The organism is Flagellimonas algicida (assembly GCF_049629585.1).
Taxonomy (GTDB): domain Bacteria; phylum Bacteroidota; class Bacteroidia; order Flavobacteriales; family Flavobacteriaceae; genus Flagellimonas.
In genome coordinates this window covers 1,326,445-1,384,115 of the sequence record NZ_JBMYIX010000001.1, presented here as the reverse complement: position 1 = coordinate 1,384,115, position 57,671 = coordinate 1,326,445, and the positions used below count along the sequence as shown (strand labels likewise).

48 protein-coding genes and 1 pseudogene (1 of these 49 running past the window's edge) are annotated in these 57,671 nt (G+C 43.1%); 36 read left to right on the top strand and 13 right to left on the bottom strand.

From position 1 onward, the window contains the following. Positions 1 to 91 precede the first annotated feature (91 nt). From ACPD8L_RS06180 to ACPD8L_RS06095, 18 genes and pseudogenes are all read left to right on the top strand, one after another. Complete coding sequence (locus tag ACPD8L_RS06180; RefSeq protein WP_421809745.1) at positions 92 to 652, top strand: hypothetical protein; 561 nt, start codon at positions 92 to 94, stop codon at positions 650 to 652. 4 nt (positions 653 to 656) lie between these two features. Further along, positions 657 to 1,145 carry a T9SS type A sorting domain-containing protein gene (locus ACPD8L_RS06175; protein WP_147300847.1) on the top strand — a complete coding sequence of 163 codons (489 nt, stop codon included), beginning with the start codon at positions 657 to 659 and terminating at the stop codon, positions 1,143 to 1,145. A gap of 6 nt (positions 1,146 to 1,151) precedes the next feature. Beyond that, on the top strand, positions 1,152 to 7,667 hold the full coding sequence (locus tag ACPD8L_RS06170; RefSeq protein WP_421809743.1) for an RHS repeat-associated core domain-containing protein: 6,516 nt from the start codon (positions 1,152 to 1,154) through the stop codon (positions 7,665 to 7,667). After that, complete coding sequence (locus tag ACPD8L_RS06165; RefSeq protein ID WP_421809742.1) at positions 7,664 to 8,101, top strand: hypothetical protein; 438 nt, start codon at positions 7,664 to 7,666, stop codon at positions 8,099 to 8,101. The genes ACPD8L_RS06170 and ACPD8L_RS06165 overlap by 4 nt, the downstream gene beginning before the upstream one ends. 59 nt (positions 8,102 to 8,160) lie before the next feature. Continuing rightward, positions 8,161 to 8,448, top strand: coding sequence for a hypothetical protein (locus ACPD8L_RS06160; protein WP_421809741.1), 288 nt, complete (start codon positions 8,161 to 8,163; stop codon positions 8,446 to 8,448). Positions 8,449 to 8,450: 2 nt separating this feature from the next. Further along, positions 8,451 to 8,876, top strand: coding sequence for a DUF4279 domain-containing protein (locus tag ACPD8L_RS06155; protein ID WP_421809740.1), 426 nt, complete (start codon positions 8,451 to 8,453; stop codon positions 8,874 to 8,876). A gap of 614 nt (positions 8,877 to 9,490) precedes the next feature. Further along, on the top strand, positions 9,491 to 11,767 hold the full coding sequence (locus tag ACPD8L_RS06150; protein WP_423942535.1) for a tetratricopeptide repeat-containing sensor histidine kinase: 2,277 nt from the start codon (positions 9,491 to 9,493) through the stop codon (positions 11,765 to 11,767). Continuing rightward, positions 11,764 to 12,501, top strand: a complete 738-nt coding sequence (locus tag ACPD8L_RS06145) for a LytR/AlgR family response regulator transcription factor (RefSeq protein ID WP_423942534.1) — start codon at positions 11,764 to 11,766, stop codon at positions 12,499 to 12,501. Before ACPD8L_RS06150 ends, ACPD8L_RS06145 begins: the two co-directional genes overlap by 4 nt. Before the next feature lie 358 nt (positions 12,502 to 12,859). Further along, the gene (locus tag ACPD8L_RS06140; protein ID WP_423942532.1) at positions 12,860 to 14,563 is read left to right on the top strand and encodes a hypothetical protein; all 1,704 of its coding nucleotides are present in this window, start codon (positions 12,860 to 12,862) and stop codon (positions 14,561 to 14,563) included. A gap of 246 nt (positions 14,564 to 14,809) precedes the next feature. After that, a complete protein-coding gene (locus tag ACPD8L_RS06135) occupies positions 14,810 to 15,769 on the top strand; it encodes a hypothetical protein (RefSeq protein WP_423942531.1) in 960 nt (319 codons plus the stop codon). Position 15,770: 1 nt separating this feature from the next. Next, positions 15,771 to 16,547: a hypothetical protein gene (locus ACPD8L_RS06130; RefSeq protein ID WP_423942529.1), complete on the top strand. Its 777-nt coding sequence runs from the start codon at positions 15,771 to 15,773 to the stop codon at positions 16,545 to 16,547. 38 nt (positions 16,548 to 16,585) lie between these two features. Then, positions 16,586 to 17,200 (top strand): hypothetical protein, encoded by a 615-nt coding sequence (locus tag ACPD8L_RS06125; protein WP_423942527.1) that lies wholly within the window; start codon positions 16,586 to 16,588, stop codon positions 17,198 to 17,200. Beyond that, positions 17,197 to 17,565, top strand: a complete 369-nt coding sequence (locus ACPD8L_RS06120; protein ID WP_423942525.1) for a hypothetical protein — start codon at positions 17,197 to 17,199, stop codon at positions 17,563 to 17,565. The genes ACPD8L_RS06125 and ACPD8L_RS06120 overlap by 4 nt, the downstream gene beginning before the upstream one ends. A gap of 5 nt (positions 17,566 to 17,570) precedes the next feature. After that, the gene (locus ACPD8L_RS06115) at positions 17,571 to 18,869 is read left to right on the top strand and encodes a PA3715 family protein (RefSeq protein ID WP_423942524.1); all 1,299 of its coding nucleotides are present in this window, start codon (positions 17,571 to 17,573) and stop codon (positions 18,867 to 18,869) included. An 8-nt stretch (positions 18,870 to 18,877) separates the two neighbouring features. Then, positions 18,878 to 19,438 carry a LemA family protein gene (locus ACPD8L_RS06110; protein ID WP_423942523.1) on the top strand — a complete coding sequence of 187 codons (561 nt, stop codon included), beginning with the start codon at positions 18,878 to 18,880 and terminating at the stop codon, positions 19,436 to 19,438. A gap of 3 nt (positions 19,439 to 19,441) precedes the next feature. Continuing rightward, positions 19,442 to 20,251, top strand: coding sequence for a DUF1266 domain-containing protein (locus tag ACPD8L_RS06105; RefSeq protein ID WP_423942521.1), 810 nt, complete (start codon positions 19,442 to 19,444; stop codon positions 20,249 to 20,251). Positions 20,252 to 20,253: 2 nt separating this feature from the next. Further along, on the top strand, positions 20,254 to 21,315 hold the full coding sequence (locus ACPD8L_RS06100) for a DUF3137 domain-containing protein (protein ID WP_423942520.1): 1,062 nt from the start codon (positions 20,254 to 20,256) through the stop codon (positions 21,313 to 21,315). Between the two features lie 49 nt (positions 21,316 to 21,364). Continuing rightward, positions 21,365 to 21,469 (top strand): annotated as a pseudogene (locus ACPD8L_RS06095) (Fe-Mn family superoxide dismutase); the annotation flags it as partial. 144 nt (positions 21,470 to 21,613) lie between these two features. On the opposite strand, the gene ACPD8L_RS06090 reads toward ACPD8L_RS06095, so the two are convergent. Next, the gene (locus tag ACPD8L_RS06090) at positions 21,614 to 22,339 is read right to left on the bottom strand and encodes a phytanoyl-CoA dioxygenase family protein (protein ID WP_423942518.1); all 726 of its coding nucleotides are present in this window, start codon (positions 22,337 to 22,339) and stop codon (positions 21,614 to 21,616) included. A gap of 81 nt (positions 22,340 to 22,420) precedes the next feature. On the opposite strand from ACPD8L_RS06090, the gene ACPD8L_RS06085 reads away from it, so the two are divergent. Then, positions 22,421 to 23,290, top strand: a complete 870-nt coding sequence (locus ACPD8L_RS06085) for an AraC family transcriptional regulator (protein ID WP_423942516.1) — start codon at positions 22,421 to 22,423, stop codon at positions 23,288 to 23,290. Between the two features lie 53 nt (positions 23,291 to 23,343). Here the strand turns inward: ACPD8L_RS06085 and ACPD8L_RS06080 are convergent, their stop codons facing one another. The 12 genes from ACPD8L_RS06080 to ACPD8L_RS06025 form a co-directional block, all read right to left on the bottom strand. After that, entirely contained in the window at positions 23,344 to 23,931 is a 588-nt protein-coding gene (locus ACPD8L_RS06080) for a RidA family protein (RefSeq protein WP_423942515.1), read from the bottom strand. Positions 23,932 to 23,942: 11 nt separating this feature from the next. Further along, the gene (locus ACPD8L_RS06075) at positions 23,943 to 25,154 is read right to left on the bottom strand and encodes an aminotransferase class V-fold PLP-dependent enzyme (protein WP_293301409.1); all 1,212 of its coding nucleotides are present in this window, start codon (positions 25,152 to 25,154) and stop codon (positions 23,943 to 23,945) included. Between the two features lie 71 nt (positions 25,155 to 25,225). Next, positions 25,226 to 26,482: an amidohydrolase/deacetylase family metallohydrolase gene (locus ACPD8L_RS06070; protein ID WP_423942513.1), complete on the bottom strand. Its 1,257-nt coding sequence runs from the start codon at positions 26,480 to 26,482 to the stop codon at positions 25,226 to 25,228. A gap of 22 nt (positions 26,483 to 26,504) precedes the next feature. Next, positions 26,505 to 28,265, bottom strand: a complete 1,761-nt coding sequence (locus tag ACPD8L_RS06065; RefSeq protein ID WP_423942511.1) for a PQQ-dependent sugar dehydrogenase — start codon at positions 28,263 to 28,265, stop codon at positions 26,505 to 26,507. 10 nt (positions 28,266 to 28,275) lie between these two features. Continuing rightward, complete coding sequence (locus ACPD8L_RS06060; protein ID WP_423942510.1) at positions 28,276 to 31,365, bottom strand: DUF5107 domain-containing protein; 3,090 nt, start codon at positions 31,363 to 31,365, stop codon at positions 28,276 to 28,278. A 2-nt stretch (positions 31,366 to 31,367) separates the two neighbouring features. Then, positions 31,368 to 34,655: a VCBS repeat-containing protein gene (locus ACPD8L_RS06055; RefSeq protein WP_423942509.1), complete on the bottom strand. Its 3,288-nt coding sequence runs from the start codon at positions 34,653 to 34,655 to the stop codon at positions 31,368 to 31,370. A gap of 91 nt (positions 34,656 to 34,746) precedes the next feature. Then, complete coding sequence (locus ACPD8L_RS06050) at positions 34,747 to 36,324, bottom strand: SusD/RagB family nutrient-binding outer membrane lipoprotein (RefSeq protein ID WP_421809722.1); 1,578 nt, start codon at positions 36,322 to 36,324, stop codon at positions 34,747 to 34,749. A gap of 10 nt (positions 36,325 to 36,334) precedes the next feature. Continuing rightward, positions 36,335 to 39,565 (bottom strand): SusC/RagA family TonB-linked outer membrane protein, encoded by a 3,231-nt coding sequence (locus tag ACPD8L_RS06045; protein WP_220344572.1) that lies wholly within the window; start codon positions 39,563 to 39,565, stop codon positions 36,335 to 36,337. Between the two features lie 252 nt (positions 39,566 to 39,817). Beyond that, a complete protein-coding gene (locus ACPD8L_RS06040; protein WP_423942507.1) occupies positions 39,818 to 40,852 on the bottom strand; it encodes a FecR family protein in 1,035 nt (344 codons plus the stop codon). A gap of 283 nt (positions 40,853 to 41,135) precedes the next feature. Continuing rightward, on the bottom strand, positions 41,136 to 41,777 hold the full coding sequence (locus ACPD8L_RS06035; RefSeq protein WP_293301396.1) for an RNA polymerase sigma factor: 642 nt from the start codon (positions 41,775 to 41,777) through the stop codon (positions 41,136 to 41,138). Positions 41,778 to 42,097: 320 nt separating this feature from the next. Then, positions 42,098 to 42,316 carry a hypothetical protein gene (locus ACPD8L_RS06030; RefSeq protein ID WP_116218705.1) on the bottom strand — a complete coding sequence of 73 codons (219 nt, stop codon included), beginning with the start codon at positions 42,314 to 42,316 and terminating at the stop codon, positions 42,098 to 42,100. A 15-nt stretch (positions 42,317 to 42,331) separates the two neighbouring features. Continuing rightward, the gene (locus tag ACPD8L_RS06025; RefSeq protein ID WP_423942506.1) at positions 42,332 to 42,832 is read right to left on the bottom strand and encodes a DinB family protein; all 501 of its coding nucleotides are present in this window, start codon (positions 42,830 to 42,832) and stop codon (positions 42,332 to 42,334) included. Positions 42,833 to 43,108: 276 nt separating this feature from the next. Here ACPD8L_RS06025 and ACPD8L_RS06020 point away from each other — a divergent pair, with 276 nt between their 5' ends. The 17 genes from ACPD8L_RS06020 to trxB form a co-directional block, all read left to right on the top strand. Beyond that, a complete protein-coding gene (locus ACPD8L_RS06020) occupies positions 43,109 to 44,071 on the top strand; it encodes a helix-turn-helix transcriptional regulator (protein WP_181898252.1) in 963 nt (320 codons plus the stop codon). A gap of 79 nt (positions 44,072 to 44,150) precedes the next feature. Beyond that, positions 44,151 to 44,999: a methylated-DNA--[protein]-cysteine S-methyltransferase gene (locus ACPD8L_RS06015; protein WP_423942504.1), complete on the top strand. Its 849-nt coding sequence runs from the start codon at positions 44,151 to 44,153 to the stop codon at positions 44,997 to 44,999. 21 nt (positions 45,000 to 45,020) lie between these two features. Continuing rightward, the gene (locus tag ACPD8L_RS06010; protein WP_423942502.1) at positions 45,021 to 45,734 is read left to right on the top strand and encodes a 2OG-Fe(II) oxygenase; all 714 of its coding nucleotides are present in this window, start codon (positions 45,021 to 45,023) and stop codon (positions 45,732 to 45,734) included. Position 45,735: 1 nt separating this feature from the next. After that, on the top strand, positions 45,736 to 45,999 hold the full coding sequence (locus ACPD8L_RS06005; RefSeq protein ID WP_423942500.1) for an Ada metal-binding domain-containing protein: 264 nt from the start codon (positions 45,736 to 45,738) through the stop codon (positions 45,997 to 45,999). Continuing rightward, complete coding sequence (locus tag ACPD8L_RS06000; protein WP_423942498.1) at positions 45,968 to 46,597, top strand: alpha-ketoglutarate-dependent dioxygenase AlkB family protein; 630 nt, start codon at positions 45,968 to 45,970, stop codon at positions 46,595 to 46,597. The genes ACPD8L_RS06005 and ACPD8L_RS06000 overlap by 32 nt, the downstream gene beginning before the upstream one ends. A 151-nt stretch (positions 46,598 to 46,748) precedes the next feature. Further along, positions 46,749 to 47,204 (top strand): (2Fe-2S)-binding protein, encoded by a 456-nt coding sequence (locus tag ACPD8L_RS05995; protein WP_421809717.1) that lies wholly within the window; start codon positions 46,749 to 46,751, stop codon positions 47,202 to 47,204. Between the two features lie 29 nt (positions 47,205 to 47,233). Continuing rightward, positions 47,234 to 49,441 (top strand): xanthine dehydrogenase family protein molybdopterin-binding subunit, encoded by a 2,208-nt coding sequence (locus tag ACPD8L_RS05990; RefSeq protein ID WP_423942496.1) that lies wholly within the window; start codon positions 47,234 to 47,236, stop codon positions 49,439 to 49,441. A 424-nt stretch (positions 49,442 to 49,865) separates the two neighbouring features. Further along, positions 49,866 to 51,320 carry an arginine decarboxylase gene (locus ACPD8L_RS05985; RefSeq protein WP_423942495.1) on the top strand — a complete coding sequence of 485 codons (1,455 nt, stop codon included), beginning with the start codon at positions 49,866 to 49,868 and terminating at the stop codon, positions 51,318 to 51,320. 19 nt (positions 51,321 to 51,339) lie between these two features. Next, positions 51,340 to 52,278: an agmatinase gene (gene speB, locus ACPD8L_RS05980; protein WP_116218084.1), complete on the top strand. Its 939-nt coding sequence runs from the start codon at positions 51,340 to 51,342 to the stop codon at positions 52,276 to 52,278. Continuing rightward, positions 52,271 to 53,245, top strand: coding sequence for a deoxyhypusine synthase family protein (locus ACPD8L_RS05975; RefSeq protein ID WP_293301371.1), 975 nt, complete (start codon positions 52,271 to 52,273; stop codon positions 53,243 to 53,245). Before speB ends, ACPD8L_RS05975 begins: the two co-directional genes overlap by 8 nt. A gap of 2 nt (positions 53,246 to 53,247) precedes the next feature. Beyond that, positions 53,248 to 53,556 carry a hypothetical protein gene (locus ACPD8L_RS05970; RefSeq protein ID WP_293304796.1) on the top strand — a complete coding sequence of 103 codons (309 nt, stop codon included), beginning with the start codon at positions 53,248 to 53,250 and terminating at the stop codon, positions 53,554 to 53,556. Positions 53,557 to 53,609: 53 nt separating this feature from the next. Continuing rightward, the gene (locus ACPD8L_RS05965) at positions 53,610 to 53,915 is read left to right on the top strand and encodes a hypothetical protein (RefSeq protein ID WP_147300845.1); all 306 of its coding nucleotides are present in this window, start codon (positions 53,610 to 53,612) and stop codon (positions 53,913 to 53,915) included. A 45-nt stretch (positions 53,916 to 53,960) separates the two neighbouring features. Further along, a complete protein-coding gene (locus ACPD8L_RS05960; protein WP_116218081.1) occupies positions 53,961 to 54,413 on the top strand; it encodes an NUDIX hydrolase in 453 nt (150 codons plus the stop codon). After that, positions 54,379 to 54,792, top strand: a complete 414-nt coding sequence (locus ACPD8L_RS05955) for a VOC family protein (RefSeq protein ID WP_116218080.1) — start codon at positions 54,379 to 54,381, stop codon at positions 54,790 to 54,792. The genes ACPD8L_RS05960 and ACPD8L_RS05955 overlap by 35 nt, the downstream gene beginning before the upstream one ends. Before the next feature lie 2 nt (positions 54,793 to 54,794). Beyond that, on the top strand, positions 54,795 to 55,580 hold the full coding sequence (locus tag ACPD8L_RS05950) for an RMD1 family protein (protein WP_423942492.1): 786 nt from the start codon (positions 54,795 to 54,797) through the stop codon (positions 55,578 to 55,580). A 9-nt stretch (positions 55,581 to 55,589) separates the two neighbouring features. Further along, on the top strand, positions 55,590 to 56,963 hold the full coding sequence (gene rimK / locus ACPD8L_RS05945; protein ID WP_423942976.1) for a 30S ribosomal protein S6--L-glutamate ligase: 1,374 nt from the start codon (positions 55,590 to 55,592) through the stop codon (positions 56,961 to 56,963). 561 nt (positions 56,964 to 57,524) lie between these two features. Further along, positions 57,525 to 57,671, top strand: the 5' end (the start) of a protein-coding gene (gene trxB, locus ACPD8L_RS05940) for a thioredoxin-disulfide reductase (RefSeq protein WP_293301367.1). Its footprint extends 822 nt past the window's final position; only the first 147 of its 969 coding nucleotides appear in the window; it begins with the start codon at positions 57,525 to 57,527; its stop codon lies beyond the right edge, outside the window.

Genomic DNA, 57,671 nt, shown 5'->3' with positions numbered 1-57,671 from the left:
AATCCGTTTTTGGGTAGATGATAATAAAATAAGACATATTGGAGCTGGGATCCACAGTAGTATCACGATTAATGGCGCTAAGAATATAGGTTTGGGGATAGATAACTCGCCAACAAGACTTGGTATATATAGTGAGCAAACAAAATTTATCTCTTTTTATCGATTTGGACTTCAAAAATCGGCACATATTGGTTACGGAACAGACAATAATGGAGGATTATATTTAGGAACGGAGGACAATCAGTATACTATTTGGGTACAACAAAATGGGAGTGTTGGAATTGGAACTTATAACCCTAACCCAGATTTCAGGCTTTCTGTCAATGGTAAAATAAGGGCCAAGGAAATCAAAGTGGAGACCGGTTGGGCCGATTATGTATTTAAGGAAGGTTATGACCTGCCCACTTTGGAGGAGGTGGAACAACATATCAAGGAAAAAGGGCATCTGATCAATATTCCCTCGGCAAAAGAGGTGGAAGAGAATGGCATCCATTTGGGAGAAATGAACATGAGGCTTTTGGAGAAGATTGAGGAGTTGACGCTCTACACGCTACAGCAGCAAAAAGAAATCAACAAATACCAAAAAGATATGGTGCTTCTGAACAAGAAACTGGAAGCCATGGAACAATCAATAAATAACCTTAAAGAATAAGATTTTGAAACAAAAATTACTATTGCTTTGCCTATTCTGGTCCATGATGGGAGGTGTCCTAATGGCCCAGAACCAATACAAGATACAGTTCAGTTACGATAGTGCGGGCAACCAGACCCTAAGGGATCGGGTATGCATCAACTGTGGGACTTCAAAAGAAACCGTGGATTCTACCAAGGTAGAGGAAATTGCGCTACAGGACGATGTTTTGGAAGGTATATCGGGACAAGAAGATGAAAATGGGAACTCCAATATCACGGCCTACCCCAATCCGGTCACGGAATTGCTCACTGTGGAATGGGTAGATGACCAAAAACAGGTGGCCCAGATCATATTGTTCTCCGGGATAGGGCAACAATTGGCCCGGAAGACCATAAAAAGTAGACAAGGAAGCTTGAACCTGGATTTTGCACGGTATCCCCAAGGCCGTTATATCGTTTCCGTTTTCTACACGGACCAGACCCGCCAAACCTTTCACGTAATCAAAAAATAACCCGCCATGAAGAGAATATTGTTTTTTGCCCTTTGCCTTATATTGAGCAAGGCCGCGTTCTCACAAGATACCTTTACCTATAAAACTTTGAAAGCTTCCAATGTAACCGAGAACACCGTTCAGTTGGAAGGTACCCCGCAACAGACCCAAAGTTTCACCTCGAAATCGATAAACTTGTCAAGTGCCGCAATGGCCGGCGGTACGGTAAACGGTAGTACGGTGGGCAACCTATCGGTATCCCCAACGGGAGGTGTCACCTATTCTGTTCCCATTGATGTTCCTCCCGGACTCAATGGGGTACAACCTGATATTTCGTTACACTACGATAGCCAGTCCGGCAACGGGTTGGCGGGTTGGGGCTGGAACGTTTCCGGTGTCTCAGTGATCACAAGGATTCCCTCCACCAAGTTCCATGATGACATAATCGATCCTGTGGACTTTGATCTGGATGACAGGTTTTCTTTTGATGGTCAGCGTTTGATTTTAAAAACCGGGACCTATGGTGGGGACGGAGCGGAATACCAAACGGAGAGCTATTCCAATGTAAAGATTACATCTCACGGGACGCATCCCACATCAGGAGTGTCCGGACCGAGTTATTTCAAGGTCTACTACCCTGATGGATCTATTGCTTATTATGGCAACTCCAGCAACTCTGTAACCCGAATGGACTATGCCATCACTTACTGGGAAAACCCACAGGGAATTCGTATAAATTATTTATACCACACCACGCCCGGATTTAGGATTGATAAAATTACATATGGCACCAGAGGAACTGTAACCTCAATTAATGAAATCGATTTTGTTTATGTAACTAGGGAGAGGGATGAGAAATCTTATTCCAATGGAGCTGGCTTTACAAGAAATAAAATTCTAAAGGAAATAAAAGTATACGGAAAAGGGGGAACTCCCTATCGCAATTACGTTATCCAACATGATAATACCTCTTTGGATTATGAACGAGTAACTAGTATTCAAGAGAAGACAGGAGACAATAGTCTTTCCCGAAGTGCCATCAGCTTTACCTATGGAAATACAACTTCCTCAATAACCAATGTTGATCGTGCGGGTCTTACGGTCCAAAATATTGAGCAGCGAAATGCTAAGGTGGTTTCCCTTGATATTTCTGGTGATGGTAAGATGGATTTTCTTGTCTATCCTACCACGGGGACCGATGCCAAGAAAAAGTTCTGGCTCTTTGACGATATTCAGGACGCCGGGAATCTGAATTTTGGGGATGAGGTCAATACAGGGGCGTTTGTGGACATCTTTCCGGTCAGTTGGCTGAGCCATACCAATAAGCTACTATCCGGGCAAGGGTTGGCCATAATCCAGAACAATGGAGGCAACGAGGTAAAGTTCAAGGTGTACTCAGGTGGCACCGTCTTGCCTGTTTATTACCAATATGAAAAGCTATGGAATGCACCCACATACAAACCCCAAGATTACTACTTATATGGTAACTCCAGCATAAATAGGGTCCCGCTTAAGTACCTCTCTGGAGATTTTGACGGGGACGGGCTCTCCGATGTGATGGCCTTGGAGCGTACCTATTCGGCATCGGATTGTATAGAATACCCTGCCAGTTCAGATCCCAATTGTGAGCATAAGGTGACCCGCAACGGGATCGATTATTGCTGTTATGCCTGTGGAACTTCTACCTATAATACCACAAAGGCCCATTTTATACGCCTGGATAGAAGAGTGACCAGTGGATTTGCCACGGTGGCGGGTTATTTTGGCCGGGAATTGAAGACCACGGACCAATTATACACCATGGATGTCAATGGGGATGGAAAAACAGATATCCTGCAATTTCGTGAAGGTAAAGTGTACGTATATTCATTGGACAAGAACAATTCATTGCAATTGCTTTGGGAAACTACCAATGCGAATATAAAAATGGAGTTTCCCATTTTGCCAGGAGATTATAATGGGGATGGGAAAACAGATTTTATGATGCCCAAAGCAAAAAACTCACAAACTTTTTCTTTGTTTATGTCTTACGGCAATAGTTTTGTGAGAAGGGATTTGTATAACCCCTTTGATTATAAGGAAACTGATTATAATGGCCAAGGGACTTTATATGGTTATAACCTGGTGCCTGTTGACATCAATGGAGATGGAAAAACTGACATTATTGACTATCGCACTACTACATATAATAACAACAGCAATGGAACTCAAACGGTTTCCATCTATCAGAATAGCAAACCTATTAATGCCTATGACGACCCTGAGTTCTCTTCGGCTGGATCCACTACTAAAACTGGGAACCTCAAACATTTTCCAATACCTATATTTTTATCATCCAATGCTCCAAACCACAACCTCGATTTTGCCTCCATTAGCGACAACCATGTAACTTCGTTTGTTTTTACCAAGGACCATAGAGAGGATGTTACCTTGGAACAGGTGACCAACAATGGGGTGACCACTACGATTAAATACGATCAGGTGAACCCCTATTTTGAAGGGGATGGCGATCCTAATTATTACTCTGCCTATACCCCGAGCTATACGCAGACATATCCTTTTGTCAATGTGAACGTGGCTCCTTCCTTCAAAGTGGTCCGGGAACTGGAACAGGCCGGGGCGGGCCTGACCAGAAAACAACAGTTTTATTATGAAGGCGCCGTCTCCCATACCAGTGGACTTGGTTTTGTGGGGTTTGAGGTTTTAAAACGGAGCAACTGGTACGGGGACGATGTAGGGGCACTATGGAGCATATCCAAACATGATCCCATGTTGCGCGGAGCAGTTACGGAGCAGATAGTGGCCAATACGTTCAGTTCCAATCCGGCAAGCTATATGAGCAAAGTGAATTATTTTTATGATTATAAGCTTATTGCCAACCCGGGTTCGCCCTCTGCTCCCCAAATTACCGAAAACATTACCCGGAACTCTTTACTTCCTGGGGCCCAGACCGATGAGGCCGAGGTGTCCATTACTCTACAACCTGGTTTCCATGCCATCGGCAGCAATGGGGACTATTGGGGTTATATTTTTCCACCCGAGGAACAGCCGGGGGATACAGGGTATGCCGGTGCCGTGGATATCATTTTGGAACGTAAGGAGACAGATAATGGGCTCACAGGAGTATTTACCACAGAGACCTATACCTATGATCAATATAACAACCCCTTAGTGACCACTACCACCTTCACAGGTGGGAGTAGGACGATGACCAACCAGTACTATAATAATGCCAGTGCTACCAATAACACCTACCATGTTGGCCGCCTCAAAAACGTAAAAGAAAGTGTGACTTTGAATGGAAATACTTTCAGCACTGAGGAACAGTATACCTATAACAATAACTTGGTCACAAAAATCAAGAAAAAAGGAAATGGTACAGGTTGGTTGACAGAGGATTTCGGACACGATGCAAACGGTAACATAATTACAAGAACATTGACTGATGGAGGGTCAATCACAAGAAGTGAAAGTTTCGAATATAGCAACACCTATGATGAACGGTTTTTGACCAAGTCCATTGATGTGGAAGGCTTGGAAACCACTTTCGTTTATGAAGCACATACCGGCAATTTACAGTCTACCATAGATCCTCTTGGGTTGACCACTAGCTATGTCTACGACAACTGGGGGCGAATAACAAAGGAAACTGACTATTTGTCCAATGATATAGACCATACCTATACAACCTTAAGTGGGGGAGGTTTGCAACATTCCACAGACTACCCGGATGGGGGTAAGGAAAAAAACATATATAATGCCTTTGGCTGGGTTACCCAAACGGGTACATTAAGCTTGAACAACCAGTGGGCCTATACCGATTATGAATATTATTTGGACGGGAAGATCAAAAGGGAAAGTGAACCCCATAATAGTTCCCCAAGCCAGTGGAACATCTACAATTATGATGTATATGGCAGACCTACCACCCAAACCCTGTATACTGGCAGAACCATTTCGTATAGCTATTCTAGTCCGGGACTGTCCTACACTGTTGATGATGGAGTAAAAGTCGTGACAACGACCTTGGACGCATTGGGTAATACGGTAAAAGTGGTAGATCCAGGGGGAACCATTGATTATACCTATTTTGCCAACGGTACCATGAAGACCGCCGATTATGGGGGCAATGTGGTCACCGTGGGTATCGATGGCTGGGGAAGAAAGGTCAGTTTGAACGACCCTTCAGCGGGCAGTTATAGCTATACTTACAATAATGTTGGGGAATTATTGACGGAAACCACTCCCAAAGGAACTACTACCTATGATTATGATGAACCCACAGGAAGATTATTGACCAAGGAAATCAAGGGAGACAATACAGATCTGTTTTTGACCTATAAATATGAAGACCCGGACGGCAAGCGATTGACCAAGATTGAAGGTGATGATTTTACGGGTAGTGGGAGGACCTACCTTTATGAATATATCTATGAAACAGGTGCCTACAAACGTCTTAAAACTGTTAAGGAAAACACGGGACTGGCCAATTTTGAATACCAAATGACCTATGACGCCTATGGCCGTGTAGAAAAAGAGACCCAGATTTCGAATTTGGTCGGTGGGGCTTCAAAGACAGTTGTAACTAAAAATGTGTACGACACTTCTGGATTGCTTAAGGAAATCTGGAACGATTCCGGTATTCCTGAAAAATTATGGGAGCTCAACAATATCAATGCTCGGGGACAAGCCCTGACCATTACTTTGGGCAATGGTATGGTACAGAACAAGACCTATGATGCCTATGGATACTTGACTAAGATAGAGGACAAGGAAACCGGTACCAGCCCCATGGTGGCCCTGCATACGGAATATGATTTCAATGCGCAGCGGGGTACGCTCAACAGTAGGGAAAACTTTGGCTTTAATTGGCAGGAAACCTTCGGGTATGACAATCTGGACCGTTTGACCACCATAACCGGGAGTGTGGGCCATACCATGAGCTACAAGGGCAATGGTAACATAGATGTCAACAATGCTCTAGGGACTTATGAATATGGGGATACCGGCAAAAAATATCGGTTGACTGAAATTGACCCCAATACGGCTGGAGAGACCTACTTTCAGCAGCACCCTACCCAACAGATCAGTTACAATGCCTTTAAAAAGCCGGTGGATATCCATCAGCAAGGGCATGGCAGGGTAAGTTTTGAATATGGACCCTTGATGAATAGAAGCACGGCCTATTATGGTGGGGAGCAGTCGGACAGGACGCAAAGAAGGTATAAAAAACATTACTCTGCCATTATCCCGGCAGAGATTGTGGAGGATACCCAAGCTGGGACCACCAAAATTATTACCTATGTGGGAGGGGATGGTTATACCGCACCCATTGCCCACATCAAGACCACGGGTACAGGGGCCATTGATGAATACCATTACCTGCACCGGGACTATTTGGGTAGTATTCTGGCCATTACAGATACCAATGGTAATGTTAAGGAAGAACGGCAGTTTGGGGCCTGGGGAAAAGTAGATCAATTTTTGGACAGTTCCAGCGGCACGACCTTTACCCATGCCTCCTTATTGGGCAGGGGCTATACGGGCCATGAACACTTTTTTGAGGTTGGCCTGATCCATATGAACGGCCGTATGTACGACCCCCAATTGGGGAGGTTCCTCAGTCCGGACAACTATATCCAAGATCCGTTCAATACACAAAACTATAACCGGTATGGTTATGTTCTCAACAACCCATTGATGTATACGGATCCCAGTGGGGAGATCTTTGAGCCTATTACTTGGATTACAATTGGTATAATAGCACTTGCAAGTTTAGGTATAAATACAGCCATCAATAGTGGTTGGTTTGATGGCGGGGCCGCTTACGGTCCAATAAGTTACGCCAACCCTGCACCTGTACCGTCTAACAATGTCAATAACTCCAGAATGACCTCAAGTGCTTCTCCCCCTAGGGAAAAACCAAGATCAAAGTGGAACTTTGATCTGCCCAATGTGTGGGGAGGCATCAAAAGTTTTGCTAAAGATGTTGGCTCGCGTTTATTGGTCTCTACCCAAGGTGCCTTAAATGCGTGGGGATCCAACCAAGTTCTGGGAGCGGGAAGGCTTAAAGCCAACCATTATGAAGGAACGGAATTTGATCTTACCTTTAGAACCGGCCAATTGGCCGGGGATATTGCCTCCATTTTTACCGGTGCAGGGGAAATTATATTTGGAGATTTTTTGGCAGGTGTAGGTGTGGTTGGCACTCCGTTTACTGGGGGAGCTTCCTTGTCGGTTGCTCCTGTAGGTGTGGGTATTGCGGTGCATGGCTCGACCTCGGTTGGGATGGGCCTATATAATGGTGTTGGAGGCGTTTCTGATTTTATTGATTATTTTGGGAAGAGAAAGGACAAAGGATTAAATCAACGCCCAAAAATGGGAGATAATAGGTCTAAGAATGAAGAAGTTGTTAGTTTGGTGAAAAAATATAGGCTGAATAGGGAAGAGCAAAGAAAATTACATGACTATATTACTGGGCAAAACTATACCCGGAAAGAAATAGAAGAAATTATTAAAACTAAGGAGTATTTAATAAAATGATACATTCACTTATAAATATAAAAAATGCGGAAGTTACCAAAGTAATTGCTGGGGGAGGCAATGGTTCAATATTATTGATTGATTTTGAAACAAGAATTGAGAAATATGTCATATATATTTATTGCACTTGGAGATTAACCCTGAAAATAAATGCACTTAGCAGTTCCGTTGATAATTTGGAAAATCCGAGTTCTCTGTCTGTTGTTGAGCTTAAAAAACTTGTCGGCGACACTATTATTGAGATTTCTGCGAACGAATTGGGAGACTTTTCTATTTTTCTGAAAAGCGGAAAAAGACTTGATGTTTTTTGCGATATTACTTCAACTGATGATTCCGAAGAGAATAGGGAGAACTGGACTTTGTGTAACATTAATAAAAATGAGTGTTACAGTTATACACACCGTTTTGACTTCTATAAAGAGTCATATTCATAGTACAGTCCTTTTAGGGTTTTGCATTTTAACTTCAAAGCTATGGCTCGACCTCGGTTGGAATGGGACTGAATAATAGTGCTGGTGGCGTTTCTGATTTTATTGATTGTTTTGGAAAGAAAAATAATAGTAATCGCAACAATGGTGATGGAAACAACTTTAAAAAGCTACGTTCAAATAATGAAGCAAATGAATATGCTAAATCAAGAGGATATAGAGATGCCCATGATTTAAAAGAAAGTCATGTAGGTAGGGGAAATGAATCTAAATTTGATATTGAAGTTGATTTTATCACAAAAGAAGGTAGACTTATTTCAAAAGATGGTAAAGTAATTGTTCCAATTTATTAAGTATGAAAGAGGCAAAAGTGATTTCGAGATTCACTCTTTTTTCAGTAAAAGATAAGTGTATACATGATTATGGTAAGATTGTAGGATTATTGCCTAATCCAAATTCAACCCATATTAAAGGAGAAAATAGATATTTATCAGATGGAAGATTACATCCGAATTCATATAAGGAAACATCATTTGATTTTGAATTTACTGATAATGTTTTTGAATTGGAAAAAGTCCATGACTCATGGATAAAGTTCTGGGAGCCATATATTGGAATATTAAGAGAGATTAAAGCTGAATATGATTTTCAATATCATCTGAATTATGAAGTCATTATATACAATTTAGACTACCCCTCAATTTACCTTTCGGTTAAATTTAGTAAGGTTTTGAGCGATTTGGGAATCGAATTTAGCATGTTTTTTTATAATGAGGGTTGATTGCAGATACCCCGATCTTTAGGACAGGTTATGTAAATAAATATAGACTGGTAAATTATGAAATTTGAATATTGGTGATATCACTATTATTTTTTCAAGGTAATTCATCCTATTTAAACTGATTTCAGTATTTTTAGTATCAAATGGATATGTTCTTATTCTCATTTTCATATTAAATGTGCAATAAGGTGTGCAGGTTCTGGAATTGCAGTGCTTGTTTCTGGTTTACAGCAACATACAATTATATGGATGGTTCAGTCATCCCGACTGAACTTATTTAAGTAAAATCAAAACACTGTTGATCTTATGATTTTCAGTGTTTTTTTATGGCATCCTTTGATACCATTGGAGCCACCTTTCCTGGGAACTTCTCGGTGTTCCTTTTATACAACCATTACGGAGTTGAAACCATATAGTGACCAATTATTCGAAAGGAAGACCAAATGGGAATGGCAATGATTGTCGAATATGTGTTCATTGTCTGCAAATATTTATCCCAACCTCACAGATGTACATTTACAGTAGTTCATTGTAAAGAAAACTACCCTTATAACCTTTCGAACGAAATTTAAATGCCGTATTTTGTCCTTTCGGTCCAATTAGTGGCGTAACATATGAATGTACAAACCAGTTTTCAGGGTAATGTGTTGATTGCTATGGTTTGTCTATCCTTATCCATGAACGAAGCAGGTGTAACAACACGGAGGTTACTTTACCTGAAACTCTTTGGCTGGTTCTTTTTCTTCTTATCCATTGGAAACATGCAGGCCCAAAGCCCCAAAATTGATAGCCTTAAAGTTGAACTGGAAAATCATAAAACAAAAGATATTGTTAGGGTGGACCTCCTACATCATTTGGTTGATGGGTATTTGGGAAAAGATCGCGCTATGGCCGAATCATATTTGGCCGAATCAGAGCGGCTTGCAGATTCTCTTGACTATACCAAAGGTAAAGCCAAGAATTTTTATGTGAGAGGTTTGCTAGAGGCCCATGAATCAAATTATGAACGAGGCTTTTCAAATTATACCAAGTCCCTTGAATTATATGAACGTATAGCTTGGGACCAAGGTATTGCCACATGCCATAAAAGCATGGGTATTTATATGTACCATAATGGCAATCAAAATGAAGCTGTAGCCTATTTCAAAAGATCGCTTGAAATTTTCGAAACGATCAACAACAAGCGAGAAATAGCCCAGGTCCAATATGAGATGGGGTGGTCTTACATAGAAATGGACAATTATAACGATGCAAGGTCATACCTGTTCAGAGCATTGAAATTAAATGAAGAAATTGGAAATCCATCAGGAATCTCATCTTGTTTAAATGGCATTTCCGTTACATACTCCAACCAAGGAAACTACCCTGTAGCCCTTGATTATTGTAACCAAACCCTTGCAATAGCAAAAAAAAATTCAAATACAAGACGTGTACTGCTAACATTGGGCAATATGGGCAATATTTATGTGGCACTGAAAAAATATGACAAGGCCATAGAACTGTTCGAGGAAACCCTGATACTTTCGGGGAACTCCAATAAAGGAATAACCTCAAAGACCCTTAGCAATATAGGTTTGGCGTATAAAGAGAAAAACAATCTTGAACAGGCCTATGAATATTTGGAAAAAAGCCAAAAACTTTACAAAGAGGTCAATGATAAACGTGGTGAATCTTTTGTCTTGAACAATATTGGGTATATCTATTTGGAGACAAAAAATTATACGAAAGCTTATGAATATTATGAACAATCAAGAAGGATAAGCTTGGAGATTCAAAACCAAAAAGGGTTATGTGTTTCTTACTGGGGGTTGGCGAAGGTATATGCAAATCAACATGACTACAACAAAGCACTTACCAATGCCTTAAAAAGCAGGAAGCTGGCCGAAGACCACGGTTTTTTGTTATATCAAAGTATGGTGCAGGAACTGCTTTTTGAAATTTACAAAAATACAGGTAACTACAAGGATGCTCTCGAAAGCCACCAGCGGTTCAAATTATTGAACGATAGCCTTTTTAATAAAGAGAATGTGGAAAAGGTTGCCCAGTTGGAATATGAATACAAGTACAAGCAGGCCTTGGATTCTGCCAGTATCCGGGAGCTGGAGCTGACCAAAACGGTGATGACAACATCCCAAGACCTAGCCAGATCTCGTCAAAATTACCTTTGGGCGATTATTGGTATTTTATTGGTGTCGATTTTGTTGGGGTCCATGGTCTTCTATCAGAAATTCCATACCATCAAGATCAAAAACCAGAATATCATTACCGAACAAAAATTGTTGCGATCGCAAATGACACCACATTTTATCTTCAACTCGTTGTCCGTCCTGCAAGGGATGATACTCAATAAAGAAGAGAAAAAATCGGTCCACTATTTGTCAAGGTTCTCTAGGCTTTTACGGATAACCTTGGAAAATTCACGGGATAAAATGGTGTTGCTTTCGCAAGAGATCACGGCTTTGGAAAACTACCTTGAGCTTCATAATCTGGAAAGTGATGCATACAATTATACCGTTGAAATTGATGATGCCATTGATGCTTCTTTATTTGAAATTCCCCCCATGCTCATCCAGCCGTTCATTGAAAATGCCATTGAACATGCGTTTACCGATCAGGAGGGAGATAGGGAATTGGCAACCCATATCAAATATCTAAACGGAGAGTTGATCTGTACGATAACCGACAACGGGGTGGGCATTGATTCCCATAAAGAAAACAAAGGGAACGGAAAGAAATCATTGGCAACGGCCATAACCTCAGAACGTCTAAGAATATTGTCGAAAGATTTTAAAATGAATGGATCGGTTACCATTGAAGACCGGGCAAAGTACCATGAAAGGGGTACGGTCGTTACATTGGTGATACCCTATAAAAAACTTGAGGCCGCATGAAAGCACTGTTGGTAGAAGACAAAGAATATATTAGAAAAGGACTGCTCAACTTGTTGAAATCCATTGACACCGACGTTGAGGTCATAGGCGAATGTGGATCCGTTAAAGAAGCGGTGGTGGTAACCAATGCCTGTAAGCCGAACCTAATCTTTTTGGACATCAACCTTAGTGATGGTACCGGTTTTGATTTTTTGGACCAGACCGAACATTTGGATTTTAAGGTAATCTTCATCACCGCATATGAAGAATATGCCTTAAGGGCGTTAAAGATCGGAGCTGTTGACTATTTGTTGAAACCCGTGGATGTGGAGGAACTGCAATTGGCCTTGGAAAAGGTAAAAAGATTGCCTGTGGCCGAACAAAAGAAACAGATAAACACGGTAAAACAAGTTTGGCACAAAAACGACTTCACCTTGGTGCTATCGTTGAGTGATAGCTTTCAGGTAATAAATTTGCAAGAACTACTGTACTGCGAATCGGACAAGGGCTATACTACGTTCCATCTGGAAAATGGAAAAAAATATGTGGCCTCAAAACCTATAAAGGAATATGAGCAACAACTTGAAAAAGTAAGTTTTACAAGACCTCACCAGTCGTTCATGGTGAACTTGAAATTTATTGACAAATATGATAAATCGGGTATCATCTATTTAAAAAATGGAAAAAGAATCCCAGTTTCCACCCGAAAGAAAGAGGCCTTTCTAACCTCTTTTCTCAATTACAACCATCAATAAGTTTTTACCTTCCAAGACCTGATTACAGGATATTTACAACATTTCCCAAAACATATTCATGCGGAAACCTTGCAGATATGTATTGGGAGTCCTCGGATATACATTCGCTATTCCCCAAGAAATCACATTGGTGGACCTTTAAGCTGCGAAAACCATTTCTTACTCTAAATAGCCTAACGGAAATACCTTTTTCCCTTCGGATATCTTAAGCCGGAAATGGTGCTAAAACAATCATTTTGGAGACATCCCAAAAACAACTTGCCCTGACCATCTTGGGCATTTTCAGTGGTATTCCAAAAGGCTTGTCAATTATGGAATCATTAAAGAGCTTAATATAATAAACATCAAACCTATAATCATGAACAAAAAACTTAAAACGATCAACGTATTGGTATTGGTAGCATTGCTTACCGTATTTGGGTGTAACAATGACGATGATGCAAGCAGCGTGGTCAACCTACAGGATTTACAAGTGAGCATCGATGAAAATCCCACAGCGGGACAGGTGGTTGGCACGGTACAGACCGATGGAGGTGGCGCACTGGTCTTCAGCATAACTTCCCAAACACCATCGGGTGCCCTGAACATTGATCCAAGCTCCGGTGAGCTTACCGTAGCCGATGCTTCGTTGTTTGATTTTGAAACCAACCCAACCATTTCTGCAACCATTTCTGCCGAGAATGCGGAAAATGCGGCAACCATTACGGTAAACTTGAACAATGTAAGTGAAACCTCTGCCCAGAACCTGGAAGTGACCTTGGATGAAAATCCTGTTGATGGCCAAACCATAGGCACTGTACAGGCCACTGGTAGTGCTCCGGGCTTCACCATAACATCACAGTCGCCAGCAGGGGCCATGGACATTGATTCCGGGACAGGGGAAGTCACCGTGGCGGACGCCTCGTTGTTCGATTACGAATCAAATCCGACCTTGACCGCAACGGTTTCCTTGGCGGATGCCCAAAACCCTGTAACGGTTACGGTAAACCTAAACGATGTCCTTGAAATTACCATTCAGGATTTTACAGTTACTGTCGATGAAAATCCAAACGATGGCCAGGTTTTAGGAAACATTCAAGCCAATGGCAATGGCACTCTCAGTTATTCCATTACTGCACAAAGCCCAATGGGTGCCATGGCCATAAATACTGGTACGGGAGAGTTGACGGTCCTTGACCCCAATCTGTTCGACTTTGAAACCAACCCCATAATCACAGCTGATATTTCTGTTACCGATGGTACGGAATCCATTAGTGCTACAGCCACAATTAATTTAAATGATGTAGATGAAGTATCTGCTACAAATACCAACTTGACTATTGATGAAAACCCATCTAATGGGGATGTTATTGGAGTTTTACAGGCAAGTGGTTCTAATTTAACGTACACCATTACGTTCCAAAACCCTGCAGGAGCTTTTAACATAAATCAAAATACAGGCGAATTATCAGTGGCGGACGAAACGCTTTTCGATTTTGAGACCAACCCCAATATGTTGGCCACCATTTCAGTAAGCAATGGTATCCAAACTGTTTCCGCCAATGCGTTCGTTGAGCTTAATGACTTAAACGAGATTGGGGAATACAAATATGGTGGTGTCATTTTTTGGATAGACCCTGTTAGTAATAATAGTAGTGGATTGGTAGTTGCCGTAAGCAACCAATTTTATTCAGGAACATGGGGTTGTACCGGAACCCTTACTGGAGCTACAGGTACGGCAATAGGCACAGGAGCAGCAAATACAGCAGCAATAGTTTCGTCAGGGTGTGCAACTTCTGGAAGTGTAGTTGAACTAATTTCCAATTTAAATTTAAATGGATATGATGATTGGTTTTTGCCCAGCGAAGATGAATTAACTGAAATGTATACAAATATCAGTATTGTTAATGCCACTACCACTGCAAATGGAGGGCAAGTGACAACTCAATTTCATTGGAGTTCTACAGAAATCAATACGACCGCTGCAACACTCGTGAATCTCACTACCGGTGCAATAGGAGGTAGCGGTAAAGATGGCAACATTTACTTTGTGAAACCGGTAAGAGCCTGGACAGACTTATAGACCCTAAAAAGGATAACCATTTGTTTTGTCCAACACGAGCAATAGAAAGCCAATGGAGACCACCCTATGCGAAACCATAGGGTGGTCTCCTATTTACCTGAATAATATAGCCAATAGACCATTGAAATATTGGAAACATCATGCAACTGGCCTTAAAAGTAGAGGGGGTGGACAATCTGGTTCGGTAAATGGAAAGCATAACGTATATCCTTATGGCGGTACAAGATTGAAGATAAGAATAAGAGAATGACATTTGCCTTGAAAATAGTTTTGGCATCGGCCATCTTTTGTGCTCTGTTAGTGGTTCTTTTGATAAAATCAAAAAGGAAGGCCATTTTGGCGACCTTACTTTTATTGACTGGATTTTTCGTGGCAGGGACATCTTTTTATGCGTACATGGAGTATACGGCCTATCAAAAAAGAGTGGAAAGGTATGGCATCCACGGGCAAAGTGTTGTAGAGATTGTTGAAGAGGACCTTCAGCCTGAAAACAAATATGCTGGCTTTAAGTATTTCCAAGACTATCGAAATTCGTTGAGCGGCTACGAAGTTTTCTTATTGGAAATAGGACTGAACGATAGGGACCGGTTTTCGTATCAAAATACCATAAGGGATGAGATAATGCGCCATATGGAAAATGAAGAATACGGTGAAACCTACTGGAATACCATCTTCAATGTCGCATTTGAATACAATGGGAATACCAAAACGTACCAAAGGCCAAACTATAATGCGTTGTACATTGTGCCTGCCGCTTATGAGTATCCTGATCTGGAAGAGGATTATGGCGATCTGGGCGATGCAGGAAATTATTCCTTTTTTGAACGTACTTGCCAATTGCTTTACATTTCCCAAAAAGTAAAGACGGCCGATCGGTCTGGAGAAAACATCACCGATTTATGGAAAAGCAATAAGTCCTATGTCTATACATTTTTCAGCAAAAGCAAATACGACGAGCTGTGCAAACAGGTGGTGGATGATCTCATAGAAATACACGACACCATTACTACGTCTCTGAACTATGAAGAGTTTTATGGGATGTACGATATCTCGGATGAGGTTTTCTTGGATTTTCCATCAGTGGAGTATACCAGTTCTTTTGAATATTCATGGCCCTTTAGCTTTTGGGACCGTCGTTTTACGGAAAACAATGCCTCTGAGGTCTATGCCATTTTAAAGGAAATCCAAGATCATTATAAAGATTGAAATGAAGAAAGCAGTTGTCATTTTGGTTATTGTGGGCCTTGGCTTGGTGGGAGTGGCCTATTATTTCTCACTTGAATCACTCAAATTGATGGAGCGGGTACAAGAAGGTGAGCATATAAATGAGGTTCTTCTTGAAAATGAGATGATCGCGGACGAATCTGCCAAGGAAGAATTAATTTACGGCAACACGGTCATCTATCAGACCATTGATTTGAGCAAACCCGAGTATGCCATCATCAACCCTTGTATGAAACGTTTTCAGGCCATCGGTGAACTTGATCCCCTATGCTTGAATACGATATTGGACGTAGTGGTGGATGATTTTGGGGAACAGGGTTTTATAAATGCCATGATCGGTGCTAGTATAGATTATGATAACCTTGCCTTGGACCATACCTATTTGGAAAAGCTATTTGCCAAAAGCAACTCGTTGGCGAATACCCTTACCCTTGGTTTTCTGAACAGGTATCGAAATCCTAGCAATTTACAACAGGCATTTGATCGGCACAAGGCCAGTTTGTTAAAAAATGTTCCCAAGAATCTGTACCAAAAAGTCTTTGAAAAACAAGTTGATGAATGCCTATCTGCCTACAAAGAAATTGCTGATCAGTCTAACAAAGAGGTCTTTTTTGAGGACATTTATTTTAAGGCGGATTCGCAAAATCTACACGGGCAATATTGGAAGTACACCTTTTGGAAAAGAAGGGAGATGGAAAAAAATGACAAGATCATTCATGCAATCCTAAGTGAAATCAAAAAGTATTACGATGGTCAATAGTTTTTACCCCTGTATTGTGTAACCATGAACTTTGAAAAATGGAGATACTGATTACCGCCCTGTTGGTTCTTTTATTGGTTGCCCTGATTTTTCTTGGCTACAAATTGCTCCGGTTTATGTTCAAAAGTAAGGGGCATGCCATGGTAAGCCTTTCATTGTGTGGTATGGTACTCTTGATCATGGGTATCAACAATGTCTTCTTTAAAAAAATGCATTTCATTCAATCCAAGGTATATCCCGACCTATACTTGGTCAAAAACCCGGTCAAGGACAAGAAGGAGCTGAATACCGCCATAAAGGAGTTTGTAATTGGACAGGTAAATAAAAGCAATGAGAGTGTCTCCACCTTAAAAGCTGCTTCGAATTATTCCTTGCGTTTTTATCAATACAGCAAGAGCTGGGGTATCAACCTATTTGCAGATGCGGGAACGGCCTATTTTTTGGAAAATGAGGAAGATCCAAGTGGTTTTGTCGTGGAGGAATTGTCCATGTATGCCGCGTATCGGTTGGCCCGGTTCCAATGGAACCCCTGTGAAAATAATTCTGATTTCTATTGTGGTGAACTGAGTTATTACAACAATGGAGAAGTATCCAAAACTGAGATTTTGTGGAATATGGTTGCTATCCAACCCAATGATCTGCCAAAACAATGAACAAGGAAGCCAACATATCACGGCAAAAGTGGACCAAAACCATCTTGGAATATACGCTATGGACCATGGCTGCCCTGCTTCTTGGTATAGGCTATATGTATGTTGTGCTGGGCCCGCCACCGGAACCCACAAACATTTGGAATTTTTTCTTTGGTAAAGTGTACTTCTTCGGGCTCGTTCGTGTAGGGTTGACCATAGGGAGTATTGTGGCCATTTTATTTATTCTTTTTAGCGTCTTCCTGATAAACAAAAAATGGGCTTCGAGCAAAAACAAATTTGTAGTTCAGACGGTGGCCTTACTGCTTATAATGGTATTTGTGGCCACGTTGCACTATCTGTTGGAAAAAACCATGGACTTAATTTAAAAGTAATGAAAATAGTATATGCTGTATGGGTGGCTTTATTGATTTCCTGTAACCAAAAGCCAAAAGAAAAAAAGGAGCCGGAGCTTGTCGAACAGGAAGAAAGTGTAGTCCATTTGGAACCCGTAGTCGACCATGGGGAAACAACCCTTGGTTCTAAAGAGGCAATGGCCTTGATAAAGGTCAAACAAGTACCTCAAATCGATACAACGAATTTTGACCGTTTTATTGATGAAGACGATATAAGCGAGATTGATGCCCAGGCCTTGGGCATAGAAGGAATTTATCCCGATTTCCATGATGACGGTTCCAAATATCGGGCAATGGACTCGTACAGACTAGAATTGTCACCAAACTTTAATACCGTGGTTGTGACGTACAGAAAGGGTGATCACGAAATGGAATCCACATTGATCAACTATGATTTGGAAGGTAACATCATTGACCATCAATTGGTGGCCTATGATGAAATTGCTGAAAGCATGTCCAGAGTGGAATCCAGGATAAGTGGGAATAAAATAACGGTGCACCATATTTTTTGGGCCGAAAAAAAGGAGATTGAGCAAAAGGAATACAGTATCCATGGAGATGGAATAATAGAAGAAATGGACTCTAGAACATTAAGTGACACCCTTGCGGAGTACACCTTGGTTTTGTCCATTTTAGATGAACTCCGACTTCATCCGTTGGCCGTTAAAATGGATTTGGTCACCTCTAAGTCCACGCCCCAATACCCCGGTGGTGAGATTGTGGTCATTCCCGAAATCGTTGATGAGGAAGAGCACTATTTTGAGCTCAACAGCCATATCGTGATGGCCAATGCCCATACAGGGGAAATAACACATAGATTCTTTGAAAGTGCCACAACCAATCAATGGGTTTCTGATGCCATAGTGCTTAAAGAGATAAAAATCGATACAGCCCCCTATCATGTCACTGAAGCTAAGAGGGCCTTTGGCATACGGGTGTATTATTATGGGATGTCCCACGCCAATCCGTATGAGAATGAAACCCTGTCACTTTTTGTGGAATCGGGACAATCCCTGCAAAAAGTCCTGAACAACTATAGTGTCATGGAGTATGGTGGCGAATGGGATACCGATTGTTTGGGGGAATTTCAACGCACTGAAAAATTGTTGATCCTATTCGAGGAGCAGACCAATGGTTGGTTTGATTTTTTGGTGAAAAACAAGATTACCGAGACCATAAACGAAGAGGATGAAAGCGGGGAGTGTATCTCAAAAGAAACGACTTCAACCAAAACCTCGAGGTTAAAATTCAATGGGGAGGAATACAAAAGCGAATAAATATGGGTATGAAAATTATAATCATTAGCTCCGTTTTGGTGCTTATTGGCAGTATTGCCATTATCGCCAACAACCAAATCATCGCCAGGAAAAATCAAGTGGCACAAGCCTTTGGAAGTATTGAAATCTATCTAAAAAAGCGGTTCGATTTAATCCCGAACCTTGTGGCCATGCTCAATAAATATATGGCACATGAAAAGGAAGTACTGCTAAAAGTGACCCAGCTTCGCAGCCAAGTAAGCGGAGCGACAGCGCCCAAAGAAAAGATTGAGGCTTCCAATGAATTAACGAAGATCATGGGAGGTCTTGACCTAAACGTGGAAAATTATCCCGGGCTGAAGGCCGATACCCAGTTCTTGGACCTTCAATATAAGCTTACCGATATCGAGGACCATATCTCGGCAGCACGAAGAGCCTATAATGCGGCAGTGACCATCTACAACAATAAGATTCAAATGTTTCCGGTAAGCTTGGTGGCCCAACTAAGAAAGGACAAGACAGCCGTATTGTTGGAAATCCCCAAAGCGGAACAAAAAGAAATAGATATCAACCAATTATTAAACCCATAAATCATGCAAATGTTTGAAAACCTGCCTTGGTACAGCTACGTAATACTGATCTTGGCCATTGCCTCATATGCCTATCGCTATTTTAAAATCGGAAAAAAAGAATATGATGCCCCTGATTTGTCCGAAGCCAAATTCAGGAAATCCTCGGATAGCAACTTGGACAAAGAACAGCTATTTGCCCTATCATTTTACACACCCATTTCAGAATGGTGGGGAGCCGATTCCAATACGTTGTCATTTCTAAATGCAAAGAAGATACAGCCCTATTTGGAAGGTTGGGGAATAAACACCCCTGACGGTTATTGGGAGTTGACGGAGTATTTTATGAAAGATGGACGTCGCTGGTATTTTGATTTCATTTACCAAATGGTTAAAAACGTGCCGGAAGGGCAATGGGAGGAGCTCATGGACGAAAAGTTTGGACATAATGAGCGTGCCTACCGCTATTTTAAGTTGTTGCGCAATGGGGAAGTCTTGGACATATTGAAGCAAAAAGGAATTTTAACGTTCGATTCCGAATTGGAACTGGGAGTTGCCGGCTATGATGCTGCCATCTTGGTGGGACAGGCCAGAAAGGCTTATACCGGCAATCTGATTTCTGAAAAGGACGCTTGGAAGGTCATCAATTTTGCCAAAGAACTGGCATTGCGGCATTTTTCATCCTGGGAAGAGTTCGGAAAAAGCTTTGCACTGGGTTTCGCCCTGGATATGAGGGAGAGTTATAACGATTACAAAGAAGAGGTGTACCATATCTATCAACAAGTTATGGAAAACCCCAATAGTCCTTGGAACACCATTGATTGGCCCCAATAATCATGGAACAGGTCATACAAAAGGCATATAAGGAAACCAGCAAGGCACTGAACGACATTTACGAAAGGAGAAAGTGCACCCTTTTTTTTCAAAAGATCATGTGGGGTCTTACCGGCTTGTACCTTTTGTTCATGGTATTACTGTTGATGCGGAATTATTTTCCATCCATGGAATTCGATTTTATACCTGCTTTCAAACCATTTCAACCCTCCCAGAATAATCCATATGCCACTGTATACCCACTTGTGGGGTTGTTGGTTTTACTATATCCAACCACCTTTCTTTTTGCCAAGGCTTTTCAAAAGTTTAAGCTGAAGGAAAAGGAGAGCATGGCCAAAATGGTAAGAACGTTGTTCCCGCAAGTGGAATTTACGCAAGGGGCAACTGCCCCCATAAAAGAAGTGGTTCAAAGTAAATTCTTTGCTTGGGTGAAAAAAGAGACCCCGATATATAGCTATGGACAGATAAGGGGAAGGGTCAATGATTCTATCATGAACATAGCGGACATCGGAATTGTGGAGCAAAATACCTCCAATACGGTGACCGGAGGTTTACTGCACATTCCCATCCTGAATATGTTGGTTGTGTTCTATCAGAATGTTTTTAAGAATTTGGTTTCAAACACAACGGCAGATAATCAATACTTTACCTTTAGGGGAATGTTTTGTTGGTTGCAATTTAAAAAGAAACTGGATGGTCATACCGTGGTTTTGCCTAATAGTGAAACGACCAAATGGGATAGATGGGCAAGTTCTAATTTTAAGGAAGAGCAAAGAATACATTTGGAAGACCCCAGATTTACGGAAAGCTTTATAGTGTATGGCACGGATCAAGTGGAGGCCCGCTATGTTTTATCTTCTTCGATAATGGAAAGGATTGTGGCCTTAAAGGAAAAATTTGACCGCCCCATATTTTTGTCTTTTCAGAATAGACAGATGTATTTGGCAGTGTTGAATCCTGAAGGATTGTTTTCTTTTCCATCCGGAAGGTTGGACCACATAAAGGTGGTGGAAGAATTGGCCAATGATATTGAAATGGCCCTGGAAATTAGCTCGTTTAATTAGCATATTGGGGCATTGCTCCCCATGGCCGTTATTATAAATTCAATCCCACTATTGCCTTAACTATCAAAACAAAAGACCAGAGTACATCGATGCTTTTTGGAATGTGGTTGATTGGAAAGAAGTGGAAAAGCGTTTTCTGGCAGCGCAGCGCTAGAGTTTAGTTCTCTATACCAGTTGGCCAAGCCAGTCCATTAAACAGGACCGGGCTTGGCCATATATTATTCAGCATTCTGCTTTACTTGAATCATTTCTAGACTATTGTGCGATTTGTGTTAGGAATCATATAGTAAACAGCTTGTCAACTCCTTTTTTTACGATTGCCCGTATGGTCCATTCCCTGTTCCCGTTCCAAAAGAATCATCTGTTTTGGCCTGAAATTCAAAATCAGTGCCCTGCGTTGCCCATCCGTACTATTGCCCCTGCTGTAATGCAGGGTATGCCCATCATGGAAGGTACATCCACCAGCCTGTAATGGCATGGGTTTGGCATTCGTGGTATCGGCTTCACAATAGAGGGCTCCTCCTCCTGCCAAACTTTTGTGGGGCAGCACTTTTTTTTCATCAACCGGCAAAAACCACATACAACCATTGGCTTCATGCACATGGTCCAATGCAATCCAACAGCTTGCGGCACGCTTGTCCGGCAAATCAATCCAATAGGCGGCATCTTGGTGCCATGGTGTTTCGGTATCGGTATGGGGTGCTTTATTGATCAACATATCAAAATCAAGGTCCATGTCCTCTCCCAAAAGATGTTTGGCCCATTGTGAGGCTTTTTTATAGGCACTATGTTCCATTAGTTTTTTCTCGATTATACTAGGGCGCATGATTTGGGTGATGCGTTCCACTTTTTCTCCATCACCATTGGTACTGCCGGCCAAGTCACTGCGTAACCCTTTGGTCTTCTCCTTTTCGGATAAGAGTTGATTGTATATGGTTCGTAGCTCCTCGACCTCATGGGTCGTTAATAGTGAAGGGATGGCCACATAACCCTCTGTGCTAAAAGTTTCTTTGATATTTTCCATGATGTTACCTTTTTCCAAAAATCTGAACTCCTTCCCAAAATAGCTACTATTTTTGTACAACCTTACTTTTTTGAACATTTAATGAAAGAGATATCCACCCGCACCGTTCTTTTGCACCATCAGCACCACATTCCAAGGGTGAAGCAATTTGGACATTATAGGTATGCAATGGCAAAGCCGGGTTTGGAAACCCATTTCCATGCAGATATCATTGAAATTTGTTATTGCCTTGATGGGGTGCAACAGTATATCGTGGAAGACCAGAGGCATTATCTAAAAGGCGGGGACATTTTGATTGTTCCACCCAATAAGGCTCATAACACGGGTGGAATGCCCGAGGAAAAGGGAGAGCTGTATTGGATACAGTTGAAGCTTTCAGGGGATGGGGAAAAGCTATGTCATCTTCCCCATACAAAAAGTAGTTTGCTTTTACGAAGTTTGGAGGAAGCCTCCAATATCCCTTTTAGAGGTGCACAGCAGGTCAAGGAGCTACTGGTGGAACTGTTTGCCTTGTCGACCTATGAAGCAATGGATTTGGATGAAATTCGAAGGGAAGCGTTGTTGCTTCGTCTTTTGTTGGATACTTTGGACCTGTCCCAGCGGAAATTGGAGACCGAGGTTTCCCAACGGGTTATACTGATTGACGATTTTATAGAGCAGAATCTATATCGAAATATGTATGTGGATGAGTTGGCCGACCTGATCCAGGTATCCACAGGGTATTTTAAGGCATGGTTCAAGTTGAACACAGGAAATACACCAAAGGAATACATCAACCGAAAACGTATGGAAAAAGCCAAGGAAATATTGCCAATGGAGTCTTCCGTGACAGAGGTGGCCTACGCCTTGGGGTTTAACTCCTCACAATATTTTTCAACGGTATTCAGGAAATACACCGGAAAATCACCAAGAGAGTACATCCAAGAACTCAAAAAAGAAAGGGAAGATTGAATTGCCCATAGGAGCAAATTCCACCTTCCCTTATTAATATAGTATTGGTTGATCTAGTCTTGTACCTCTACGATCATTTCAATTTCAACCGCAATATTGCTAGGTAAAGAACCCATTCCTACGGCAGCCCGGGCATGCTTTCCCCGCTCACCGAAAACGGCGACCATTAGATCGGAATACCCATTGATTACCTTAGGGTGGTCCGTAAAATCAGGTGCGGCATTCACCATACCTTTTACTTTTACGACACGCTTCACCTTATTGAGGTTGCCCAATTCCCCCTTTAAAACGGAGAGTTGGTTGATTCCCGTAATTCGAGCTGCTTCGTACCCTTCCTCAATGGAAAGATCGTCACCAACTTTTCCAGTGATGTTGTTGCCATCAGGTTTAAGGGGACCTTTTCCAGCAAGAAATATCAAATTCCCTACACGGACGGCATTCACGTAATTGGCCACTGGGGGGGAAGGCTCACTCAATGTGATGCCCAACTCCTGAATTTTGGCTTCAGGATTATAACTGGGATCAATCACCTCCTCCTTTTTTACGGGCTCGTTTTCAACGGCTGTTGAATTTTCTTGTTTGGGTTGGCAGGAGACAGCTCCTATCAGGACCACTGCAAGAAAAGCGATTGTACATTTCATATAAAACTAATTTATGCGTTGGCCAATATTTCCTTCAAGCGTTTTGCAACAATACGCTCCTGTCCGGGATCCATCATCCAAGTGGTAATGCCGATATCGTTTCTACCACCAACGGTTTGGATGGATGGGTGCCCTTCACGAAGTTGTTTACGGGCTTCCTCTTTTGTGATTTTCACAACACTCTCATCCCAAGTGACCCTTAGGCTGGGTACATGGTTGGCATAAGGAGGCACATGGATTTCGGTCTCTACACCTGCAACGGATTTGGCACTTTCGCTGATCAGTTCAATTTGGCTTTCCCAAAGTTTCCATTCTTGTTCGTGGTCTTTGGCCAAGTATAGCTCCAAGGCTACCAACATACCTAAAATTTCCTCTTTGTTCACCTTCATACCCCTAGCAATGGTAGTACCTCTTGGTGGGCAATGCAATCTTGCTGCCTCAATGTACTTACGCTTGCCCAGTAGAAGTCCGGCACTCTGGGGTCCACGGATTCCTTTACCTCCTGAAAAACATACCAGGTCAAAGCCCAATTTGGTGTATTTGAAGAGGTTCTCCACTGGGGGAACGTCCGCAGCACAATCAATCATACAAGGAATACCGTGCTTTCTGGAAAGGGCTACAAATTCCTCATGCTTAATTTTACCGTTATCGGTGTTTGCATTAAGGAACCAAAGCATTGCAGTGTTTTTGTTGATGGCTTTTTCCAATTCTTTCACACCATCCACTTCAATAATTTTTGCCCCAGTATTCAATAGGGCATGGGTGTATCCAATAGCGTGTCCTTTTTGTACAATGACCTCATTTTTCAATCCGGTCGTATCAGGAAGCTGGCTTACCTTTTTGTTGTCCATTCCACAGATAATCCCTGCCAATCCAATGGTCATGGCGCCAAAGCATCCGGAGGAAACGGTTGCATATTCACAATCGAGCAACTCGGCTATACGCTCACCGACCTTGTCCTGTAGGTCGTCCAGGTTTACGTATTCAGTAGTTGCATATTTAATGGCATCGGTTACTTCTTTGCTCATTAGACATCCTGTCATGGAGGTATAGGTACCAGCGGCATTGATGAATGTGCGCACTCCAAGCTCCTTGAAGAAGTCCCTTGCCAAGGGCTGGGCAACCGATGTTTCCAAGGTTTTTGCGGACAACAATCCGGTTCCCATTAGTCCGCCCGCAACGGGGAGGGCGGAAAGCGTTTTTAAAACTTTTCTTCTGCTCATAATCTTTGGTTGTTTATATTAAAAATGTTCTTACTATTTATTGAATTTGTTTTTATTGAAATACGGATTCACTATTTGCTCCATGCAGGTTTAGAAATACCGTTGAGGTCGTAGACTACCTTACCATCCCTGATAGTGAGTTCGCATTCTATCTTTTGATCTCCTTCAATTTTGGTATTTCTGGTGTCTATGAATCCGAATTCTCCCTTTTTATGGTTTAATACGGTAACATCGGCCACAGCCCCTACAGAAATATGTCCTAAATCGGTACGTTGAATAATTTTGGCGGGTTCCCAAGTGGATACGGCGATAACCTCGCTAACGGACATCCCCAAGTTTAGAAATTTGGACATGATATTGGCCATATCCTTCATTCCTCCGTTCATACTTCCTGTGTGAAGGTCGGTACTGATGGAATTGGGTTCAAGACCTTGCTCCATGGCTGGAACGGCTTGCTCGAAAACAAAACTTCCGCCACCATGGCCCACGTCAAAAATGATTCCTCTCTTTTGTGCGGCAAAAACATAGTCCCTTACTTTTCCATTTTCATCCACAATAGGGGTACGACCATTTACGTGGCCATAGGCATGGGTGAAAATATCCCCGGGACGTAATTTTTCCATAAAGAGTGTTTCCAAAGACAATTCAGGCTCACTTCCCCCAAAGTCGATCATAACAGGGATATCGGCAAGTCTTCCTGCCTCCGCTGCCCTTTCTGCGGGTGTCCAATCAAATCCACTGAAGTGTGCCAACTTCACCCCAACCACGTCGTTGGGAAACTGTCTGGCCACCATGGCAGTCATCCGGGCATCCATATCACTTAGGTTTTGCTCTATGGGTCCTCCTTTCATTCCGGAACCTACAATGTTCAAGAAAGACAATACCCTGGTTCTGGACCTATCGATTACCTGCTCCTTGAACTGTCTGAAGTTACGCCATCCGGCACCCCCGGCATCCGCAACGGTGGTAACACCGCTTCTGAAGGTGAAACCATCTGGTGGAACTGCGGAAAAACCATTGCTCAAATAAGCATTGGACTCCGTACCATAAAAGTTATGGCTATGGATGTCTATCAAGCCGGCACTTACATAAAGCCCCTTGGCATCGATTACGGTCTTGGCTTTGTTTTTGGATATGCTATTGGAAACTTCAGCAATTTTGCCATCTTTAATGGCAACATCCATGACTTTGTCAATATTGTTTTTGGCATCGATCAAATGCCCATTCTTGATTAAGATGTCATAATCTTGGGCCATGGTCACCATGGCAAATAAGAAGATGAAGGATGTTGCATACAATTTCCCTATCCAAAGAATTTTTGTTTTCATAAGTTGGTTTTATTTATAAATGTTAATCTGTTTGCACTTGTATCGGACCATTTTCACCACTCTCTTGGAGTTGTTCCCTTAATTTGGTCACTTCATTTTTACTTACGGCACTGGCGTCATTGCCAAAATTGGACCTAATGTAGGTGAGTACCTCGGCAATTTCTTGGTCACTCAAAAAGCTGTGTTGGGGCATCATGCCATTGTACACTTCATCCCCAACCTTCAGGCTACCTTCCATTCCCCGAAGCACTACACTGATGAGTCTTTCCTTGTCACCGGTTACCCAATCGGTTCCGGTAAGGGGAGGAAATCTACCGGGCGCTCCTTTACCATTTCTTTGGTGGCAGGCGCTGCAATAGGTCTGATAGGCTTTTGGGCCTCCCACGAGTCCTCCTGAAATCAGGTTGTCCTTGATTTCATCAGGGGTCCTGATATGGGAGAGCTTCTTGCGATCTTCCATGGCCAATAATTGCTCTTCCCCAAAATTGTTGCGGTCGCCATTAAAGATGATTTTCCAAATCTTTCCTTTTACAGAATCGGAGATATACATGGAACCATCGGGGCCAAAAGCAATTCCCATAGGGCGATATACCGCATCCCTAACGCTTACAAGAGGGTCTACGCCGGCAAAACCATCGGCAAATACTTCAACATCCCCGCTGGGCTTCCCATCTTTGAAAGGAACAAAGCCCACAAAATAGCCCGATTGGGGGTAAGGAGACCTATTGGTAGATCCATGGAAGGCAATGAATGCCCCATCTTTATAACGATCGGGAAATTGATCCCCTTGATAAAAAACCACATCGTTTGGGGCCCAATGCCCGGGAAAACCTATGATAGGGTCTTCGTACTGGTCACATCTTCCTATAATTTCACCATCCCCGCCATATTCTGGAGCCAAGACTTTTTTACCCTTGAGTTGGTCATAATAGCAGTACGGCCACCCAAAGTCCGATCCCTCGGTTATTTTCATGAATTCCTCCGATGGCAAAAGCGCACTTTCCCATGGGGTGTATTTATCGGGCCATAAACGCAAAAGATCGTCTCTTCCGTGCATAAGTCCATAAAGTTCACCATCGGTAGGGTTCCAGGTGAGGGCCACCACACTTCTAATGCCCGTTGCATATTTTACCCCATCTTTTTGGGTCTGCCCCAACTTGTTGGCATCAAATTTCCAGATACCTCCGTGGTCTTCCAACTGCGGACAGGGGTCCATTCCGGGAACGCCAGGAGTACGTTTTGGATCTTGGCACGCATTTGAGGGTGCTCCAAAAGGGACATACATATTTCCTTCGTCATCAAAGGCCACAGGTTTGGCAATATGCTCGTGTTTGCCATGTTCATGGTCATCGGTCAATACCACTTCGACCTCTCCTTCCGGAACCAGGGTGCCGGGGTTCAGTTTTTGTCGATAGACCACCAATTCTGAACTGAAGTAGATATAGTCATTGTAGACTCTCATTGCAGTAGCATAGCTCCAACGTTGGGTGCCATTGCTTCCGCCAAATTTTTCGATGATATCCGCTTCACCATTGCCATCCGTGTCCTGTATGGCTGCTACAACGCCATCTTCCTTGGAGTTTCTGAGTTTGGCGTAAAGGATGTTGTCTTCGGTCACGTCCATGTGGCGTACCCTTTCAGGAATACTGTCCACGACCACCACTGAGGTGAAACCATCGGGCAGAAAAAGCCCTCCATCACGTCCCGGTTGCGTGCATTGTGTCAAACAAAAAGCAATGCCCAACGGAAGAATAATGTTCTTGATTTTATGCTTGAAGACCATATCCCTTAAATTATAAGTTAGTTAAAATGTCAATCAGTCTTACATCTGTGCCTTCCGAAACCATTAGGTTTTTTGCCTGGTCCGTATTTTGGTTGTACAAGGCCCAAACAATGGCTGCATTTTGGTTTTTGTCCGCGACCGTCTTTATTTTTTCCAGAAGTTTTTGCAAAGAATCCTGCTGGTTCAACTTTTTCATGGCCAAGGCAGAAAAGATGTCATTCGTCCTAGTGGTACGTGCTGTTTCATAATTGGCCACTTCTTTAAAAGCGGCATTGGCTTTTGGGGTATTCCCCATATTGGAATGGCACAGCCCCAATAAATAGTTGGCCATTCTGTCATCAGGATTGTAGGGTGCGCCCACACCTAGATTTTCAGGCCATTTTTTTGATGCTTCCAATAGCGGGATGGCTCGGGAAAACTGATTTTTGGCTATATACTTTCTGGCTTGGTAAATGTGTGCTTGGGTATATATCCTTTTACTTTCGGAAGCGTGTTCAAAAGGTAATATCTGGATATTGTTGAGGATTGAAATTGCTTTGGGATACGCATTGGTGGCCACTAGGGCCTTTGCATAGCTTAATCCCACGTTATAGTTTTTCGGGAACTTTCGAACCCCCTTTTTCCCCAAGTTGGCCGCAGCTTCATTTTTGTCGTGCTTTAAAAGGAACAGCATAAGATCGTCCCAATTTTTCCAATAGCCGTTATTGAGTTCAAGGGCTTTTTCATAATCCTTCAGTTGAACAGCATAAGGCTCATTGTGGAGCACTTTCGCCCTAAATCTATAGAACGTATCATTGTCTGGGGCTTCACCACACTCCTCAAGGGCATTTTTTGCCTTGTCTTCCAAACCTACGGACAAGTAGTTTTGGGCCAGATAGTATTTAAACTTCCAATCTGGGTTGGCAGAAGCGGCCCATTCCACTACGGGCAGCATTTCCCTTCTATAGGGGAACACAAAATCAGGGGATTGTTTGGAAAGGCCATCTAAAAGTTTGGTACTCTTGCCGGGTTCACTATCACGGTCCAAGTACGCCATAAGAAGTTTGGACTTAGGATCTGTTGTTGTGCCCAGTACTTGGGTTGCAGCTTCTCCCTGACCTAGATTAAGGTAGGAGAGGGCAAGTTCCAGCAAAGTCTCGTTGGGGAATTCGTTTTGAATGTTCCCACGTATGGTACTTGGGTCTTTTTGTGACATGAGTATTTCCTCAAAGGCCGCAAAATGGTTGATTGGACTGATTTTGGAAATTTCTTGGATTTGCTGATGGAAGGCGTTGGTGTTGCCCATCTTCCTATTTACAACCAAGAGGACCTGTCTTGCATTAAGATTATGTTGATTATAATCCAAGGCCTTTTTGGCGTACTCCTTGGCAGTTTCCAGATTGCCTTCGTGCAAATGGATTTCCGCCATCTGCGCATACGAAACAGAGCGGTACTGTATGGATCTGGCGGACCACCCGAAAGCTTCCAAGGCGTTTAGGGCATCATTTTGGGCCCAATAGGCTATTCCGGATAAATAGTTAGCGGTAGGATCATAGATATCCAGTTGCAGGCCCTTGTTGGCATAGTCCAGTGCCTTGTTGTAATTGGTTTTTCGGTATTCCGAAATGGAACTGAGCGCCAATCCTCCAGGATGGGATGGGTCCAAAGCCAAAAGCGCTTTCAATTGTTCTTCGGCTAGGGCATATTCCCTGAACTTAATGGCTTCTGAAGCCGCATGGTACAGTTTTTCAACCTCCGAGATTTGTAGGTCGGAATCCTGTTCAAAACTTCTTTTAAGCAAGGTTTTACTCTTTGAAGTATAGTATAGCTTCCCTTTGCCCAGATTGACTTCCAAGATATCAGTGTCCTTGCAGGCAATGGTCTTTTCAAAAACCTGCATGGGTTGCAACCCAAGGTCTTCAACGGACACTTCTTTTCCGTTCACCAAAATCTGTAAGGGCTCATCAAATGCTTGAAGTGCATTGATTCCCAAATAGGCCGAATTCCCGTTGCGTTCCACGTTGAGCACCCCGTATTTTGAAGCAGCTTCCATACCACCGATTTGTTTGATGGGGAACCATTGTTCGCTCCAAGAATCCATGACATAAGGGTCAAAATTGGCTTGTGTTATGGGGTTTTCAGCTCCAGGAGAGTATTGGTTGAACAAACGCCCGGCCTGAAATTCGATATATTGCCCGTCAGAATCGGTCAATAGGTCCTCCCAAATGCCTCCAGAACGTGATAGGGCCCATAGCCATAGTTTTTGTCCGGGCATCTGCTCATAGGGTGCCAAGTGCCCAAATCCGACGTTTCTGTCGTGGTAGTATCCTCCAAAATAGTTTTGGTAATCACCTACAATATGATAGGACTTTGCAGGTCCAAAATCATTGTTTTTGTACATTGACAGGTTTCTTCCCTGATCATCAACAGGCCATTTTTCCCAAGTGCCGTTGTGTTCCAGATACCCATTTCCGGGAATGAAGAACTCCAGATCATTCGTGGCTACTGCTGCACCGGTCATCCAATTGTAGTAGGACTGATCCAATGGTGTTCCGTTGTACCATGAGGCATTGGTTTCAAAATAGGCCTTGTCTTTTTCCAGTTTGATCTCTACCTGCCAATAGGTCCTTGAGGGAAGGTCCAGATTGCCCACTACGCAGCTTACACTGCCATCGCTATTGGTTCTGGTCATGTAATCCACGGGAGTGGCCGTTGCGGGATGGTGTCCAATGATACCAAAGTTAAATTCAATACCGCCCGAGGTCCAAGGGCCTCTCATGGCAATGTTCCTGAATTTGACCACTTCATTTTTGTATAAAAACTCGTTTCCGGTACTCTTTTCCACTGCTCCCCAGACTTTTCCACCAATCTCGGGCAATATGTAAACTTCAATGTACTCGTTCTCCAACTTCACCACATTCCAGTTTTTCTTTGTGGATGTATGGGAATAGCCCTCATACTTGAAATAGGGATAAATTTTTGGATTTTCCGTTAGAATTGGGGCTGGATTTGGCGTGTCAAAGCCATAGGTGTCCAGCGCCATGGTTTCCTCGGTAATGGTCGCCTGGGAATATCCGTTTATAAAAAGGAGTAGGAGGCCTGAGTAAAGAAAAAGTTTCATTTTTAGTTTGTCGAGTTGGTTTTATATAGCAATAACGGCCCATTGTTTTGGGCCACAAGAAGTGTTGAAGCATTCAGAAGTTTGGCGTCCCGTACCTGACCAGAGATGTTCATGCCGGTTCTGGACTGTTCCATTGTGGTGAAATGCCCGTTTCCATCATTGGTCAGTACTAGGCCATGGTTGGCATCATACCTACCAAATTTGACCCTGGTTTCAAAGAAATTTCCAAAGAGCATCAGGTCGGTATCGCCATCACCTTCCACATCAAATGGAACCATGGTGTAGATTGGAGCGAACTGCGCTTCTATGGGCAGCGGTTCCAAACTAAAGCCATTACCATTGTTTCTTAAGATGGATGTTTTAAAGGTATGGGCCTCAAATTTTTGGGCCCTGGCCAGGTTGTCTTCTCCCAAAACCTCGGAAACGGTTTGGGAGGCATAGTCGGCAAAATTGACATATTTGCTCTTTAGGTAGGCCAATTGGGAGCCAATATCGTCCTTGGAGAAAACAGGATGGTTCTTTCCGCCCAGATAGCAGCAAAGAATGGGGTCCAAAGATCCATTGTCGTCAAAATCATCCGCATAAAGGGTAACAGGCTCTGTGTTACTGGCTTTCAATTGGGAATTTTGACCAAAATTACCCAGGGCATAGTCCATATCGCCATCATTGTCGATGTCAATAGGAGTGATGCTGTTCCACCATCCATCTGAGTTTTGGAGCCCTTCAGGGGTTTCCGGTACAAGTTTTCCATTTTTGTTGGCTAGGAAGATTACCGGGGTGAATTCTCCAACTGCAATAAGGTCCAAACTTCCGTCGGCATTGAAATCCGAGAACACGGCATCGTTGATCATCCCCAAATTGGAATTTTCCCCAAGAATGGCGTCGGTGCCATCTGAGAAGTTTCCTTTTCCATCGTTCAAAAGGATTTGACTTTTGGGTGCCAATGGGTATCTTCCGGGCTCCAAACGACCACCAATGAAGAGGTCTTGGTCCCCGTCTCCATCCACATCGCCCACAACGGCACATGAACCGCTAAAACTCAATTTGGGAAGAAGCGTGCTCTGGTTTTCAAATTGGCCATTGCCTAGATTGATATAAAGTCTATCTGTATAATTTCCTGGGAGGGTATCGTATTCATTTCCACCACTCACTACATAGAGATCAGGTAGCGAATCGCCATTGGCATCGAAGAAAACGGCCCCAATATCCTCAAACTTACTGTCACTTTCAAAAACTGCTTCATTTTTGGAAAGATAACGACCATTGGAAGTTTGCAGGAACAATGCGCCAGCCTGGTCTTTTGCACCACCTATGTAAATGTCTTCCAAACCATCACCATTGACGTCCTGAACGGCCAATTTTGGGCCTTGGGTGGAGAGCATGTGGGGGAGGAGGAGCTCCCTTTCAAAGTCAATATATTTATTTTCCTTGTGGTTGAAGGCGACAAGGCTGTCCTGTGTAATTTCGGTAAATAGGGTTGCTATCTCTTCAACGGTATTTTCTTGTACCGTTGCCTCATTTTGATCTAAATGGAGCGTTTGGTTTACGGCAAGGTTGTTTTTCTGGGTGATGCTGCCATCGGGCCAGATAACCTTGAGCTCTGCAATGGTATCTATTTTTCCAAGTCCAAAAATTATGGAAGGATCCACAGAGGATTGGAATCCTCTTGAGGTGTACAGCTCATGTTGTAGGTTCAAAGTGTCTGCTTTGATCATCACTTTGGAACCAATGGCCAAGGTATTTTTCCCTTTTCCTTTTAGCTGTACTTTTAAATGGTTGTTCTGAGTGAGTTTTTCCGTGTTGTTACGGTAGATAAAGGCTTCTTCATCCATATTGTTGACCACAAGATCATAATCCCCGTCATTGTCCAAGTCAACATAGGCGGCCCCACTGGAGAGGGATTTTCCTCCCAAGCCCCAAGTTGTGGTCTCTTTTTCAAATTGGAGATGCCCAAGGTTTTTGTAGGCATAATTTTCCTCAATAGAGGACGGAATTTCTTGGAGTAGGTCTTTTATGGCCATCTCAACACCGGAATCCATTTCTTCCAGACGTTTTTGTACGGCAAAGTTCATAAAGTCCATATTGGTGTAGTCCCGTTTGAGACCATTGGTGACAAAAAGGTCGGTAAGGCCATCATTGTCAAAATCGGTGAGTAGTGGCGCCCAGCTCCAATCTGTGGCATGGATGCCGGAGAGCTGCCCTACTTCGGAGAAGGAGCTACCATTGTTTATATGCAGCATATTGCGCATGTACTGGTGGTGAAAATCGGATTTTACCAAAAACTCATATTTGTCGTAGTTGTCCGGTCCTGAGACCATTTTTTGCCTAAAGTTTCCTTCGGGCAACATATCAAGGGTCACAATGTCCAGTTTGCCATCCCCGTTGATGTCGGCCACATCTGATCCCATTGAGAAATAGGAGGTATGGCCCATATATTTTTTTAGGCTTTCGGTAAAAGTACCGTCGCCATTGTTGAGATATAAAAAGTCGTGTTCGTGAAAGTCATTGGAAATGTACATGTCTGGCCAATCATCGTTGTTGATGTCGCCTATTGACACGCTCAAACCAAATCCCAGCACGCTGGAAATGATTCCAGCTTCGGAACTGATGTCGGTGAATTTTCCGTTGTCGTTCCGGTATAAACGGTCTGCGTATTCAGGAATGTATTCGGACCGCAATTCTTTGGAGGTGTTTCTAAAACTTGAATACGGTTGTACGGAATGGTTGAGTACAAACACATCAAGGTCGCCATCTTTGTCATAATCAAAGAAATTGGCTTCTGTGGAGTATCCCATGTCGTCCAAGCCATACTCAGCGGCCTTTTCGGTAAAAGTGAGGTCTCCGTTGTTGATGAACAATAGGTTTTTTCTTTTTGGAGCGTCTTTTGCTGCAGAGCGGCATACATAAATGTCCACCAATCCGTCACCGTTCACATCGGCCATGGATGTTCCGGTATTCCAGAGCCCTTCTGCAAAAACGCCTGCTTTTTCGGCGATTTCCTCGAACTCAAAGTTGCCTTTGTTCAGATATAATCTACTACCCACCATACTTCCGGTGAAGTAGAGGTCCATCAATCCGTCGTTATTAATGTCACCTACTGCCACACCGCCACCATTGTAGATATAGCCATAGGTGAGGATATTGAGATCATCGGTTTCCACGACCAGATTTTTAAACTTGATACCTGTATCGGAAGAAGACATTTTAGAAAACAATTGGGCAGAGTTATCCTTTAGGCATGAGGTAAGGGCCAAGGCACCTATCACACCAATGATATACGTAAAGCGCATTTTTTGAGGGATTGAGATGAAATTAGGTTGTAATTAAAAAGAAAAAACCTGTGGGGAATCCCACAGGTTTTTTTTGGGTTTTCCCATTTATTTAGAAGTTGGGACCTCCGGTATCCCACCATAGGCGGGTATTGATCTCATCCGGACCACCAAGTTTGGTGGTTGCGTCCGCAACACCTGAGGGATTGTTTTCACGTTCGTCTTGTACAAAAGGCATCCTTTTGATAAACTCTCCATCAGGAACAACACCCCAGTCCGCATTACTACTGTTCTGATAAACTGGTGGTAGTTTTGGATATCCTGTACGTCTAAAGTCTACCCAAGCTTCCATTTCATTGGTATAAGAAGCAATCCATTTTTGAGTGATGATTTTCTCCAACTTGATTTCATTGTCAGCAGCCTCATCCCACGCAATGGTGTTGGTGATCTGGTTGGTGAAATCGTTGATCGCACCATCATAAACCACCCCATCATAATCAATGGGCAAGCTAGTGTCATCAGCAAGATAAGCGTCTACACCACCTGCACCCCAAAGTTCAAAAGAAGCAGCTACTCCAGCTTCGTAGTTGGTCTGTGCATCACCAGCACCGGCCCAACCGCGCAATGCAGCTTCTGCCTTTAGGAAATATACTTCATCAGCACTCAACACTTTTCGCTTGGTAACAACAGCTGGGTCATTAAAGCTTATGTCAATGGTAGAGAAAGCTAGGTGGTCATCCTTGGCAATCAGTTCACCACCATTTCGGATACCTTTATAAGGCCAGTCTGGGTGGTCGGCTACCAATGACAAATCATCCACAGGATCAAAGAATGCATGGATTCTAGGATCTTGATAACCTACTAAGATAGACTCCATAGTGGCACTCATACGAGTATCATTCCACTCGAAGCAAATCTGTGCAGGGTGGAACTTGTTTCCGTATAAGGAAATGTTCATGTTATCTCCATTAGCTTCAATCAATCCTACTGGATCGGCCAAAGCTTTTTCTCCTTGGGTCTTGGCCAAGGCAGGATCTACTTTAGAGATACGCATGGCCAAACGCAAGCGCATTGAATTAGCAAATTTGGCCCACAAGGACACATCGCCACCATACGTGGCATCAAAGGCACTAAGACCAGTATAGTCCATATTGGCACTGAACTCGGCAATGATTCGATCCAAATCACTGAAAAACGCAGCGTACAATGTGGGTTCACTGTCATAGACTCCAGGACCTTCGTTACCATATTGCGTATAGATTACAGGACCATAAAAGGTTGTTACCCTTGACATGGACAAAATCCTGATCAAGTTGGCCCATTCTACAAACATGGTGTAACCATCTGCTTCCGCAATCTCAATAACCTGTTTGGCCGGAGCCATAATGTTAGAGTACTCACGTCCCCAATACCCGTTCCATCTAATATAATAGGTAGTGTTGTTTACATTACCTGTAAATGGAGTAGGTTGCGCCAAATGCTGGGCATAGGACGTATTGGTCAAGTTGTGGTTCACCTGATTACCAAAAATCTGGTTGAGCATTGAAGGGTAGAAAGCACCAACGTGGTTAAAATCCTGTTGCAATGACTCATTGGATATCTCGTAAGGGTTGGTGTTCGCGTCCTCAAAATTTTCGGTACATGAACTAACAGCCGCTACCAGAGTTAATAGATATAAAAACTTTTTCATACTGTATTTTTTAGAAAGTTAGTTTTAGGTTAAACCCATAGGTTCCCGTGGATGGCAAGTTAAAGTTATCCAAACCTTGTGCACTTCTACCCGTGTTCATCGCCAATTCAGGGTCAAATGGGGCATCTTTGTAGAAAAAGAACAGATTGTTTCCTATGAATGACAAACTAGCTGCTTTAAAAGGCAAGCTTGAATTGGACATATCAAAGTTGTATCCAACGGAAAGCTGGCTCAATTTAATGTTGGTTCGATCATAGACATATGCCTCACCAACACCATTCCTGTCACCGATGGCTCTGTACCAAGTTTCAGGATCAACACTGGTAAGGGCTGTTCCAGAATCTTCATCAAAACCATTTACAGTTACCGATCCAGCATCACGAGCGTCTGCAGTAACTTTGGAAGCTCCATAACCATCCAACATGGATTGGGTCTGGCTGAATACTTTTCCGCCGAACTTGGCGTTGATCAAAGCTCCAAAAGAGAAACGCTTAAAGGAAACACTGTTGTTCCAACCCAAGCTGAACTTAGGATCCAGATTACCAATAAGTTCTGGTAAATCAGTCTTTCTTGGGATACCACCACTAAATAGGATCCTACCTTGATCGTCCCTTAGGAATTTGTATACATAAAGGTCGTTGTATCTACCACCTTCAATAAGTCTTGAGAAGTATCCTTCGGAAGACCCTAGGTTATAGATTCTCTCATCATCTGGACCTATATCTACCACCTCGTTCTTGTTGGTAGTGAAGTTCAAGGAAGAGTTCCACTCTAAATCTTGTGTTTGGATAGGAGTGGTGTTCAAGGTAATCTCAAACCCTTTGTTGCTGATTTCCCCTGCGTTGATGAATTCTTGAGTATATCCTCCTTCTCCAGATGTTGTTGGTACAGAGATGTATTGGTCTGTACTGGTGATGGAGTAATAGGTGAAATCCAATCCTAGTCTGTTGTTGAACAACCTCAAGTCAAATCCTGCTTCAGCACTGGTAATAATCTCCGGCTCAGCATTAAAGAATGGTCTTGTGGTATTCCTGTTCACACCGCCATTGGCAGCAATGGTGTTCTGAGGGTTGATTCTATTGTAAGGTATCTCGTTACCTACCTGGGTCCATGATCCCCTAAGCTTGAAAAAGCTAATAGCTTCAGGCATAGTGAACATTTCACTCATGATGGCGGTCAGACCTACAGATGGGTAGAAGTATGACTCGTTATCGGTAAGTGCGAAGGTAGAAGCCCAGTCATTACGCCCGGATAGATCTAAGAACAACATTTCTTTGTAGCCAAACTGAGCGTTCAAGAAAACCCCTTCCTTGATCTGTACTCCGGAAGTGTTTGAAAGTACCTGAACGTTGGTCGGAAGGTTTTGCATAAAGAACTCGTTAGGATAAAGCAAACCTAAAGTACCTGTTGCTACAGATACACCCAATCCATATTCAGTTTCCTGGTGGCTGGCACCCAAAGAAGCATTCAAACTAAGGTCACTGGTCAAATCAGTGTTATAGTTCAAGATAACATCAGTATAAAGCAATTTGTCTTCATACTTATTGTAGTTCCAAGCACCATTTGGATGCACGTTGGTAGAGTTAGATGTTGCTGCATGTCTTTGTTCAGCCAAAACAGTTGAGTAGTCATAGTTGGCCCTAGCCTGAACGTTAAGATTGTCAGTAATATCATAGCTCAACGTAAGGTTACCGATGAAACGGTCTCTCTTATTCATCTGAGGCTGCTTGTTGATGATCCAATACGGATTGGATTGGTGGTGATCCGAAACGAACCAATTTTGAGACTCTATATTTCTTGCAGAATCAAAAACAGAGTAATTTTCCTTGTAAGCACTGAAATTACGGTTTCTTGGGAAAAAGTAAAGTCCTGTAAGTGGGTTTAGGTAATACCCTGAAGGCAGTCTGTTGTGGCTGCTTTCAAAGGCTCCAATAACGTTTGAAGTAATGGTCAACTTGTCATCAAACAATTTTGTGGATTGCTTGAAGGTGAAGTTGTTCTTCAGGTACTTGTTCTTAGGAGTGATTCCTGAAGCACTGATGTTACCATAAGAAAAATACGCTTGGGTCTTTTCTGTACCACCACTAACACTTACAGAGTTGAAGAAGTTGTGTCCTGTTTGGAAAAAATCTTCAACATAATCACTTTCATAATCGCCAGGGGTAGTATCCCAGTTTTCTTTGGCCGTACCCACGGCACCGTACTTAAATTGTAGTTCGGGCAATTCCAAATAGTGCTCAAATGTGTAGCTACTGTTAACGGTTACAGTGGTTTTTCCTTCCTTACCACTTTTGGTAGTGATCAATACAACCCCGTTGGCACCTTGGCTACCATAAAGTACAGCGGCATTGGCACCTCTAAGGATACTGATACTTTCAATATCATCAGGGTTCAAAGCGGAAAGTCCATCACCACCATCAGTACCCCCCCACATACCTGGCTGGCCACCTTTGTTGTTGGCCATTGGGATACCATCGATTACGAAAAGAGGAGAACTGTCACCACTAAGGGATTTGTTACCCCTAAGCAAAATTTTGGTAGATCCACCGGCACCTGAACTACTTTTCTTGATTTCAACACCTGCGGTCTTACCAGAAAGTGCGTTCATAAAGTTAGGGTCCCGTGTTTTGGTCAACTCCTCAGAATCTACAGTCTGTTGAGCGTACGTAAGGGTTTTTTCCTGTCTTTTGATACCCAATGCGGTAACAACCACCTCGTCCAATTGGCTGGCGTCTTCCTGCATTACAATATCGATTGAGTTGGAGGCACCTACAGTGATACTTTGGGACAACATTCCCAAATAGGAAAATACCAAGACTTCCCCTTGGGACACCTCAATGGTGTAGTTTCCATCAAAATCAGTTTGGGTACCATTGGTAGTTCCTTGCACCAAGATGCTCACCCCAGGTAAGGGCATACCATCTGAAGCGGCAGTAACAGTACCTGTTACCGTTTTTTGAACCACCTCTTTTTCCACAATTACAGGAGTTTCCTTCTTAGGTCTAGGGCTAACAGCAATAGTACTGTTGGTCCTTTTAAAATTAAGGGCGGCCTCACGGCTTATTTGTTCCAACAGGTCATAAACAGAGTATGATCCCGAGGTAATGACGAGTTTTGCCTTTCTGTTGACATCTCTTTCGTCATAATTGAACTTGAAAGCCGATTGACTCTCAATTTCTTCAAAGACATCCAATACATCCACTTGTTTAGCGGAATTCCACTGGAGGTAAATGTCTTTCAAGCTTTGTGTATACCCCTCATTGGCCATTGCAAAATAGCAAAACACTAGTTGCAAAATAAAGATTCTTGAGAGCACAGCGATCGTTTTAGTTAGTTTAAATTTCATACTTTTACGTCGGTTTAGTTGATACTATTTTTAATTGAACTTTTGATGATAAGTTTGCCTCCATCGAAAGTGCCATTTTCTTTGGAGCAAACTTATTTTTACGTCGAGTTTTTCATTCCCATAGATTTAAAGTTTTAAAGGTTTTAGTTATTTAAAATTGATTGTTATTTTTCTTGAGTCTTTCTTGTCCATTTTAAAGGAAAACCGTTCCGCATAAGCCATTTGTTCCAGTACGCTCTCCAAACTTTCCGCAGGAAATTTTCCTGTATAGGTAATGGCCCTGTTCAGGTTGCGCACCGAAATGTCCACATCATACCAATTTTCCAAGGTCTCCTTGACTTCTTTGAAGCTCGCCGCCTTGAACACCAATATCCTTTTGGTCCACTGATAAAAATCCATATCGGGATAAGAGGATATGGCCAATTTACCATCATTGGTGTCATAAGTTGCCTTGCCTCCAAGGTCTTCGATGATTTTTGTGCCCGAATCGTCTGATATTACAGGAGACACTAAAATTTTTCCGGTAACAAGACCAACCTCAACCTTTTCACCTTGAGGCGCCCTTATATTAAAGGAGGTTCCCAAAGCTTTGGTCAATAAACCATTGGAGTTGACCACAAAAGGTCTTGAAGGATCTTTTACCACTTCGAAAAAGGCCTCTCCCTCTAAAAAAATCTCCCTTTTGTGAACAAAACTGGAACTGTAGGAAACCCTACTGTTATTATTTAAGTATACGGTTGACCCGTCAGGTAATGTAATTCTGGATTTTTGGCCTCGGAAATTTTCTTTCACGATAAGTTTTGCCGGACTGAATGTGGGAACAATCTCTGTGGATGAGGACCATTTCAATCCTATGGTCAGTGCCGCCATGACCAAAGCACAGGCGGCAGCTTGGAACGCCATAAGGGAGCTACTTGTTTTTTTGGGTGAAATCTGTGAGTCCCTCTTTGCCAAAATGGACTTAAGAATTTCTCCTTGATCAATAAGATTTATGTCTTCAGAAGAACGGTATTTGAAGGAAAGGATAATTTCCCTTGCCACCATGACCGTCCTTTTTTTGCACGGATTGGCAGCCAACCATTTCTTCCAGAAGAAATGGTTGGAAGGATTTGGCTTCAATACCCAGTTTCTAAACTCTGGGTCGGCCATAAAATCTTCCAATTCGTGTTCGTGATAATCCATAAACTTTGGCACCTATATTTATATGACATCAAAAATTCTCAAATGACATCAAAAAAGATTAACTTTTTTTTAAAAAAAAAATCAAGATTCTGTTTTCTACGCAGATATGTTTTTGATTTGTTGAGAATCCGGTATATTTTTTAACATTAAAAACGAATGTAAACCCAACATGGCAAAACTGATTTTTCGGTTGATTGTGAAAATATATGGAGACCAGTATATTGACATCAAACAAAGTTTTTGAAAGTACAAGGGCAAGGTTTTGAAATAATGTTGATTGTCATTATTTGACTGGAGCCTCAGCATATTTTTTTAACTCGGACAGTGATCGGTACATCAAATTCCTCACGGCCCTTACACTGGAAAAGCCCATAACTTCTTTAATTTGGGAATACGAAAGTCCGTTGTAATAGAAATAATAGATTACCTCACGCTGCCTTTGGGTCAGTTTGTTCAGGGAGTCTTGTATCAATGCTACCTGTTCCGTGTGAAACTGTTTGTTCACAAGTAAGCTCTCATGTGATGGGGTGACCAAAAAACCAAAAGATTCATTGGATAGGTCAAAGTCCATCTTCTTATTCTTTTTCTTTTGTTTCTTTTGCTCGGTAATAATCTTGTTTCGGTAGCATTTAATTAGGAAAGCCTTTACAGATATTACTTTGTGTAGGTCGTGCCTCTTTTTTCTTATGGAAATGAAAGTTTCCTGAAGACAATCCTTGAGGAGGTCCGTGTCTCCTGAAAATTGCCGACCTAAATTATAGAGCGATTGAAAATAATGGTTGTAGATCTTAACAAATGCAGACTCGCTGCCGTCACAGAATAGCTTCCATTCCATGGCACAATCAAAAGACTTCGAAAAATCCTGAGAAGAACTTTTCTTATCATTATAATCGTAACCTTCCGAAATGCTAGGTATTAATGACATTATGTTAAGAGGTTGATAATATTTTCCTAATATAGAAAAAAAAACGTAAGTCCTACTTTTTATATCGGATTCATTTTGTGAAATATTTAACAGAGCTTTAATGAGGGTATGATAAAATGATCGAATAACCTTAATTGGCAAGGCCTCCGGTAAATGGGAGACCTTGTCCATGTGAGTGAAATAATTTTTTGGCAGGGTGAAGATTTAACTTTTAGACCTGTGCATTGAATGTAATTTCCTACAATTCTCACTGTAGGGGTATTTGCTGTTGTGTTATGGAAACAAGCCAAAGGGAGAGCTGGGAAATGGTTTTGGGGAAATTAATGCAATTCCTCGCAAACAAACCCATTTTTCTGGAGGAGGGAGGAAATGGTAACGGCCCCAATATTTTGGGTTTCGACCCGGAGAATGTTGTCACAATCCTCCAGGTCAAAATTCCATTCCCCATTCTTGTCCACCAACTCATTTAATTTAGGTTTGAGCCTTTTCACTCCGCTTTGGTCAAGGACGGATGTTTTAAATACTAGAACGGTCTTCATATTCATATAGATGCATTAGTTCCTTTCCCAAAAAAATGGAGGCTCTATCCCCAAAGACCGTAGGTAAACATATCCTTGGCCACGATGGTGGATTTCATTGTCTATAAAATAGAAGATTGAAGATTGTACCGAACCTTCGTACTGACCAAATAGGACAATGTTTTCCTGAAAGCGCTCCAACGTGATCTTGTTCCAAAGCGTGGTGATTTCCTCCGTGGATGCATCCCAGGCCTCTAGAACCTTTGCCTTGCTGTTTCCGTGGTCAAAATGTTCCTTAAGCTCTGAAGTCTTACCCGAAACAATTTCCTGTAGCCCAGGAACGGCAATGCCCAAGAGCTCATTCACCATTTCCGAAAATGGACGCATCCCTCCAATGGAGTGCGTAAAGAGTTCTTTTTCTGGAAATGCTTCGATGACCCGGCGTGTGACCTTTCTGTGTCCTTGCCAATGTTCCAATAGTTGGGAAGGCGTGATTACTTGTGTTGCTTCTTTTTGTTGTTCCATTGTTTTTTCCATGATACATGATTTAGATTTTGATTGTGGAACCAAAGGTAGAAGTGGGGTGTGACAGCCCTGTGTCAACAGAAAAAAACTCCTCAAAAAAAATGGTGATGACATAGGGTTGTCATATCCCATACAGAATTTTGTATGCTGTGAAGTTGCGTGTGCTCCTTGGAAATCCATATGCGGGCAGCTTCTTTAAAATGGATTTTAAAACGAATTAAAATGAAATGGAAATGGTCTCCCGTCCTTGGATTGAAATCCTATCTTTGGGAGATAGCACATTCGATTATGGGAATGGATACCGTAAAACGTTTTGATAGGATTGTGGCGATTTTGATCCAATTGCAATCCAAACGTATTGTAAAGGCACAGGAATTGGCCGATCGTTTCGAGGTGAGTCTTCGGACCATATATAGGGACATTCGCACCTTGGAGGCCTCTGGTGTACCTATTGTCAGCGAGGCAGGGGTAGGCTATTCCATCATGGAAGGGTACCGGCTGCCCCCGGTAATGTTCACCCGTGAGGAAGCCGGGAGTTTTGTGGCTGCGGAAAAGCTTATGCAAAAGTTTACCGACAAATCGTTGGGGGCCTACCATGAGTCGGCCATGTACAAGCTCAAATCCGTTTTGCGGGGAAGGGAAAAAGCCTGGGTCGAGGCCTTGGAATCCCAAGTGTCCATTATGCCGGGCAAGGAACTCTTTAATGAAAAGGTTCCCAACGCCCTCGAGATTCTGTTCGAGAGCATTGCGGAAAAAAAGCAGGTCTTTTTGCGATATGGGGCCCTACAGACAGAGATTCCTTCGGAACGGAAGATAGAACCCGTGGGACTCTTCAACGAAAATGAGTTTTGGTACATTTTGGGCTACTGTCATTTACGAAAGGATTACAGATATTTCCGAACGGATAGAATCCACAGGATTGAACGCACACCGCTTGATTTTGTATTGGAGCACGGGACTTTGGATGAGTACCGTCAAAAGGAAAAGAAACCGCCAAAGATCAAGGTCAGGATATTGGTAGATAAAACGGTGGCCAGATATATACAAGGAAGTAGGAAACACTACGGTTTTGTTTCGGAAACCCAAAAAGGAGAGTTTGTGGAAATGACCTTTATGTCCATGGATTTGGATAACGGTTTTGCCCGATGGTATTTAATGTTCGGGGATTTTGCCAAGATAGTTGAGCCAGAGGCCCTCAAGGAAAGGGTGGTGGAGTTATTGAGGAAAAGCCAGGAAATGTTGCAGGGATGATCCTTGGATTCCAAGTGAGCAAGAATCGGGTTTTGAAGCAAAGTGAAGTCCTATACTTTTGGTTTCAAATCGTATAGTTATGGAAACCCAGGCAGATTACAATTACAAACGAATAGCGAAGGCCATTGATTTTATCAGGGACAACTTCAAGGAGCAACCCACCTTGAATCAAGTGGCCGAGACCGTACACCTAAGCCCATACCATTTTCAACGTCTATTTACGGAATGGGCGGGCGTAAGCCCCAAAAAATTCATGCAGTACATCAGTGTAGAATATGCAAAACAGTTGCTGAAGGAACGACATACCACTTTGTTCGATACGGCCCAAGAAACCGGATTTTCAGGGACCAGTAGACTTCACGATTTGTTCATAAACATTGAGGGAATGACCCCGGGAGAATTTAAAAACGGAGGCGAGAACCTGACCATCAATTATAGCTTTGCCGAAAGTCCATTTGGCCCTTTATTGGTGGCATCGACTCCCAAAGGAATTTGCCATATGTCTTTTATCAATGATGAGGCCCAGGCATTCGAAAGCCTGAAATCCAGATTTCCAAAGGCCAAGTATCATCAAATGTTGGATAAGAACCAACAGGATGGCTTGTTCATCTTTCAACACGATTGGGAAAGGTTGGACCAGATAAAACTCCACCTGAATGGGACCCCATTCCAACTAAAAGTATGGGAAACACTCCTTAAGATTCCCATGGGAAATCTATCCACCTACGGGAATATTGCACAAAGTATCAATCAACCCAAAGCGGCTAGGGCCGTAGGGACGGCCATAGGAAACAATCCCGTTGCCTTTTTGATTCCCTGTCATAGGGTTATCCAATCCTCGGGCCAGCTCGGTGGATACATGTGGGGACCTACGAGAAAGAGCGCCATCATCGGGTGGGAAGCGGCCCAAACGGAGACCTCAAGCTAATTCAAACAGAATCCATTAAAAATGAATGACCTCATATCAAAAATCCATAAAGTGGACTGGTCGCTTGTGGAAGAAAATCTACATGCCAAGGGATTTGCCTTGGTGCCCAATTTGCTCACTCCAAAGGAGTGCGATGGGTTAAAAGTGATGTACAACAACCCTAGTGGTTATAGAAAGACCGTGGTCATGGAACGTTACCGGTTTGGATTGGGAGAGTACAAGTATTTTGACTATCCTTTGCCTGAGATCATCCAGAGCATTCGGGAGACCATATATCCTTATCTAGTACCTGTGGCCAACCTTTGGATGAAAGCGTTGAAAATGGAAAAGATATTTCCCGACACCCATCAAGAACTGATGGAACAATGCAAGGAACAAAACCAGTTGAAACCCACTCCCTTGATATTGAAATACGGGGAAGGAGGTTTTAATACCTTGCATCAGGACCTGTATGGCGATGTCTATTTTCCGCTTCAAGCGGTATTGTTTTTGAGTGAACCCGGCGAGGATCATGAGGGCGGGGAATTTGTCCTGACCCAGCAAACACCCAGAGCCCAGTCGAAAGCAATGGTCTTAAGGCCCAAAAAAGGAAGTATGGTTGTGTTCACCACCAATTTTAGACCTGTGAAAGGTCAAAAAGGATATTACAGGGTAGCTGTGAAACATGGGGTTAGTGAGGTCTCCGAAGGGGAACGCTATACCTTGGGAATCATTTTTCACGATGCGATAAGTTGATATGCTGTACCACATCCATCTGGAAGATTTTGAGGTAAGAATAGGAATTAGGCAAAGAGAAATCACATATGCCGGCCATAAGAAGTTGAAGATTTATGGTACCTTGAAGTGTACATCGGGCAAACGCATGAAGCATGAAAACCGTGTCTTTTTCAAAACCGGGCAAGAAGCCATTTCTTTGGGATATAGACCCTGTGGGCATTGCATGCGGATGGAATACAAACTATGGAAAGATGAACTTGTTCTCCCATCAAAACAACCCTGACCAAAATTGGCTGCCCCATGATGGTATCGTAAACTATCATGGACCCATTTTGGCGTATGATCAAGCCAATGCATACTATAAAAAGTTGATGGATGCCATTGCTTGGAAAAATGATGTGGCCATCATCTATGGCAAACGCATTGAGACCAAAAGAAAGGTGGCCTGGTATGGAGACTTGCCTTTTGAGTATACCTATTCCAATACCACCAAACTGGCATTGCCTTGGACCCCCGAGCTTCTTGAGCTTAAAAAAATGGTGGAGGAACACACAGGGGAAAGCTTCAATTCCTGCTTGTTGAACCTATATCATTCCGGGGAAGAGGGCATGGCTTGGCACAGTGATGCCGAAAAGGACTTAAAAAAGGATGGCACCATTGGTTCCTTGAGCTTTGGGGCGGAAAGAAAATTCTCTTTTAAACATAAAACCACCAAGGAAAAGGTTTCCATTGCCCTGGAACATGGAAGTTTGTTGGTGATGAAGGGAACCACCCAAACCCATTGGTTGCACCGTTTGCCTCCAACCAAAATGGTAGGGTCTCCAAGAATCAACCTGACTTTTCGAACGATAGTGGGTTTTGATGACAGTACCCATTTTTAAAACACATATTTAAGAAAGTATAAAACCCTGGTTGTGCAAACTGATGGAAGGAGTGGTATTAAAGCAAACATGTTAATTTTTTGGTAGATGTTTGATTTTTACAACCGCTACGTGATTAAAATTTTATAAATTCAATGGAATTTTTGAGACTATGGCAACATTTACACTGAACATCAACGGAAAAAAACAGGAGGTGGACGTAGACCCCTCCACGCCCATACTTTGGGTTCTTCGCGATCATTTGAACATGGTCGGGACAAAATTTGGTTGTGGCATCGCCCAATGCGGTGCCTGCACCATTCATTTGGACGGAACGGCCACGCGTTCTTGCATATTGCCCGTATCCAGTATAGGGGACAAGAACATCACGACCATTGAAGGGCTTTCCGAAAATGGGGACCACCCCGTGCAAAAGGCATGGTTGGAAGTGGACGTGCCCCAATGTGGGTATTGTCAAGCAGGACAGATTATGACGGCATCGGCCTTATTGGAGAAGAATCCAAATCCAACAGACGAAGAAATTGAAACGGCCATGAACGGAAATATTTGCCGTTGCGGTACCTATCTCCGTATCCGAAAAGCGGTGAAAATAGCTTCAGAATCTTAATCAAACCGGGCGAACATAAAACTACCACCATGACACTTGTAAAGACAAAAATAGGAAGACGATCATTTATCAGGAATACCGGTTTGGCCAGTGGGGGCCTTGTTTTAGGATTCAATTGGCTGGCATCCTGTAAAATGACCCCGGAACAGGTCAACGCCATGCCCAAGGAATGGTTTGAACTCAATGGATTTCTCAAGGTTGGGGATAATGGCATGGTCACCATCATGTCTCCCAATCCAGAAATAGGTCAAAATGTAAAGACAGCCATGCCCATGATCGTGGCCGAAGAGTTGGATGTGGCCTGGAAGGATGTCATTGTGGAACAGGCACCTTTGAACACGGACATTTTTACCCGTCAATTGGCAGGAGGAAGTCAATCCATTCGTCAAGGATGGGAAAGTTTAAGAATGACAGGGGCCACGGCCCGCCAAATGTTGAAAGAGGCCGCGGCACAAACTTGGCAGGTTCCCGTGGATGAGATCACGACAGGGGAAGGCATGCTTCACCATGCGGCCAGTGACAAATCGGCCGGATATGGTGAAATGGCCTCCATCGCTTCAGGTTTGGAGGTTCCGGAAGAAGTATCGGTGAAAGAAATAAGCGAATTCAAAATCGTGGGTACGGACCGAAAAAATGTGGACGGCCCCAAGATAGTGACCGGAAAACCTTTGTTCGGTTTGGATATTCAACGGGAAGGAATGCTCACCGCCATGATTGTGCACCCTCCCGCATTTGGAATGAAATATAAATCCATGGATGCCACAGCAGCCAAGGCCATGCCGGGAATCAAGGATGTGTTTCCCGTTGTGGTGTATCCCGAAGATGCTGAAAAACAATGGTCGGACGGAGGAGCCATCGCAGAACAAGTGGCCATAGTGGGCAATAGCACTTGGGAATGCATGCAGGCCAAAAAAGCTTTGGATATAGAGTGGGAAGAAGCCTCCACTTTGGAAAGCAGTGCGTACCATGATGAGGCATTGAACCAATTGTTGGACACAGCACCCAAGGAAGCGGCACGTAAGGACGGTGATGTGGATCAGGCTTTCAAAAGCGCTACCAAAATTGTGGAAAGCGTCTATACAGCTCCATTTTTGGCGCACAACACCATGGAGCCCATGAATTTCTTCGCCCATGTGACCTCGGAAAAAGCAGAACTTTTGGGACCCATTCAGACGCCGGAATTCCTGGAAAAGACCTTGGTGTCCGTATTGGGAATGCCCGCAGAGAAAATCGATATCATGATGACCCGGATGGGAGGAGGATTTGGTCGCCGCCTATACGGAACATTTGCAGTGGAAGCCGCTGTGATTTCCCAAAGAATGCAAGCCCCCATTAAATTGGTGTATACCCGTGAGGACGATATGACCCAAGGGACGTATCGCCCATCGTACAAAGTGCGTTATAAAGCCGGTTTGGATGATAAAGGCAATCTGATTGCCTGGCACGTAAGAGGTGCGGGAACCAATGATGATTTGATATTTGAAAACCGTTTCCCGGCTGGGGCCGTAGATAATTATTTGGCCGAAAAGCATAGCTTGCAGACCAATGTTACCACAGGGGCATGGAGGGCACCACGCTCCAACTTTATTGCCGGGGCTGAGCAAGCTTTTATGGACGAAGTGGCCGAAGCGGCAGGAAAAGACCCCATCGCCTTTCGTTTGGAGCTTTTTGATAGGGCGATAACCAACCCGGTTGGAGATCCCAAGAACAATGATTACGACCCAGAACGCTATGCGGGGGTTCTAAAATTGGTCCGGGAGAAATCCGGTTGGACCGGTGGGGACAACAATGGCAAATCAAGGGGTGTATCGGCCTACTACTGCCACAACTCTTATGTGGCCCAGGTGATGGACTTGACTGTGGATGGGGACAAACCTAATATCGATAAGGTGTGGTGTGCGGTGGATTGTGGAATAGTAATCAATCCGTTGAGTGCCAAAAACCAAATTGAAGGAGGAATTGTAGATGGAATAGGACATGCTACCTATAGTGCTTTGAGCTTCAGTAATGGCCAATCGGACCAAAAGAATTTTGATACATACCGATTGATCCGAAATATGGAAGCCCCCAAGGAAATAGAGAGCTTTTTTGTGGATAATGGCATAGATCCAACAGGATTGGGCGAACCTTCGTTGCCACCCATCATGGGAGCTTTGGCCAATGCGCTATATCGTGCAACGGGTAGGAGGTATTACCATCAGCCTTTTATAAATGACAAACCACCTTTGGTGGGCTGATATGAAACACTTTTTTGTGTACTATCTGGAGGTATTGTAATCTATGGGGAAGAAGTTTTTGGATTCAATACACTGAATATCAGTAAAATATAAGATATAAAATTTTTTTGTCAAAAAAGTTGTCGTATTCATTTTTTGTTTATGTTTGACCCATGAATGAGACCCCATAAAGGGTCGCATTGCCTATACTTTGAAAGCTTTTTTCATGTTCGGGCTTTTGGGAATAAGGAAGTCTACCCAAAAAGCCGTCTTAGGGATAAGACACCGAATCTTAGGGCTGACTTCCGAAATGCACTCCGTAATCCGTGATTTCTCACGGAGACCATTCTTTGTGGCCTATACCGTATTTGAATTTCGCATCTGAGAAGCTGTTCTCTTTCCATTCAATTTTTACCTATTAGTTTTTTAACAACGCGAAATACAAATGAAAACAAAATACATCGACTTGATCGAGCAGACTTATGATTTCCCCCAAGAGGAGTTCCAATTGGAGGACAACAAATTACAATTCCATGGTATTGACCTATATGATTTGGTACAGCGCTATGGAGCTCCCTTGAAGTTTACCTATTTGCCCAAGATTTCCGATAACATACAGCGGGCCAAAAAGTGGTTTGGAGAAGCCATGGAGAAACATGCTTATAAGGGAAAGTATCATTATTGCTATTGCACCAAAAGCTCGCATTTTGAGCATGTCCTTAATGAAGCCCTTAAAAATGACATTCATATTGAGACCTCTTCGGCCTTTGATATTGATATCGTGGAGCATTTGAAGAAAACCGGGAAGATTTCCGAGAACACCTATGTGCTTTGCAATGGCTTTAAAAGGGACCAATATGTGCAGAACATTGCCCGGTTGATCAACAATGGACATAACAACTGTATCCCGATCATTGACAACTACGAGGAATTGGAACTTCTTGGGGAGGCCATCGAGGACAATTTTAAGGTAGGAATACGGATTGCTTCCGAGGAAGAACCCAAATTTGAGTTTTATACCTCCAGACTGGGTATCGGTTACAAGAACATTGTGCCTTTTTACAATCAATCCATAAAAAGCAACCCCAAGGTTGAACTGAAGATGTTGCACTTCTTCATCAATACGGGGATTCGGGATACGGCCTATTATTGGAACGAATTGGTAAAGTGCTTAAAAGTGTACGTAAGCCTGAAGAAGGTTTGTCCTACTTTGGATAGTTTGAACATTGGTGGCGGGTTCCCAATCAAGAATTCCTTGGCCTTTGAGTATGACTATGCCTATATGGTGGATGAGATCATTCACCAGATCAAACAGGCCTGTGATGAGGCAGGGGTGGACGTGCCCAATATTTTTACCGAGTTTGGCAGCTTTACCGTAGGTGAAAGTGGAGGCACCATTTATGAGGTACTGTATCAGAAACAGCAGAACGATCGCGAAAAGTGGAACATGATCAACTCTTCGTTCATCACTACGATGCCAGATTCTTGGGCCATTAGCAAGCGGTTCATCATGTTGGCCATTAACCGATGGAACGAGGAATACGAGCGTATCCTGTTGGGTGGGCTTACCTGCGACAGTGATGATTATTATAACTCGGAACAGCATATGAACGCCATCTACCTGCCCAAATACAGAAAGGACAAACCGCTATATATCGGGTTTTTCAATACAGGGGCTTATCAAGAGACCATTGGTGGATTTGGCGGTTTGCAACACTGTCTTATTCCACATCCCAAACACATTCTGATCAACAAGGATGAAGATGGAAATATAGAAACCTCCGTGTTTGCGGAACAGCAGACCGCACAAGAGTTTCTATCCATCTTGGGATATGGAACCAAAAAAGAAGAGAACGTCTTGATAGACCCAAAAAAACTGCTGGTTTCCAGCAAAAACTGAATACGAATAATAAACTAAAATGAATACGAATAAAACATATGCCGGTATTCCAAAGGAATACGGTTCGGCCGAAAAGGCCAAAGTGGTATTGTTGCCCGTTCCCTATGATGGCACCAGTACTTGGGGAAAAGGTGCGGACAAAGGTCCGGATGCCTTTTTGGATGCCTCGGAAAACATGGAGCTATACGATATTGAAACCGATAGCGAGGTGTACAAGGAAGGTATTTACCTTTCTGAGCCCATTACGGATTTTGAAACCCCCGAGACCATGGTCCATGCGGTGCACAAAACCGTGAAGGAATACATCAAACGAAACAAGTTGGTGACTATGTTCGGAGGAGAGCATTCCATATCCATTGGTGCGATCCGGGCGTTTAATGAGTCTTTTGAAGATTTGACCGTACTTCAGATAGATGCCCATGCCGATTTGCGTAAGGAGTACTTGGGCACAAAGTACAATCATGCCTGCGCTCTTTATGAAGCCAATGAGACTACTAATTTGGTACAAGTAGGTATCCGTAGTATGGATCATGCCGAAACCTTGGTCATGGATAGGGATAAGGTGTTCTTTGCCCATGAAATGGTGACCGATGATTTTTGGATGGACAATGCTTTGGACTTGATGACCGATACGGTCTACATTACCTTTGATCTGGATGCGTTTGACCCTTCCATCCTTCCGTCCACAGGAACCCCTGAACCCGGAGGATTGTTTTGGTACGAGACCTTGGATTTCCTAAAAAGGGTGTTCGAGGAAAAGAACGTGGTAGGTTTTGATATTGTGGAGTTATGCCCCAATGAGGTGGACCGTTCCTCGGACTTTTTGGCCGCGAAGCTGTACTACAAAATGTTGAGTTATAAATTTTTAAAGAAAAACGATTTTCAGGAAGAAGGTTTTTCAAAGGCTGACGACAGTTTTAAAAAATCTTCCAATGCTTTAGACGATTACGATGAATAATAAAGGAGAAATATCACAATTCATTCAAAAATATTTCCTTCACTTCAATGCGGCCTCACTGGTCGATGCAGCGAAGGGGTATGAAACGCAGTTGGATCAAGGGGCCAAAATGCTGGTCTCCTTGGCGGGGGCGATGAGCACAGCAGAGTTGGGCAAGATTTTTTCAGAAATCATACGCCAGGACAAAGTACACATTGTCTCATGTACCGGAGCCAACTTGGAGGAAGACCTTATGAATTTGGTGGCCCATTCCCACTACAAAAGAATCCCAAACTACAGGGATCTTACCCCTCAGGAAGAATGGGATTTGCTGGAAAAGGGATTGAACCGTGTTACCGATACCTGCATTCCGGAGGAAGAGGCCTTTAGAAGGTTGCAACAGCATATTTACAAGCTTTGGAAGAAGGCCGAGGAAGAAGGAAAAAGATATTTTCCGCATGAGTATATGTACCAATTGCTCTTATCTGGCGTTTTAGAAGAGTATTACGAGATTGATATAAAGGATTCTTGGATGTACGCCGCTGCACAAAAAAACCTGCCCATTGTGGTCCCTGGTTGGGAAGATAGCACCATGGGGAACATTTTTGCCAGTTATGTGATCAAGGGAGAGTTAAAGGCCAGTACGGTAAAATCGGGTATAGAATACATGACCTTTTTGGCCGATTGGTACCAGAAGAACTCTGAAAATGGCATTGGCTTTTTTCAGATTGGAGGAGGCATTGCCGGGGATTTCCCAATCTGTGTGGTGCCCATGTTGTATCAGGATCTGGAGCAGACCGAGACTCCTTTTTGGAGCTATTTCTGTCAGATCAGCGACTCGACCACCAGTTACGGGTCGTACTCCGGGGCAGTGCCCAATGAGAAGATCACTTGGGGGAAATTGGATATCGATACTCCAAAATATATCATCGAGTCCGATGCGACCATCGTGGCGCCTTTGATTTTTGCCTACCTTTTAAATATGTAATGATGAAGAACAGGCAAACTTTAGGGTTAAAACGGGTGATCGTTGATTATAAAAAACTCAACCGGCATGTGCTGGACCTTTTGGTGGAGAAATATCCGGATGGGTATGATGATAGGGATATTGTCACCTACAGAAACAGTGACAATGAGATTGTGGAATGTATCGAGGTCAGGACCGAGGACACGGCATATTTGGTAAAAGTGAGCAAGCGATTGGTCATGGCCATGGAGGACCACGAAGAATCCGACAACGACAACGACGAAGAAACATCCCTGGACACGGATGGGTTGGAGACTTCCGAAGAGGAGTGAGCATCCAGTAAAAGGTCCAAACAATGAGTACAGATCATTAATTTTTTCAGTGTATGAAGACTATTTTTTTAATGTTTTTGTCCTTGGCAGCACTTTTGGAAGTGCCTACCACCCAGGAATCTGTTGTGGAGGCTACATTTAACGGTTATGTGGAGGACTTGTACGATTTCACCGATGCGGACGGATCTACTTATGGATTTGCGGAGATTGAACCCTCTGCGGCCCAAAAGTATGATTTAGATTCAACCGATTCAGTGGGAAAACTGTTCAGGGTTACCTACAAAGTTGATACCGCCATTGATGAAGACGAAGAAGAGTATGACATTCTTGTCATAGTGGATTTAAAAGTATTGGAATAATCAGATAAGGGCAGATACGCTCTGCCCTTGTCCATACACTTTCAAATGAAAAAAGTGGTCAAATCTAGGTTGGTAGCCACCCATAAGGACAAGGTGTTGGTATTGAAAAAAGTGGATAAACCACTTCGATATACCTTGCCCGGCGGTGTCAAGAAAAAAAAGGAGACCGAGGAGGAGACCCTGATCCGTGAAGTTGGGGAGGAGATTAAGCTGAAATTGTCCCTTGGGCAGTTCCAATTTTACCTTTCCCACCTTAAAAAAGGAAAAGAAGGCGCTGTCGTCAAGAACTATTATCTGGTGCACTTGGAGGCTAAACCCATCAAAGTGAAGGAAAAGCACAAGTTTGCCGCCACCTATTGGATGCCTTGGAAAGAAGCCTTGCCCTTTATGGATAAATCGGACCGAATGGCGGTGCGATCCTACTTCAAAAGTTTTAAAAGAAAAACAAAGAAACACAAGAATAATGGAAATCAAGTTTCATCTCGCCTTGCCATGTAAGAACATAGCGGAGACCAAGGCTTTTTACCAAGATGTGGTAAAGGCCAATTTTGGAAGGCAGACTGAAAAGTGGTTGGATGTTGACCTTTTTGGCCATCAGCTGACCTTTACCGAGTCGGGCAGTTTTAATTTCGATTTTAAAAACTACCGCTTGGAGGATTATATCTTGCCTTCGTTCCATTTTGGGGTCATTGTGCCCGTGGATGTGTGGGGCGAGCTATACTCGAGATTGTTCCAGATGGATTTGGAAATCACCACCGAAGCCACCTTCATGCAAAGCAAAACGGGAGAACACCTTTCCTTTTTTGTGCAAGACCCCAATGGCTATATGGTGGAGTTCAAAAGTTTTAAGGACCCCAGCGAGATTTTCGCGCTGTAAAAATGGATACAAAAGCTATAGCGGTACATTTGGCCGCAAGCATAGACATTTCCAGTTGTAGGCAGGCCATCAAGGGGGAGCTTCTGTTCGGGGACCGTGATGAGCTGTTCTATTCCGATGCAGTAGGGTATTTGTACATATTCAAGTACGGAATTGTATCGTTCTTTGGGTATGATTGGAATGGGATAAACCACATTTCGGAAATGATCAAACCTTTTTGTCTGGAATGGCGTTCCCCGGAGCTTACGGAAGAGATTGAAGTACAACTTGAATCGGAGGATTTTCAGCCCAAAGTAGGCAACAGTAAGGTGATTTTGCCAAAATCCAATAAGGAGGCCATGCGTCTTACCTTACTCCATCTTTCACAATCCGTGGCCTTGGATTACTTTGCCGGACTTTCAGAACAAATCATGAAAGAGACGCGGGCCCATACGACCTATCTGGAACGGTTTGGGAAGTTGGACCTAGGCGGAAAGAAACTGAAAAAACATATCGGCAAGGTGCTGAACATCAACAACCAGATATCCGAGAACCTCTATATTTTTGATTCCCATGAAGTGGCTTGGGAAGATGAGGCATTGGACCGATTGGACAAAAATTTAAAACAGACCTTTGACCTTAAGGAAAGATATCGTACCATAAAGGAACAAGGATACATCATAAAGGAAAATTTAAGTCTTTTCAAGGACATAATGGACCATAGGGAAAGCAGTAGACTGGAATGGATCATCATCATTTTGATTCTGGTAGAGGTCATGGACCTGTTCATTATGCGATTGATCAATTAATCATAATTTATTTTGGACGTAGCAAAAATATTGGGCAGCGAGGAATGGTGCCGTTTGGAGGAAATGGGAATTCCGGCCATCAAGGCACGGGTGGATTCAGGGGCGAAGACCTCTTCGATTCAGGCCAATAAAATCAAGATTTTTTCAAAGGGATTGGAAGACTGGGTACGCTTTGAAGTGAACCCATTACAGGACAACCGTAGTATTTCCATCCTTTGCCAAGCAAAGTTGTACGATATTAGGAGCGTAAAGAGTTCCCAAGGTATTTCCGAGGAGCGCCCAGTGATCAAGACCCCGGTCACCATTGGTGACGAAACGTTTGAAATAGAGCTGACCCTTGCCAATAGGGATACCATGGAGTATCGGATGCTCTTGGGACGTGAAGCCCTTAATGGACGTTTTTTGGTAGACCCCTCGAAAAGTTTTTGTCAGGGTGATGTTCCCCAAGACGAAATTACCAAAAAATACAGGCCTTTCATGACCGAAAAGTCGGGATTGACCTTGGGTCTTTTGGCTAGCAACCCGGAACTGTATAGCAACAAAAGAATTGTTGAGGCGGGTGAGTTGAGGGGGCACAAAGTGGTTTTTCTGAATGTGGAAAACGTGTACATGAAACTGGATGCCGGCTCTCCCGAGATTCGGTACCGGGGTGGGAACATTTTGGATAAGTTTGATGCGGTGATTCCACGGATAAAGCCTTCCGTTACCTTTTATGGGTGCGCCCTGTTACGGCAGTTTGATACCCTTGGGGTGTACTGTCTCAATTCTGCTGACTCCATTAGCAAGTCCAGGGATAAGTTGTTTGCCTCGCAATTGTTCTCTAAGAACGACATCCATATCCCCATTACCGGTTTTGCCAAATCCCCCATGGATACCAAGGACCTTATCCGAATGGTGAACGGTTCCCCATTGATCATAAAGCTTTTGGAGAGTACACAGGGCAAAGGCGTGGTATTGGCAGAGACCAACAAAGCGGCCGAAAGTGTCATCAATGCCTTTAAAAGTGTGCAGACCAACATTTTGGTACAAGAATTCATCAAGGAAGCCAATGGTCAGGATATTCGCTGCTTTGTGGTGAATGGAAAAGTAGTGGCCTCCATGCAACGCCAGGCACAAAAAGGGGAGTTCAGGGCCAATATCCATCAAGGTGGGGCCGCCTCTTTGGTGAAAATAACCCCGGAAGAACGAAAGTTGGCCATTAAATCCGCCAAGGTACTCAACTTGGACGTGGCAGGAGTGGATATCATCCGTTCCAATAGAGGGCCATTACTCCTGGAGGTGAATTCTTCCCCCGGTTTGGAGGGCATAGAGAACGCCACAGGAATGGATATTGCCAACGTGATGATAGAGACCATTGAGAAAAAGCTGAAATATTCCAGATAAAGAATTCCAATTGGAAATTATTTTTCGCAGGAATTTTCCTTCCCTATACACGGTTTTGTAGAAGTCATTTTAAAAATATGAATTCAAAAGGGCCATTCGTGAACGCAAAAGGGCCATTGGTTAGTTTACCCCTATTTTAAAAAACGATTCGCTGTAAGTTTACCCCAGTCAAAACAAGGTGCTTTAAGGTTAAAAGTACAAACCTCCTAAAATAGGATGGGGTAATTGTAGGGTACTCATAGTGTTCTTTACCTAAGTTCTAGTTCTAAAGAGGTTTCCGTTGCGCCAGGGGGTTTTTGAGGTTGAGCCCCTTGGTTGTAACGGTTTTTGAAAAGCCAGACAAAATTGTTTTTTCATGAACTGAGTCTACTTATAAAAAGGAAGAGCCGCTCCCAACGGCTCTTTTCTATTTATGCATGTTCATAATGATGGTTGATGCCCCTGATGATAAATGTTCACATCTTTTTAATAAATCCAAAGAGGAATGCCCAATCCTGCTTTGTAAGTTTCTGTACAAAAAACCTACTTTTGTAGGATAGAATATTGAGGAAGATTTTTGTTATGTCAGAACAACTGGAAAGAGTAAAAACATTGATTGTTGGTTCGGGACCTGCGGGGTACACGGCTGCAATCTACGCTGCTAGGGCCGATTTGAAACCTGTACTGTACACTGGAATGGAACCTGGTGGGCAATTGACCACTACAACA

What these genes read in the sequence shown, in the direction of transcription:
- ACPD8L_RS06170 (WP_421809743.1), top strand. Translation starts at nt 1,152, where the DNA reads ATGAAGAGAATATTGTTTTTTGCCCTTTGCCTTATATTGAGCAAGGCC.
- ACPD8L_RS06165 (WP_421809742.1), top strand. Translation starts at nt 7,664, where the DNA reads ATGATACATTCACTTATAAATATAAAAAATGCGGAAGTTACCAAAGTA.
- ACPD8L_RS06160 (WP_421809741.1), top strand. Translation starts at nt 8,161, where the DNA reads ATGGGACTGAATAATAGTGCTGGTGGCGTTTCTGATTTTATTGATTGT.
- ACPD8L_RS06155 (WP_421809740.1), top strand. Translation starts at nt 8,451, where the DNA reads ATGAAAGAGGCAAAAGTGATTTCGAGATTCACTCTTTTTTCAGTAAAA.
- ACPD8L_RS06150 (WP_423942535.1), top strand. Translation starts at nt 9,491, where the DNA reads ATGAATGTACAAACCAGTTTTCAGGGTAATGTGTTGATTGCTATGGTT.
- ACPD8L_RS06145 (WP_423942534.1), top strand. Translation starts at nt 11,764, where the DNA reads ATGAAAGCACTGTTGGTAGAAGACAAAGAATATATTAGAAAAGGACTG.
- ACPD8L_RS06140 (WP_423942532.1), top strand. Translation starts at nt 12,860, where the DNA reads ATGAACAAAAAACTTAAAACGATCAACGTATTGGTATTGGTAGCATTG.
- ACPD8L_RS06135 (WP_423942531.1), top strand. Translation starts at nt 14,810, where the DNA reads ATGACATTTGCCTTGAAAATAGTTTTGGCATCGGCCATCTTTTGTGCT.
- ACPD8L_RS06130 (WP_423942529.1), top strand. Translation starts at nt 15,771, where the DNA reads ATGAAGAAAGCAGTTGTCATTTTGGTTATTGTGGGCCTTGGCTTGGTG.
- ACPD8L_RS06125 (WP_423942527.1), top strand. Translation starts at nt 16,586, where the DNA reads ATGGAGATACTGATTACCGCCCTGTTGGTTCTTTTATTGGTTGCCCTG.
- ACPD8L_RS06120 (WP_423942525.1), top strand. Translation starts at nt 17,197, where the DNA reads ATGAACAAGGAAGCCAACATATCACGGCAAAAGTGGACCAAAACCATC.
- ACPD8L_RS06115 (WP_423942524.1), top strand. Translation starts at nt 17,571, where the DNA reads ATGAAAATAGTATATGCTGTATGGGTGGCTTTATTGATTTCCTGTAAC.
- ACPD8L_RS06110 (WP_423942523.1), top strand. Translation starts at nt 18,878, where the DNA reads ATGAAAATTATAATCATTAGCTCCGTTTTGGTGCTTATTGGCAGTATT.
- ACPD8L_RS06105 (WP_423942521.1), top strand. Translation starts at nt 19,442, where the DNA reads ATGCAAATGTTTGAAAACCTGCCTTGGTACAGCTACGTAATACTGATC.
- ACPD8L_RS06100 (WP_423942520.1), top strand. Translation starts at nt 20,254, where the DNA reads ATGGAACAGGTCATACAAAAGGCATATAAGGAAACCAGCAAGGCACTG.
- ACPD8L_RS06090 (WP_423942518.1), bottom strand. Translation starts at nt 22,339, where the DNA reads ATGGAAAATATCAAAGAAACTTTTAGCACAGAGGGTTATGTGGCCATC.
- ACPD8L_RS06085 (WP_423942516.1), top strand. Translation starts at nt 22,421, where the DNA reads ATGAAAGAGATATCCACCCGCACCGTTCTTTTGCACCATCAGCACCAC.
- ACPD8L_RS06080 (WP_423942515.1), bottom strand. Translation starts at nt 23,931, where the DNA reads ATGAAATGTACAATCGCTTTTCTTGCAGTGGTCCTGATAGGAGCTGTC.
- ACPD8L_RS06075 (WP_293301409.1), bottom strand. Translation starts at nt 25,154, where the DNA reads ATGAGCAGAAGAAAAGTTTTAAAAACGCTTTCCGCCCTCCCCGTTGCG.
- ACPD8L_RS06070 (WP_423942513.1), bottom strand. Translation starts at nt 26,482, where the DNA reads ATGAAAACAAAAATTCTTTGGATAGGGAAATTGTATGCAACATCCTTC.
- ACPD8L_RS06065 (WP_423942511.1), bottom strand. Translation starts at nt 28,265, where the DNA reads ATGGTCTTCAAGCATAAAATCAAGAACATTATTCTTCCGTTGGGCATT.
- ACPD8L_RS06060 (WP_423942510.1), bottom strand. Translation starts at nt 31,365, where the DNA reads ATGAAACTTTTTCTTTACTCAGGCCTCCTACTCCTTTTTATAAACGGA.
- ACPD8L_RS06055 (WP_423942509.1), bottom strand. Translation starts at nt 34,655, where the DNA reads ATGCGCTTTACGTATATCATTGGTGTGATAGGTGCCTTGGCCCTTACC.
- ACPD8L_RS06050 (WP_421809722.1), bottom strand. Translation starts at nt 36,324, where the DNA reads ATGAAAAAGTTTTTATATCTATTAACTCTGGTAGCGGCTGTTAGTTCA.
- ACPD8L_RS06040 (WP_423942507.1), bottom strand. Translation starts at nt 40,852, where the DNA reads ATGGATTATCACGAACACGAATTGGAAGATTTTATGGCCGACCCAGAG.
- ACPD8L_RS06035 (WP_293301396.1), bottom strand. Translation starts at nt 41,777, where the DNA reads ATGTCATTAATACCTAGCATTTCGGAAGGTTACGATTATAATGATAAG.
- ACPD8L_RS06030 (WP_116218705.1), bottom strand. Translation starts at nt 42,316, where the DNA reads ATGAAGACCGTTCTAGTATTTAAAACATCCGTCCTTGACCAAAGCGGA.
- ACPD8L_RS06025 (WP_423942506.1), bottom strand. Translation starts at nt 42,832, where the DNA reads ATGGAAAAAACAATGGAACAACAAAAAGAAGCAACACAAGTAATCACG.
- ACPD8L_RS06020 (WP_181898252.1), top strand. Translation starts at nt 43,109, where the DNA reads ATGGGAATGGATACCGTAAAACGTTTTGATAGGATTGTGGCGATTTTG.
- ACPD8L_RS06015 (WP_423942504.1), top strand. Translation starts at nt 44,151, where the DNA reads ATGGAAACCCAGGCAGATTACAATTACAAACGAATAGCGAAGGCCATT.
- ACPD8L_RS06010 (WP_423942502.1), top strand. Translation starts at nt 45,021, where the DNA reads ATGAATGACCTCATATCAAAAATCCATAAAGTGGACTGGTCGCTTGTG.
- ACPD8L_RS06005 (WP_423942500.1), top strand. Translation starts at nt 45,736, where the DNA reads ATGCTGTACCACATCCATCTGGAAGATTTTGAGGTAAGAATAGGAATT.
- ACPD8L_RS06000 (WP_423942498.1), top strand. Translation starts at nt 45,968, where the DNA reads ATGAACTTGTTCTCCCATCAAAACAACCCTGACCAAAATTGGCTGCCC.
- ACPD8L_RS05995 (WP_421809717.1), top strand. Translation starts at nt 46,749, where the DNA reads ATGGCAACATTTACACTGAACATCAACGGAAAAAAACAGGAGGTGGAC.
- ACPD8L_RS05990 (WP_423942496.1), top strand. Translation starts at nt 47,234, where the DNA reads ATGACACTTGTAAAGACAAAAATAGGAAGACGATCATTTATCAGGAAT.
- ACPD8L_RS05985 (WP_423942495.1), top strand. Translation starts at nt 49,866, where the DNA reads ATGAAAACAAAATACATCGACTTGATCGAGCAGACTTATGATTTCCCC.
- speB (WP_116218084.1), top strand. Translation starts at nt 51,340, where the DNA reads ATGAATACGAATAAAACATATGCCGGTATTCCAAAGGAATACGGTTCG.
- ACPD8L_RS05975 (WP_293301371.1), top strand. Translation starts at nt 52,271, where the DNA reads ATGAATAATAAAGGAGAAATATCACAATTCATTCAAAAATATTTCCTT.
- ACPD8L_RS05970 (WP_293304796.1), top strand. Translation starts at nt 53,248, where the DNA reads ATGAAGAACAGGCAAACTTTAGGGTTAAAACGGGTGATCGTTGATTAT.
- ACPD8L_RS05965 (WP_147300845.1), top strand. Translation starts at nt 53,610, where the DNA reads ATGAAGACTATTTTTTTAATGTTTTTGTCCTTGGCAGCACTTTTGGAA.
- ACPD8L_RS05960 (WP_116218081.1), top strand. Translation starts at nt 53,961, where the DNA reads ATGAAAAAAGTGGTCAAATCTAGGTTGGTAGCCACCCATAAGGACAAG.
- ACPD8L_RS05955 (WP_116218080.1), top strand. Translation starts at nt 54,379, where the DNA reads ATGGAAATCAAGTTTCATCTCGCCTTGCCATGTAAGAACATAGCGGAG.
- ACPD8L_RS05950 (WP_423942492.1), top strand. Translation starts at nt 54,795, where the DNA reads ATGGATACAAAAGCTATAGCGGTACATTTGGCCGCAAGCATAGACATT.